43 protein-coding genes (1 of these 43 running past the window's edge) are annotated in these 57,671 nt (G+C 40.3%); 38 read left to right on the top strand and 5 right to left on the bottom strand.

Annotated elements, in window-relative coordinates:
• Window positions 1-145 precede the first annotated feature (145 nt).
• From KTR07_RS20690 to KTR07_RS20845, 32 genes are all read left to right on the top strand, one after another.
• Window positions 146-1,780 carry a sialidase family protein gene (locus KTR07_RS20690; RefSeq protein WP_016267813.1) on the top strand — a complete coding sequence of 545 codons (1,635 nt, stop codon included), beginning with the start codon at window positions 146-148 and terminating at the stop codon, window positions 1,778-1,780.
• Window positions 1,777-3,789: a family 20 glycosylhydrolase gene (locus tag KTR07_RS20695; RefSeq protein ID WP_008766030.1), complete on the top strand. Its 2,013-nt coding sequence runs from the start codon at window positions 1,777-1,779 to the stop codon at window positions 3,787-3,789. The genes KTR07_RS20690 and KTR07_RS20695 overlap by 4 nt, the downstream gene beginning before the upstream one ends.
• A gap of 14 nt (window positions 3,790-3,803) precedes the next feature.
• Entirely contained in the window at window positions 3,804-5,879 is a 2,076-nt protein-coding gene (locus tag KTR07_RS20700) for a GDSL-type esterase/lipase family protein (protein WP_032841011.1), read from the top strand.
• Window positions 5,880-5,956: 77 nt separating this feature from the next.
• Window positions 5,957-8,551, top strand: a complete 2,595-nt coding sequence (locus tag KTR07_RS20705; protein ID WP_113748548.1) for a glycoside hydrolase family 2 protein — start codon at window positions 5,957-5,959, stop codon at window positions 8,549-8,551.
• Window positions 8,552-8,589: 38 nt separating this feature from the next.
• A complete protein-coding gene (locus KTR07_RS20710; protein ID WP_008766027.1) occupies window positions 8,590-10,914 on the top strand; it encodes a glycoside hydrolase family 20 protein in 2,325 nt (774 codons plus the stop codon).
• Complete coding sequence (locus KTR07_RS20715) at window positions 10,914-12,989, top strand: family 20 glycosylhydrolase (RefSeq protein WP_008766026.1); 2,076 nt, start codon at window positions 10,914-10,916, stop codon at window positions 12,987-12,989. Before KTR07_RS20710 ends, KTR07_RS20715 begins: the two co-directional genes overlap by 1 nt.
• A gap of 15 nt (window positions 12,990-13,004) precedes the next feature.
• Window positions 13,005-15,524, top strand: a complete 2,520-nt coding sequence (galB, locus tag KTR07_RS20720) for a beta-galactosidase GalB (RefSeq protein WP_113748547.1) — start codon at window positions 13,005-13,007, stop codon at window positions 15,522-15,524.
• Between the two features lie 333 nt (window positions 15,525-15,857).
• The gene (locus KTR07_RS20725) at window positions 15,858-16,412 is read left to right on the top strand and encodes a UpxY family transcription antiterminator (protein ID WP_008766024.1); all 555 of its coding nucleotides are present in this window, start codon (window positions 15,858-15,860) and stop codon (window positions 16,410-16,412) included.
• A 174-nt stretch (window positions 16,413-16,586) separates the two neighbouring features.
• On the top strand, window positions 16,587-17,474 hold the full coding sequence (rfbA, locus tag KTR07_RS20730) for a glucose-1-phosphate thymidylyltransferase RfbA (RefSeq protein ID WP_113748546.1): 888 nt from the start codon (window positions 16,587-16,589) through the stop codon (window positions 17,472-17,474).
• Between the two features lie 30 nt (window positions 17,475-17,504).
• Window positions 17,505-18,074 (top strand): dTDP-4-dehydrorhamnose 3,5-epimerase, encoded by a 570-nt coding sequence (gene rfbC, locus KTR07_RS20735; RefSeq protein WP_016267809.1) that lies wholly within the window; start codon window positions 17,505-17,507, stop codon window positions 18,072-18,074.
• A gap of 3 nt (window positions 18,075-18,077) precedes the next feature.
• Complete coding sequence (rfbD, locus tag KTR07_RS20740) at window positions 18,078-18,938, top strand: dTDP-4-dehydrorhamnose reductase (RefSeq protein ID WP_008766021.1); 861 nt, start codon at window positions 18,078-18,080, stop codon at window positions 18,936-18,938.
• A 2-nt stretch (window positions 18,939-18,940) separates the two neighbouring features.
• Entirely contained in the window at window positions 18,941-20,053 is a 1,113-nt protein-coding gene (gene rfbB / locus KTR07_RS20745; RefSeq protein ID WP_008766020.1) for a dTDP-glucose 4,6-dehydratase, read from the top strand.
• A gap of 139 nt (window positions 20,054-20,192) precedes the next feature.
• Window positions 20,193-21,725, top strand: a complete 1,533-nt coding sequence (locus tag KTR07_RS20750; RefSeq protein ID WP_113748545.1) for an oligosaccharide flippase family protein — start codon at window positions 20,193-20,195, stop codon at window positions 21,723-21,725.
• Between the two features lie 26 nt (window positions 21,726-21,751).
• The gene (locus KTR07_RS20755; RefSeq protein WP_113748918.1) at window positions 21,752-22,918 is read left to right on the top strand and encodes a Coenzyme F420 hydrogenase/dehydrogenase, beta subunit C-terminal domain; all 1,167 of its coding nucleotides are present in this window, start codon (window positions 21,752-21,754) and stop codon (window positions 22,916-22,918) included.
• 38 nt (window positions 22,919-22,956) lie between these two features.
• On the top strand, window positions 22,957-24,219 hold the full coding sequence (locus tag KTR07_RS20760) for an O-antigen polymerase (protein WP_113748544.1): 1,263 nt from the start codon (window positions 22,957-22,959) through the stop codon (window positions 24,217-24,219).
• The gene (locus KTR07_RS20765) at window positions 24,219-25,448 is read left to right on the top strand and encodes a polysaccharide pyruvyl transferase family protein (RefSeq protein WP_113748543.1); all 1,230 of its coding nucleotides are present in this window, start codon (window positions 24,219-24,221) and stop codon (window positions 25,446-25,448) included. Before KTR07_RS20760 ends, KTR07_RS20765 begins: the two co-directional genes overlap by 1 nt.
• A gap of 6 nt (window positions 25,449-25,454) precedes the next feature.
• Window positions 25,455-26,669, top strand: a complete 1,215-nt coding sequence (locus KTR07_RS20770; RefSeq protein WP_008766015.1) for a glycosyltransferase family 4 protein — start codon at window positions 25,455-25,457, stop codon at window positions 26,667-26,669.
• Between the two features lie 7 nt (window positions 26,670-26,676).
• A complete protein-coding gene (locus tag KTR07_RS20775; RefSeq protein WP_008766014.1) occupies window positions 26,677-27,435 on the top strand; it encodes a DapH/DapD/GlmU-related protein in 759 nt (252 codons plus the stop codon).
• A 9-nt stretch (window positions 27,436-27,444) separates the two neighbouring features.
• Entirely contained in the window at window positions 27,445-28,386 is a 942-nt protein-coding gene (locus KTR07_RS20780; RefSeq protein WP_070750739.1) for a glycosyltransferase family 2 protein, read from the top strand.
• A 30-nt stretch (window positions 28,387-28,416) separates the two neighbouring features.
• A complete protein-coding gene (locus KTR07_RS20785) occupies window positions 28,417-29,463 on the top strand; it encodes a dehydrogenase (RefSeq protein WP_008766012.1) in 1,047 nt (348 codons plus the stop codon).
• Between the two features lie 13 nt (window positions 29,464-29,476).
• Window positions 29,477-30,070 (top strand): SIS domain-containing protein, encoded by a 594-nt coding sequence (locus KTR07_RS20790; RefSeq protein WP_011107285.1) that lies wholly within the window; start codon window positions 29,477-29,479, stop codon window positions 30,068-30,070.
• Between the two features lie 4 nt (window positions 30,071-30,074).
• Window positions 30,075-30,782 carry a nucleotidyltransferase family protein gene (locus KTR07_RS20795; RefSeq protein ID WP_011107286.1) on the top strand — a complete coding sequence of 236 codons (708 nt, stop codon included), beginning with the start codon at window positions 30,075-30,077 and terminating at the stop codon, window positions 30,780-30,782.
• A 15-nt stretch (window positions 30,783-30,797) separates the two neighbouring features.
• Window positions 30,798-31,268, top strand: coding sequence for a D-glycero-alpha-D-manno-heptose-1,7-bisphosphate 7-phosphatase (gene gmhB, locus KTR07_RS20800; RefSeq protein WP_011107287.1), 471 nt, complete (start codon window positions 30,798-30,800; stop codon window positions 31,266-31,268).
• Window positions 31,265-32,371 (top strand): glycosyltransferase, encoded by a 1,107-nt coding sequence (locus KTR07_RS20805; RefSeq protein WP_016267805.1) that lies wholly within the window; start codon window positions 31,265-31,267, stop codon window positions 32,369-32,371. Before gmhB ends, KTR07_RS20805 begins: the two co-directional genes overlap by 4 nt.
• Window positions 32,372-32,527: 156 nt before the next feature.
• Complete coding sequence (locus KTR07_RS20810) at window positions 32,528-33,352, top strand: glycosyltransferase family 2 protein (protein ID WP_011107289.1); 825 nt, start codon at window positions 32,528-32,530, stop codon at window positions 33,350-33,352.
• A 57-nt stretch (window positions 33,353-33,409) separates the two neighbouring features.
• On the top strand, window positions 33,410-34,816 hold the full coding sequence (locus KTR07_RS20815; RefSeq protein ID WP_008766006.1) for an undecaprenyl-phosphate glucose phosphotransferase: 1,407 nt from the start codon (window positions 33,410-33,412) through the stop codon (window positions 34,814-34,816).
• 53 nt (window positions 34,817-34,869) lie between these two features.
• Window positions 34,870-35,670: a polysaccharide biosynthesis/export family protein gene (locus tag KTR07_RS20820; protein ID WP_008766005.1), complete on the top strand. Its 801-nt coding sequence runs from the start codon at window positions 34,870-34,872 to the stop codon at window positions 35,668-35,670.
• A 12-nt stretch (window positions 35,671-35,682) separates the two neighbouring features.
• Window positions 35,683-38,121 (top strand): polysaccharide biosynthesis tyrosine autokinase, encoded by a 2,439-nt coding sequence (locus tag KTR07_RS20825; protein ID WP_118336982.1) that lies wholly within the window; start codon window positions 35,683-35,685, stop codon window positions 38,119-38,121.
• A gap of 250 nt (window positions 38,122-38,371) precedes the next feature.
• A complete protein-coding gene (locus KTR07_RS20830; protein ID WP_016267803.1) occupies window positions 38,372-41,116 on the top strand; it encodes a SusC/RagA family TonB-linked outer membrane protein in 2,745 nt (914 codons plus the stop codon).
• A gap of 18 nt (window positions 41,117-41,134) precedes the next feature.
• Window positions 41,135-42,868 (top strand): RagB/SusD family nutrient uptake outer membrane protein, encoded by a 1,734-nt coding sequence (locus KTR07_RS20835; protein ID WP_008766002.1) that lies wholly within the window; start codon window positions 41,135-41,137, stop codon window positions 42,866-42,868.
• A gap of 86 nt (window positions 42,869-42,954) precedes the next feature.
• Window positions 42,955-43,146: a type II toxin-antitoxin system HicA family toxin gene (locus KTR07_RS20840; RefSeq protein ID WP_008766001.1), complete on the top strand. Its 192-nt coding sequence runs from the start codon at window positions 42,955-42,957 to the stop codon at window positions 43,144-43,146.
• A gap of 35 nt (window positions 43,147-43,181) precedes the next feature.
• Window positions 43,182-43,574: an antitoxin HicB gene (locus tag KTR07_RS20845; RefSeq protein WP_008766000.1), complete on the top strand. Its 393-nt coding sequence runs from the start codon at window positions 43,182-43,184 to the stop codon at window positions 43,572-43,574.
• Between the two features lie 109 nt (window positions 43,575-43,683).
• Here KTR07_RS20845 and dnaJ read toward each other — a convergent pair whose 3' ends face one another.
• The gene (gene dnaJ, locus KTR07_RS20850; RefSeq protein ID WP_061473837.1) at window positions 43,684-44,874 is read right to left on the bottom strand and encodes a molecular chaperone DnaJ; all 1,191 of its coding nucleotides are present in this window, start codon (window positions 44,872-44,874) and stop codon (window positions 43,684-43,686) included.
• Window positions 44,875-44,901: 27 nt separating this feature from the next.
• Window positions 44,902-45,483 carry a nucleotide exchange factor GrpE gene (locus KTR07_RS20855; RefSeq protein ID WP_008763400.1) on the bottom strand — a complete coding sequence of 194 codons (582 nt, stop codon included), beginning with the start codon at window positions 45,481-45,483 and terminating at the stop codon, window positions 44,902-44,904.
• 203 nt (window positions 45,484-45,686) lie between these two features.
• On the opposite strand from KTR07_RS20855, the gene KTR07_RS20860 reads away from it, so the two are divergent.
• Window positions 45,687-47,306: an ABC-F family ATP-binding cassette domain-containing protein gene (locus KTR07_RS20860; RefSeq protein ID WP_008763401.1), complete on the top strand. Its 1,620-nt coding sequence runs from the start codon at window positions 45,687-45,689 to the stop codon at window positions 47,304-47,306.
• A gap of 192 nt (window positions 47,307-47,498) precedes the next feature.
• Here KTR07_RS20860 and KTR07_RS20865 read toward each other — a convergent pair whose 3' ends face one another.
• The 3 genes from KTR07_RS20865 to KTR07_RS20875 form a co-directional block, all read right to left on the bottom strand.
• Window positions 47,499-49,691 (bottom strand): VapE domain-containing protein, encoded by a 2,193-nt coding sequence (locus tag KTR07_RS20865; protein WP_055228922.1) that lies wholly within the window; start codon window positions 49,689-49,691, stop codon window positions 47,499-47,501.
• Between the two features lie 122 nt (window positions 49,692-49,813).
• Window positions 49,814-50,050, bottom strand: a complete 237-nt coding sequence (locus KTR07_RS20870; protein WP_055228921.1) for a hypothetical protein — start codon at window positions 50,048-50,050, stop codon at window positions 49,814-49,816.
• A gap of 379 nt (window positions 50,051-50,429) precedes the next feature.
• Window positions 50,430-50,663 (bottom strand): DUF4248 domain-containing protein, encoded by a 234-nt coding sequence (locus KTR07_RS20875; RefSeq protein WP_371737219.1) that lies wholly within the window; start codon window positions 50,661-50,663, stop codon window positions 50,430-50,432.
• A gap of 343 nt (window positions 50,664-51,006) precedes the next feature.
• On the opposite strand from KTR07_RS20875, the gene KTR07_RS20880 reads away from it, so the two are divergent.
• The 5 genes from KTR07_RS20880 to KTR07_RS20900 form a co-directional block, all read left to right on the top strand.
• Complete coding sequence (locus KTR07_RS20880) at window positions 51,007-51,528, top strand: HU family DNA-binding protein (RefSeq protein WP_016267799.1); 522 nt, start codon at window positions 51,007-51,009, stop codon at window positions 51,526-51,528.
• A 57-nt stretch (window positions 51,529-51,585) separates the two neighbouring features.
• Window positions 51,586-52,035, top strand: a complete 450-nt coding sequence (locus KTR07_RS20885; RefSeq protein WP_055228920.1) for an N-acetylmuramoyl-L-alanine amidase — start codon at window positions 51,586-51,588, stop codon at window positions 52,033-52,035.
• Window positions 52,036-52,104: 69 nt separating this feature from the next.
• Window positions 52,105-52,206, top strand: coding sequence for a smalltalk protein (locus KTR07_RS20890; RefSeq protein WP_010537749.1), 102 nt, complete (start codon window positions 52,105-52,107; stop codon window positions 52,204-52,206).
• 127 nt (window positions 52,207-52,333) lie between these two features.
• Entirely contained in the window at window positions 52,334-56,590 is a 4,257-nt protein-coding gene (locus tag KTR07_RS20895; RefSeq protein ID WP_217315496.1) for a DUF5977 domain-containing protein, read from the top strand.
• Between the two features lie 19 nt (window positions 56,591-56,609).
• Window positions 56,610-57,671, top strand: part of the annotated coding region (locus tag KTR07_RS20900; RefSeq protein WP_217315497.1) for a DUF6443 domain-containing protein (this coding region is incomplete at its 3' end). 1,405 nt of the annotated region lie beyond the right edge of the window; 1,062 of its 2,467 annotated nt are in view.

Here is a 57,671-nt window from a genome sequence, read left to right on the forward strand (position 1 = left end):
GATCACAAGAGCAAGAACGGTGGTCAGAGTGTTGACTAGTCCTACGAGAACTTGGTAAAAAACGCAAGTTTGTCGCTTTGACTGTTAAATATATGCAGAGAAAATCTTATCTTTGCCTTCGTTAAATTAACTAATACCCCCATTTATGAAAAGAAATCATTATTTATTTACCCTTATTCTCTTGTTAGGGTGCTCTATCTTTGTGAAAGCTTCAGACACCGTTTTTGTACATCAGACGCAAATTCCTATTTTAATTGAGCGGCAGGATAACGTATTGTTCTACTTTCGTTTAGATGCAAAAGAAAGCCGGATGATGGATGAGATCGTTTTGGATTTTGGAAAGAGTGTCAATCTGTCGGATGTACAGGCAGTCAAACTCTATTATGGCGGTACGGAAGCTTTACAAGATAAAGGAAAGAAGAGGTTTGCACCTGTTGACTATATATCCAGTCACCGTCCGGGGAATACATTGGCAGCAATACCGTCTTATTCGATAAAATGTGCGGAAGCCTTGCAGCCTTCTGCAAAAGTAGTTTTGAAGAGTCATTATAAGTTGTTCCCGGGGATTAATTTCTTTTGGATCAGCTTGCAGATGAAGCCGGAGACTTCTCTATTCACGAAAATAAGTTCTGAACTTCAATCAGTGAAGATCGATGGTAAAGAAGCCATTTGTGAAGAACGGTCGCCGAAAGACATCATTCATCGAATGGCAGTGGGCGTCCGCCATGCCGGTGATGACGGTTCGGCTTCTTTCCGTATTCCCGGATTGGTAACTTCAAATAAAGGAACGCTGCTTGGCGTATATGATGTCCGTTATAATAGCAGTGTCGATCTGCAGGAATATGTAGATGTCGGTTTGAGCCGGAGCACGGATGGTGGCAAAACATGGGAAAAGATGCGCCTTCCTCTTTCGTTCGGTGAATACGATGGTTTGCCTGCTGCACAGAATGGAGTAGGGGACCCTTCTATTTTGGTAGATACCCAAACGAATACAATTTGGGTTGTTGCCGCATGGACACACGGAATGGGTAATCAACGTGCCTGGTGGAGTTCTCATCCCGGAATGGATCTATATCAAACGGCACAACTGGTGATGGCAAAAAGTACGGATGACGGTAAAACCTGGTCGAAACCGATTAATATAACCGAACAAGTAAAAGACCCTTCCTGGTATTTCTTGCTTCAGGGACCGGGACGGGGAATAACAATGAGTGATGGAACTTTAGTATTCCCTACTCAGTTTATCGACTCTACCCGTGTACCTAATGCCGGTATCATGTATAGTAAAGACCGCGGAAAAACATGGAAGATGCACAACATGGCACGCACCAATACAACCGAAGCGCAAGTAGTAGAAATAGAGCCCGGAGTGCTGATGCTGAATATGCGGGATAACCGTGGAGGAAGCCGTGCTGTGGCAATTACAAAAGATCTGGGCAAGACATGGACAGAACATCCTTCCTCTCGGAAGGCCTTGCAGGAACCTGTATGTATGGCTAGTTTGATCCATGTGGAAGCTGAAGATAATGTACTTGATAAAGATATTCTTTTGTTCTCGAATCCGAATACGACCAGAGGACGCAATCATATAACTATTAAAGCTAGCCTGGACGATGGGCTGACCTGGCTTCCCGAACATCAGTTAATGCTGGATGAAGGAGAAGGCTGGGGATATAGCTGTCTGACAATGATTGATCGGGAAACGATTGGTATCTTGTATGAGAGTAGTGCAGCCCACATGACATTTCAAGCTGTAAAACTGAAAGATTTGATTCGATGAAAAGTCTTCGAATCTTTTTGGGGATTGCATTTTTATTCCATACCTTATATATATTGGGGGCAGATCATTTGCGTCTGCTTCCCCAACCTCAGCAATGTGTGCTTGCAAAAGGATATTTTATCGTGGGTAAAATGCAGCTTTCCACTCCTGTGCTTTCGCAGGAATGGAAACAGTTTGTGACGGAGATGGGAGGTACTCTGACTGATCAGTCGGCATCCTCTATCAATATAAAATTGGTTGACGCGATTGACAATGTATCTGTCAATAAGGAAGAGGCTTATCGTCTGACTATTACTCCAAAGGCAATTACTGTGGAGGCTGTAGCAGAGCGCGGAGTATATTGGGCGATGCAGACGCTATATCAACTAAAAGAAGAAAAGGGAAAGAAGATCCGCCTGCAATGTGCTACTATCACTGATTGGCCGGCTTTCCGGATTCGGGGTTTCATGCAGGATGTAGGGCGTAGCTACTTGTCTTTGGAAGAATTGAAACGTGAGATAGCCATATTATCCCGATTTAAAATCAATACCTTTCATTGGCACTTGACGGAAAATCAGGCATGGCGTCTGGAGAGTAAAATCTTTCCGATGCTGAATGACAGTACGAATATGACTCGTATGGCGGGTAAGTATTACACGTTGGAGGAAGCCAGAGAGTTGACCGAGTTCTGTAAAGCTCATCAGGTACTGTTGATTCCGGAGATTGATATGCCCGGGCATAGTGCGGCATTTATCCGTACTTTCCGTCATGATATGCAAAGTCCGGAAGGAATGAAAATCCTGAAACTCCTGCTGGATGAGATTTGTGAAACGTTTGATGTTCCATATCTCCATATTGGAACAGACGAAGTGCATTTTACTAATCCGCAGTTTGTGCCCGAAATGGTGGCTTATGTCCGTGACAAAGGGAAAAAAGTGATTTCCTGGAATCCCGGATGGAAGTATAAGGCGGGTGAGATCGACATGATGCAACTTTGGAGTTATCGTGGCAAAGCCCAACAGGGTATTCCCGCTATTGACTCCCGTTTCCATTATTTGAATCATTTTGATACGTTCGGCGATATAATTGCTCTATATAATAGTCGGATTTATAATGCAGATATGGGAAGTGATGATCTTGCCGGAGTCATTATGGGTATCTGGAACGATCGTTTAATCGACAAAGAGTGGAATATGGTTCTGGAAAATAACTTTTACCCGAATATGCTGGCTATCGCAGAGCGTTCATGGCGGGGAGGAGGAACTGAATATTTCGATAAGCAGGGAACAATTCTTCCTGTAGATGAAAACTCTGAGGTCTTTCGTAATTTTGAGGACTTCGAAAGTCGTATGTTATGGTATAAAGAGCATCTGTTTAAAGGGTATCCATTTGCCTATGTCAAACAGACTCATGTAAAATGGAACATTACAGATGCTTTTCCAAATGAGGGGGATCTGACTAAAGTTTTTCCACCGGAAGAAGAGCTGAAAGATTCATATACCTATGAAGGGAAGCAATATGGAGTGCGTCCTGCCATAGGAGCCGGTATCTATCTTCGGCACGTATGGGGTAAGATTGTGCCGGCTTTTTACAAAGATCCACAGGAGAATCATACTGCTTATGCTTACACGTATGTCTATTCTTCTAAAACACAGGAAGTAGGCTTATGGGCTGAATTTCAGAATTATGGACGTTCAGAGAATGACCTGCCGCCATTGCCGGGAAAGTGGGATTATAAAGAAAGCCGTATTTGGATTAATGATCAGGAAATACTGCCCCCGGTATGGTCTGCTACTCATCTCGTGAAAAGCTCGGAAACAGCCTTAGGTAATGAGAATTGTGTGGCACGTCCGCCACTACGGGTTCATTTGCATAAAGGCTGGAATAAGGTATTGCTGAAACTGCCTGTCGGCAAATTCTCAACGAATGAAGTACGATTGGTTAAATGGATGTTTACTGCAGTATTTGTGACTCCTGACGGCGATAAGGCCGTAGAAGGGCTGATCTATTCTCCGGAAAAGAAAATGTAATTGACTTTTATATGATGAAAAATGTATTATTGATTGTTGTTTCCATCTTGTTTATTACAGCAGCGAGTGCACAGGAAAATCGTATTAAAGTTGCCTGCATCGGGAATAGTATCACCTATGGTTATGGATTGCCCGACCGGACTACACAATCGTATCCGGTGCAATTACAGAAGATGTTGGGAGAGTCTTATCAAGTCGAAAACTTCGGCAAATCGGGTGCTACCTTGTTGAATAAAGGGCACCGGCCTTATATGCAGCAAGATGAGTATCGCAGAGCGATCGACTTTGGCGGAGATATTGTGGTTATTCATTTGGGCATCAATGATACAGATCCCCGTGATTGGTCCGATTATCGTGATTTCTTTGTGAAAGATTACATTGAATTGATCGATTCTTTTCGGGCGGCTAATTCTAAAGTCCGGATTATGATTGCCAGACTTACGCCTATTGCCGATCGGCATCCTCGTTTCCTGTCAGGGACACGTGACTGGCATGGAGAAATACAATTGGCTATTGAGAATGTGGCACGCTATACCGGAGTACAGTTGATCGACTTTCATGAGCCGTTGTATCCATACCCTTTCATATTGACGGACGCCGTACACCCTGATCCCGAAGGAGCGTTTATTATGGCTCAGACCGTATATTCCGCCATTACCGGAGATTATGGCGGACTGAAAATGTCGTTGCTTTATACAGACAATATGGTATTGCAACGGGATGTTCCGTTGACGGTTCAAGGAATTGCCAATGCCGGGGACCGGGTTACTGTAAGCATAGCCGACCGGCAAATGAAAACAAAAGCAGGTCTGAATGGAAAATGGTCGGTAACGCTGCCTCCTTTAAAGGCGGGTGGTCCTTATACCTTAAAGATCTCAACGGATGAGACGGGTTTTCAATATCAAAATGTGTTAGCGGGTGAAGTCTGGCTTTGTTCCGGTCAGTCAAATATGGAGTTTATGCTGAAACAGGCTTCGACTGCCCGAGCCGATATTCCACGTGCCGTAGATCAGCAACTTCGTTTGTATGATATGAAAGCACGTTGGCGCACAAATGCCGTCGAATGGGAGGCGAACGTACTTGATTCGTTGAATCATCTCCAATATTATAAGGATACGGAATGGAAAAATTGTACTCCGGCGACAGCTTCTGATTTCTCGGCAATTGCATACTATTTTGGTAAGATGCTAAGAGATAGTCTGAATGTTCCGGTTGGATTGATTTGCAATGCTGTTGGAGGATCACCTACAGAAGCCTGGGTAGATAGAGCTAGTTTGGAATATCAGTTTCCCGCCATTTTAAAAGACTGGACTAAAAATGATTTTATTCAGGAATGGGTGCGCGGACGGGCTGCTTTGAATATAAAAAAGTCAGCAAATAGCCAGCAGAGGCATCCATATGAGCCTTGTTATTTATATGAGTCGGGGATTCGGCCTTTGGAACAGTATCCGATACGAGGAGTAATCTGGTATCAGGGAGAATCGAATGCACATAATTGGGAAGCTCATGAAAAATTATTTAAACTGCTCGTGAATAGTTGGCGGAAGAATTGGAATGATGCCTGCCTGCCTTTTTATTATGTACAATTATCCAGTTTGAATCGCCCTTCCTGGCCTTGGTTCCGTGAGAGTCAGCGTAGAATGTTGAATGAAATTTCTCATATCGGAATGGCTGTATCCAGCGATCATGGTGATTCTCTGGATGTGCATCCTACCTGTAAGAAACCCGTGGGAGAGCGTTTGGCGCGATGGGCTTTGAATAAAACGTATCAGAAAAATGTCATTCCTTCCGGTCCTTTATTTCGTGGTGCAAACGTTCGCGGTGGGAAAGTCTTTTTATCTTTTGATTATGGAAAAGGGATGCGGAGTTCAGACGGAAAGCCTTTACAATGCTTTGAAGTAGCGGAATATGATGGTATCTATTATCCGGCAACGGCTGAGGTTGTAGGAGACCAGGTGAAGGTGTATAGTAAAGAAGTGCCAAATCCCCGCTATGTACGTTATGGCTGGCAACCTTTTACGCGGGCTAATCTGATCAATCGGGAAGGACTGCCTGCTTCGACATTTCGTGCCGAATTTTCGATGAAATGAGATATTTTGTAGCTTCAATAGGAAATATTTAACAAAAAAGCAATATCTTTACTCCGTTAATATCTAATGCCCCCACTATGATCTTAAATTTGACAGGAAAGATAGCGCCGATAGCATGTGGATTGCTATGTTGCTGTAGTATGGTTTATGCTCAAGGTAATGACACTTCGGAAGTCATGCTACTGGATACCGGTTGGGAATTTTCTCAATCAGGGACTGAAAAGTGGATGCCAGCCACGGTTCCTGGTACGGTTCATCAGGACCTGATCAGTCATGAATTACTGCCGAATCCTTTTTATGGGATGAATGAAAAGAAAATTCAATGGGTGGAGAATGAGGACTGGGAATATAGAACCTCCTTTATAGTCTCCGAAGAGCAATTGAATCGTGACGGAATCCAACTTATTTTTGAAGGTCTTGATACCTATGCAGACGTATATCTCAACGGCTCATTACTGCTGAAGGCTGATAATATGTTTGTGGGTTATACACTTCCTGTAAAATCTGTGTTGCGGAAGGGCGAGAATCACTTATATATTTATTTCCATTCACCTATTCGGCAAACGTTGCCACAATATGCTTCCAATGGCTTCAATTATCCGGCGGATAACGATCATCACGAGAAACATCTTAGTGTGTTCAGCCGTAAGGCTCCGTATAGTTACGGTTGGGACTGGGGCATCCGAATGGTGACAAGTGGTGTCTGGCGCCCGGTTACTCTTCGTTTTTACGACATAGCTACCATATCTGACTACCATGTCAGACAATTATTGCTGACAGATGAAAACGCTCGTCTGTCTAATGAACTGATTGTAAACCAGATCGTTCCTCAGAAAATTCCGGCTGAAGTAAGGGTCAATGTATCGTTGAATGGAACTACCGTTACAGAAGTAAAACAGCAGGTGACCCTGCAACCCGGGATAAATCATATCACTCTTCCTGCTGAAGTGACGAACCCTGTACGATGGATGCCAAATGGTTGGGGAACTCCGACTCTGTATGATTTCTCGGCTCAGATAGCTTGTGGAGATCGGATTGTTGCGGAACAATCTCATCGGATTGGTTTACGAACGATTCGTGTGGTAAATGAAAAAGATAAGGACGGAGAATCTTTTTATTTTGAAGTCAATGGCATACCGATGTTTGCCAAAGGAGCTAATTATATTCCTCAGGATGCACTGCTGCCTAATGTTACTACGGAACGCTATCAGACTTTGTTCCGTGACATGAAGGAGGCCAATATGAATATGGTTCGTATATGGGGCGGTGGGACATATGAGAATAATCTTTTCTATGACCTTGCCGATGAGAACGGGATACTTGTCTGGCAGGATTTTATGTTTGCGTGTACCCCTTATCCATCCGATCCTACTTTCTTGAAACGGGTAGAGGCGGAGGCTGTTTACAATATTCGCCGTCTTCGGAATCATGCCTCTTTGGCGATGTGGTGTGGCAATAATGAAATACTGGAAGCTCTGAAATATTGGGGCTTTGAGAAGAAGTTTACTCCGGAGGTTTATCAAGGATTAATGCATGGCTATGATAAACTGTTCCGTGAGCTGTTGCCTTCAATGGTTAAAGAATTTGATTCGGGTCGTTTTTATGTGCACAGTTCGCCTTATCTCGCTAACTGGGGGCGTCCGGAGTCATGGGGGACAGGAGACAGTCATAATTGGGGAGTCTGGTACGGAAAGAAGCCATTTGAGTCTTTAGATACCGATTTGCCGCGTTTTATGAGTGAATTTGGTTTCCAGTCATTTCCGGAAATGAAAACCATTGCTGCTTTTGCTGCTCCTGAAGATTATCAGATTGAGTCTGAAGTGATGAATGCGCATCAGAAGAGTAGTATTGGTAATTCGTTGATCCGTACTTATATGGAACGTGATTATATCATTCCCGAAAGTTTCGAGGATTTTGTGTATGTCGGATTAGTCTTGCAAGGACAGGGGATGCGGCATGGATTAGAAGCTCACAGACGCAATCGTCCTTATTGTATGGGGACATTGTATTGGCAGTTGAACGACAGTTGGCCGGTAGTATCCTGGTCAAGTATTGATTATTATGGTAATTGGAAGGCATTACATTATCAGGCAAAGCGTGCTTTTACACCGGTCTTGATCAATCCTATACAGCAGAATGACAGTTTGAGTGTTTATCTGATCTCAGACCGGCTTGATACAATGGAGCAAATGACATTGGAAATGAAAGTCGTGGATTTTGATGGAAAAACGCTGGGTAAGAAGATACAAGTACATTTGTTGGAAGTTCCGGCAAATACTTCAAAATGTGTTTATCGTGCAAAACTGGATGGCTGGCTGACTCCCGAAGACTGCCGACGTAGCTTCTTGAAATTGATACTCAAAGATAAATCGGGACATCAGGTGGCTGAGAGCGTCCATTTTTTCAGAAAGACGAAAGATTTGCAACTTCCTCCGACATCAGTATCCTATCAAATGAAGCAGACGGATGGTAAATGTGAATTGACTCTCTTTTCATCAATGTTGGCAAAAGATATTTTTATTGAGACTCCATTGCAAGGAGCCCGTTACAGTGACAACTTCTTTGATCTCTTACCCGGAGAACGTAAGAAAGTAATTATCACTTCTCCCCGGATAAAGAAGGGAGAAGAATTACCTGTCAATGTCAAGCATATTCGAGAAACCTATAAATAAAACTAATTTATTAACTACTAACACCTAATTTTTATTTTATGAAACAACTCCTAAAATTAACAGGATGTGTGGCACTGGCAGGACTGATGAGCTCTTGTGGCTCGGTACAAGAAGAAGCCAATTATCAGATTATCCCATTGCCACAAGAAATTGTAACATCGCAAGTAAACCCCTTTATTTTGAAAAGCGGTGTGAAAATCCTTTATCCGGAAGGAAATGAGAAGATGCAGCGTAATGCGCAATTTTTGGCTGATTATCTGAAGACTGCAACCGGAAAAGACTTTTCGATTGAAGCCGGAACTGAAGGTAAAAATGCTATAGTGCTGGCGTTAGGCTCAGAAGTAGAAAACCCTGAATCTTATCAGTTGAAAGTCACCGATCAAGGTGTCACGATAACTGCCCCTACAGAAGCCGGAGTTTTCTATGGTATTCAGACTTTGCGTAAATCATTGCCTATTGCTTTGGGTGCTGATGTAGCATTGCCTGCTGTTGAAATTAAGGATGCTCCTCGTTTCGGTTATCGTGGTGCACATTTCGATGTTAGTCGTCATTTCTTCACAATTGATGAAGTGAAGACTTATATTGATATGCTGGCTTTGCACAACATGAACCGTTTGCACTGGCATATCACTGACGATCAGGGATGGCGTCTGGAAATCAAGAAATATCCGAAGTTGACGGAAATAGGTTCTCAAAGATCGGGAACGGTCATCGGACGTAACTCCGGTGAATATGACAATACACCCTATGGTGGATTCTATACACAGGAACAGGCTAAGGAAATTGTAGATTATGCCGCAGAACGTTATATCACTGTTGTTCCTGAGATTGACCTTCCGGGACACATGCTGGCTGCCCTTGCCGCTTATCCGGAATTGGGTTGTACCGGTGGACCGTATGAAGTTTGGAGACAATGGGGAGTAGCTGATGATGTACTTTGTGCCGGCAACGATCAGGTTCTGAAATTCCTGGAAGATGTATATGGCGAATTGATTGAAATCTTCCCTTCAGAGTATATCCATGTAGGTGGTGACGAATGTCCGAAGGTAAGATGGGAGAAATGTCCGAAATGTCAGGCACGTATCAAAGCGTTGGGCTTGAAATCGGATAAGAATCATAGTAAGGAAGAACGTTTGCAGAGTTTCGTTATCAATCATATAGAGAAGTTCCTGAACGATCACGGACGTCAGATTATCGGTTGGGATGAGATTCTCGAAGGCGGACTTGCTCCTAATGCAACAGTTATGTCATGGCGTGGCGAAAGTGGAGGTATTGAAGCTGCCAAGCAGAAACATGATGTGATCATGACCCCGAACACTTATCTGTATTTTGATTATTATCAGGCTAAAGATACTGAGAATGAACCTTTCGGTATCGGAGGTTATTTGCCGATGGAAAGGGTGTACAGCTATGAGCCGATGCCGGCTTCCCTTACTCCGGAAGAACAGCAGTATATAAAAGGTGTACAGGCTAATCTCTGGACAGAATATATTGCTACTTTCTCTCATGCTCAATATATGGTCTTGCCTCGTTGGGCTGCTTTGTGTGAAGTCCAGTGGTCAACACCTGATAAGAAGAACTACGAAGATTTCTTGTCTCGTCTTCCACGACTGATTAAGTGGTATGATGCAGAAGGATATAATTATGCAAAGCACGTATTTGACGTAAAAGCAGAATTTACTCCGAATCCGGCTGATGGTACTTTAGACATTACACTTACTACAATTGACAATGCGCCAATCCACTACACGCTAGATGGTACAGAGCCGACTAGTACTTCTCCCGTTTATGATGGCGCTTTGAAGATTAAGGAAAATGCAGACTTCTCGGCTATAGCTATTCGCCCTACTGGAAATAGTCGTGTCGTTTCTGAGAAAATCGATTTCAGTAAATCAAGCATGAAGCCGATTGTTGCTAATCAGCCGGTGAATAAACAATATGAGTTCAAAGGTGTCTCTACGTTGGTAGATGGCTTGAAAGGAAATGGTAACTATAAAACCGGACGCTGGATTGCATTTAGAGGAAATGATATGGATGTGACTATTGATCTCAAACAACCAACAGAGATTTCAAGCGTTGCCATTTCTACTTGCGTAGAGAAGGGAGATTGGGTTTTTGATACAAGAGGACTCTCTGTAGAAGTTTCAGAAGACGGCACAAACTTCACGAAAGTGGCATCTGAAGCTTATCCTGCAATGAAGGAAACTGATAAAAATGGTGTTTATGACCATAAACTAACATTTACACCTGTAACTGCACAATATGTGAAAGTTATAGCTTCACCCGAGAAAAGTATTCCGGAATGGCATGGTGGTAAGAGTTATCCAGGCTTTTTATTTGTAGACGAAATCACAATTAATTAATGAATATAAGAAAGAGATACACTAAAGTTTGTCTTTTCTTATGGGTAATCGGGATGTGTCTTTGTGCACATCCCATTAATGCACAGTCCGTAATTCCTGTTCCCTTAAAGATGGAACAGGGTACGGGCTCTTTTTTACTCTCTGAAAAAACAAAGCTTTATACAAACTTACAAGGAGAAGAAGCTATTCTTCTGGGCGACTATCTGAAAACTGCATTACCTGTACAATTTAAGGAAGGGAAAAAGAAAGATAAACAGAATGTCTTGTCTTTATTGATAACAGAAAAGAATCCTCAGTTGGTGTCACCGGAAAGTTATATATTATCCGTTACTCCTGAACATATTCTGATTCAGGCTTCTTCCGGTGCTGGGTTGTTTTATGGAATTCAGACACTGTTGCAATTATCTCAGCCTTCGGGCACGGGTTATTCTATAGTTTCTGTTGAAGTACAGGATACCCCTCGTTTTGCTTATCGTGGGATGATGCTGGATGTCTCCCGCCACTTCTTCTCTAAAGAATTTGTGAAGAAACAGATAGACGCATTGGCATTTTATAAACTAAACCGTTTGCATTTGCATTTGACGGATGCGGCAGGATGGAGACTTGAAATAAAGAAATATCCTTTATTGACGGAATTTGCCGCCTGGCGTACTGATGCCAACTGGAAGAAGTGGTGGAATGGCGGACGGAAATATCTCCGTTTTGATGAGCCTGGTGCTTCCGGTGGTTATTATACTCAGGATGACATGAAGGAGATTATTGCATATGCGCAGCAGCATTATATCACAATCATTCCTGAAATCGAGATGCCTGCTCATTCAGAAGAAGTATTGGCTGCTTATCCGCAACTCTCCTGTTCGGGTGAACCTTATAAAAACGCAGATTTTTGTGTTGGAAATGAAGAAACATTCACTTTCTTAGAAAATGTGCTTACTGAAGTAATGGAGCTTTTTCCATCGGAATATATTCATGTAGGAGGCGATGAGGCTGGTAAGGCGGCTTGGAAGACTTGTCCGAAATGTCAGAAAAGGATGCAGGATGAACATCTTTCTAATGTAGACGAGCTACAAAGCTATCTGATTCATCGTATTGAACTGTTTCTGAATGCACATGGACGTAAGTTGCTGGGTTGGGATGAAATTCTTCAAGGTGGTCTGGCTCCTAATGCTACTGTAATGTCATGGCGTGGCGAAGAGGGAGGTATTGCTGCTGTCCGTTCCGGTCATCAGGCAATTATGACTCCCGGTCAATATTGTTATTTGGATAGTTATCAGGATGCTCCGTATTCTCAGCCGGAAGCCATCGGAGGATATTTGCCATTGGAGAAGGTTTATTCATATAATCCGGTTTCAGATTCTTTAACTGTAGAACAGGCAAAACTTGTTTATGGTGTGCAGGCAAATCTATGGGCAGAATATATCCCCACTCCGGAGCATATGGAATATATGATATATCCTCGTATCCTTGCTTTGGCAGAAGTGGCTTGGTCGGCTTCCGAACGTAAATCATGGACAGACTTTCATAATCGTGCATTGAAAGCAGTTGATGATTTGCAAGCGAAAGGATATCATACTTTTGATCTTAAAAATGAGATAGGAAGTCGTCCGGAGTCTTTGAAGCCGATAAGTCATTTGGCTGTGGGGAAAAAGGTGATTTATAATGCTCCGTATAGTCCTCACTATCCTGCGCAGGGAAATACAGCTCTTACTGATGGTATTCGTGGCGACTGGACTTATGGAGATGGATCCTGGCAAGGTTTTATCGATAAAAAGCGATTGGATGTTACCATTGATATGGGTACGGAAACTGCTGTCCATTCTGTCTCTGCTGATTTTATGCAAGTGGTAGGGGCAGAGGTCTTTTTGCCTGAATCTGTTACTATTTCCATTTCTGATGATGGAGCAAACTTCACAGAATTGAAACAATATACTTTTGAAGTAAATAGAAAAGAAGCTATTAAATTTATTAGTATTTCATGGGAAGGCAGTGCTGAAGGACGGTATATACGTTATCAGGCTCGTGCCGGAGAAGAGTTTGGCGGATGGATATTTACAGATGAAATAGTAGTGAAATAATCAGATGTATAATTTATGACTATAAATATTAGATACTTATTAGGAATAGCCCTCCTTTTTTCTTTCTCTGTGATCAGTGCACAAGTACGAACCTCGTATACTTTTGAGAAAGGGTGGAAGTTTACACGTGAAGATAATGCTGATTTTATTCAGCCTGACTATAATGATATCAAGTGGCAATCTGTGGTAGTACCCCATGACTGGGCTATTTATGGACCTTTTGGTATAGATAATGACAGGCAATTGACAGCCATTGCGCAAGACGGACAAAAAGAAGCGATGGAACATGCCGGACGTACAGGTGGTCTTCCTTTCGTCGGAGTGGGTTGGTATCGGCTGAATTTTGATGCTCCCTCTTTTGTCAAAGGGAAAAAGGCTACATTAATTTTTGACGGAGCTATGAGCCATGCTCGTGTGTATATTAACGGTCAGGAGGCTGGTTATTGGCCTTATGGATACAATACCTTTTATCTGGATGTAACTCCCTATCTGAAAGAGGGGACAAAGAATACTTTAGCTGTTCGTCTGGAGAATGAGACAGAATCTTCCCGTTGGTATCCGGGAGCCGGACTTTACAGAAATGTACATCTGGTAGTAACGGAAGATGCTCATATTCCGACATGGGGTACACAGTTAACTACTCCGGTAGTGAAGGATGATTATGCGAAAGTGAATATAAAAACGACTTTGGTCGTACCTTCCGGAAAACAGTTTGATGCATACCGTATAGTGACTGAACTTAAAGATAAGGATGGAAAAGTAATAACTACTGATGAAAAACAAGGTTCCCGTTTTGATGATAATATCTTCAGTCAGGAACTTGTTGTTAGTCGTCCGGCTTTATGGAGCCCGGAAACTCCTGTTCTTTATCAGGCTGTCTCTAAAGTCTATGAAGGCAATATACTGAAGGATGAATATACAACATCTTTCGGTATTCGTACTATTGAGGTCATTCCCAATAAGGGCTTTTTCTTAAATGGAAAGAGAACTTCATTCAAAGGCGTATGCAATCATCATGATCTCGGCCCCTTGGGAGGCGCTGTGAATGATGCTGCTATTCGTCGTCAGATTCGTATTTTGAAAGATATGGGTTGTAATGCGATTCGTACTTCTCATAATATGCCTGCTCCTGAGTTAATCAGAGCTTGTGATGAGATGGGAATGATGGTGATGGCGGAATCGTTTGATGAATGGAAGGCTATGAAGGTTAAGAACGGCTATCGTCATGTTTTTGACGAATGGGCAGTAAAGGATTTGACGAACTTGCTACGTCATTATCGTAATAATCCGAGTGTGGTGATGTGGTGCATCGGAAATGAGGTTCCCGAACAATGGGATGGAAATAAAGGACCTAAGATGTCTTATTTTCTACAGGAACTTTGTCATCGTGAAGATCCGACACGTCCTGTCACACAGGGGATGGATGCGCCGGATGCTGTAGTCAATAATAATATGGCGGCAGTAATGGATATTGCGGGATTTAATTATAGGCCACATAAATATCAGGAGAATTATAAAAAACTTCCTCAACAGATAGTCTTGGGTAGTGAGACTGCTTCTACGGTTAGTTCGCGTGGAGTATATAAATTCCCTGTTACCCGCCAATGGATGAAGAAATATGACGATCATCAGTCTTCCTCTTATGATGTGGAGTCTTGTTCATGGTCCAATCTGCCTGAGGATGATTTTATTCAGCATGAGGACTTACCTTATTGCATAGGAGAGTTTGTTTGGACAGGATTCGATTATCTGGGTGAACCGACTCCCTATTATACAGATTGGCCCAGTCATTCTTCACTATTTGGAATTATCGATTTAGCAGGGCTGCCCAAAGACCGTTATTATCTCTATCGTAGTCACTGGAATAAAGAACAGGAAACACTTCACATTCTTCCTCACTGGAATTGGGAAGGACGAGAGGGAGAGATAACTCCTGTCTTTGTATATACCAACTATCCTTCAGCCGAATTATTCATCAACGGAAAGAGCCAAGGGAAACGTACCAAAGACCTTTCCGTAACCATTGATAATAGTGCTGACTCTGTTTCCATCATGAACTTGAAACGTCAGAGCCGTTACCGCCTGATGTGGATGGATACAAAATATGAGCCAGGCACGGTGAAAGTCGTGGCTTATAATGCTGACGGGAAAGCTGTAGCTGAAAAAGAACTCCATACAGCCGGTAAACCGGATCATATTGAATTGGTAGCTGATCGTAATGTAATCAAGGCGGATGGAAAAGATCTATCTTTTGTGACAGTGCGAGTGGTAGATAGAGACGGTAATTTGTGTCCGGATGCCTCACATGAAATCAGTTTCAAAGTGAAGGGAGAGGGTAGTTACCGTGCAGGAGCTAATGGTAATGCAGCTTCCTTGGAATCTTTCCAGCGTCCGAAGATGAAAGTCTTCAGTGGTATGATGACTGCTATTGTATCTTCGACAGAGCAGCCAGGCAAAATAACCCTTGAAGCTACGGGTAAAGGCTTGAAAAAAGGAGTCTTAATCATTGAAAGCCGTCAGGAAGCTAAGAAGTAAGAAATATCGTTGTAATATGTGTAATTCCTCTAAGTGTTTCATTGCGATACACTTAGAGGAATTTTTGTTTAAGCAGGCAGGAGTTTAACATCTTTGCAGGCAAAATAAAAGCTGTAAAAGTATGTTCTTTTATTAAATTGTATTACTTTTGCATCGTTTTAGTACTGTATCCGTTTCTCTATGAACCTTGGTTCTTATATGGAGATAAGATAAAAAGGCTAAATCCTTAAGAGATGCGCTACTGCTTCATAAATGGATTTCATTTGTGAAAGTCAGGGCGCTTTTGTCTTTTAAGTAAGTGATGAAATAAAAAACAAGGGGTAATGGGTGATAATGAATGATTTGGACAAAGAACGACAAACAGAGGGAAGGAAGGCATGGTATGCTGTACAAACCTTCTATTGTAAAGAAGAACATTTGGGGAAATATTTGGAAAAAAAAGGGGTAAATTATTTTATTCCGATGCGATATATTGAGCATGAGACGCTTGATGGTAAAAAGCATCGGAAACTGACTCCAGCTGTACACAATCTGCTGTTTATCGAGAAAGAATTTACGGAAAAAGAACTATTAGAAAGGGTAAAAGATTGTACTATACCTTTTTTGCTTGTTCGTGACCGGAGTACACGGCGGTGTTATGAGATTCCAGACTGTGAGATGTTGGAATTCCGTGCCGTATGCGATCCTAATTATAAAGGAACTCTTTATGTCGATACAGTAACAGCAGAAGCCCGTCCCGGACAAGCAGTTCGGGTGATCCGTGGCCCGTTTGCCGGACTTGAAGGCAAACTCACGCAATACAAGAAGAGCTATTACGTAGTTGTTACGTTAGCTACTATCGGCGTCATGCTACATATTCCCAAGTGGTATTGCGAAAAAATCAACTAATCATAACATTACGATCATCTGCTCAACACCTTGTTGTCGGACACTTCATGTTTGACCTTTAGAACTGTTTTTTTAATCTCGGAAGGTAATCTATTTATTTAATAAAATATTCATTTTTTTGAGTGGAAGGATATATACCCTGCCACTCAAATCTTGAGTACTAATAACAAGTCAATGAAAGGAATTGTTTTAGCCGGTGGTTCAGGTACTCGTTTGTATCCGATCACAAAAGGAGTGAGCAAACAACTGCTCCCTATCTTTGATAAGCCAATGATTTATTATCCTATTTCGGTATTGATGTTGGCTGGTATACGTGAGATTCTGATAATTTCGACTCCTTATGATCTTCCGGGCTTTAAACGTCTTTTAGGAGATGGCTCAGATTATGGTGTACATTTTGAATATGCAGAGCAACCTTCTCCGGATGGATTAGCCCGAGCATTTATTATCGGAGAAGAATTTATCGGTAACGATTCCGTTTGTCTGGTACTAGGTGATAATATTTTCTATGGTCAGGGTTTCACCCATATGCTGAAAGAAGCTGTGCATACTGCAGAAGAAGAGAATAAAGCTACTGTTTTCGGATACTGGGTTGCCGATCCTGAACGTTATGGTGTTGCTGAATTTGATAAAATAGGGAATGTTCTGAGTATAGAAGAAAAACCTGTTCAGCCAAAATCTAATTATGCAGTAGTCGGTCTTTATTTCTATCCGAATAAAGTGGTGGAAGTAGCTAAAAATATCACGCCGTCATTGCGTGGTGAATTAGAGATTACGACAGTGAATCAGCAATTCCTGAATGATCAGGAACTTAAAGTGCAGCTGCTAGGTCGTGGATTCGCTTGGCTGGATACAGGAACTCATGATTCTTTATCCGAAGCCAGTACTTTTATTGAAGTTATTGAGAAACGTCAAGGGTTGAAGGTAGCATGCTTGGAAGGTATTGCCTTACGTCATGGATGGATTACTACTGATAAAATGCGCGAACTGGCCCAGCCTATGCTAAAGAATCAGTATGGACAATATTTGTTAAAGGTAATTGATGAGTTAACACAGAAATAAACTTAATATTTAATTTTCAAAATAATCACAGTGGAAGTTATTAAAACAGCTATAGAAGGTGTGTTCATTATTGAACCTCGTTTGTTTAAGGATGATCGTGGCTATTTCTTCGAATCTTTCTCGCAACGGGAATTTAATGAGAAAATTCGTAAAGTGAATTTTGTACAAGATAATGAGAGTAAGTCTGGTTATGGGGTGCTACGAGGTTTACATTTTCAGAAGCCTCCTTATGCACAAAGTAAATTAGTTCGTGTTATTAAAGGTGCTGTTTTGGATGTTGCGGTAGATATTCGCAAAGGCTCACCAACGTTTGGAAAGTATGTATCTGTAGAACTGACAGAAGATAATCATCGTCAATTTTTTATTCCTCGTGGTTTTGCTCATGGATTCAGTGTGCTGACGGATGAAGTTATTTTTCAATATAAATGTGATAATTTCTATGCTCCGCAAAGTGAAGGGGCTTTGGCATGGGATGATCCTGATTTGGGTATTGATTGGAGAGTTCCGGCAAATGAGATTGTTTTGTCTGAGAAGGATAATCATCATGAATTATTGAAAGATGCTTCTTGGTTGTTTAACTATAATGAAAGTCTATATTAAATAATGAATATTCTAGTAACTGGAGCTAATGGGCAGCTTGGTAATGAAATGCGATGCATAGCAGCTACAAGTTTGAATAATTATATATTTACTGATGTTGCAGAGTTGGATATTACAGATTTAGATGCTATTCGTAATATGATACATTTGGATAATATAAAGGTAATTGTTAACTGTGCTGCTTATACGAATGTAGATAAAGCAGAAGATGATTATGATATGGCAGACTTATTGAATAATAAAGCTGTAGAGAATTTGGCTATTGCTGCAAAAGAAGTTAATGCTACTTTAATTCATATTTCGACTGATTATGTATTTCAAGGTGATAAGAATATGCCATGTGGAGAAGACTGTGAAACTAATCCTTTAGGTATTTATGGTAAAACAAAAAGAGCAGGAGAACAAAGCATCCAACGTGTGGGCTGTAATTATTTGATTTTTCGTACAGCTTGGCTGTATTCTCAATTTGGTAAGAATTTTGTTAAGACTATGCGACAGTTAACCGCTGATAAAGATAAATTGAGAGTTGTTTTTGATCAGATTGGTACACCTACATATGCAAAAGATTTGGCTGATATTATTTATAGAGTGATTGAGGGGGATCAATATCACAAACAAGGTATCTATCATTTCAGTAATGAGGGTGTTTGTTCATGGTATGATTTTGCTAAAGAAATCTGTGAATTGAGTGGAAATAGTTGTGATATTCAACCTTGCCATAGTGATGAATTTCCTAGTAAAGTAAAACGTCCTCATTTCTCAGTATTAGATAAAACAAAATTGAAGCTGGCTTTTGGTGTAGAGATTCCTTATTGGAAAGATTCTCTTGTGAAATGTATTAATGAACTTAAAGAAAATAATTAATCATGAAATTCTCAAGAAATATAATGATCACTGGTGGTGCTGGTTTCATTGGTAGTCATGTTGTCCGTCTGTTTGTGAATAAATATCCCAGCTATCGTATTATCAATTTGGATAAATTGACTTATGCTGGAAACTTAGCTAATCTGAAAGATATTGAAGATAAGCCTAATTATGTTTTTGTAAAGGCTGATATCTGTGATTTTGAAAAAATGATAGAGTTGTTTAGTGAGTATAAGATAGATGGGGTTATTCACTTGGCAGCTGAAAGTCATGTAGATCGTAGTATTAATGATCCTTTTACTTTTGCTCGTACGAATGTAATGGGAACCCTTTCTCTGCTTCAAGCGGCTAAATTAACTTGGGAGTCTCTTTCTGAAGGTTATGAAGGCAAGCGTTTTTATCATATATCTACAGATGAAGTTTATGGTGCATTGGATTTAACGAATCCTAGTGGCAATAAGGACGGTAGGGGACCTTATGGTCATGATTTTTTTAAGGAAACCACGAGGTATAGTCCACACAGTCCGTATTCTGCTTCTAAAGCAAGTAGTGATCATTTTGTACGTGCTTTTCACGACACTTATAATATGCCTACAATTGTAACGAATTGTTCCAATAATTATGGCCCTTACCAATTTCCTGAAAAACTTATACCATTATTCATCAATAATATTCGCTGTCGTAAACCATTGCCCGTGTATGGCAAAGGAGAAAATGTTCGTGATTGGTTGTATGTAATCGACCATGTTCGGGGCATTGATCTTATTTTTCACAAAGGTAAAATAGCAGAGACATATAATATTGGTGGGTTCAATGAATGGAAGAATATAGATATTATTAAGGTTCTTATTAAAACTGTTGATAGGTTACTAGGTTATCCCGAAGGTTATTCCTTAGATTTAATTACATATGTTTCTGATCGAAAGGGGCACGATCTACGCTATGCAATTGACTCCGCTAAGCTGAAACAAGAGTTAGGCTGGGAGCCGAGTTTGCAGTTTGAAGAAGGTCTCGAAAGGACTGTGAGATGGTATTTAGATAATGAGGTATGGATGGACAATGTGACAAGTGGTGATTATCAGGAGTATTACGATTCCATATATAGGAATGAATGAATATTCTCTTTTATATAGAGCCTTTTTATTCACATAATAATTAAAGTACTAATATGAAAAATAGCTTTTGATGTTGTAAACATCTAAAGTTGGAGTTGGATACGAAGTTCCGGATATTTACTGAATAATTGTTTTATATTTGATAACTACTAATTACAATAATAAGCGAATAGCTAAGAATACTTTTCTTCTCTATTTCCGTATGTTATTTACCATGATGGTATCATTGTATACTAGCCGTGTGGTACTAGCTACGTTGAGGGTTGAAGATTTTGGTATTTATAATGTGGTAGGGGGAGTAGTAACTATGTTTGCTATTATATCTACCTCATTGTCTTCTGCCATTAGTCGCTTTATAACTATTGAGTTGGGCAAAGGTGATCTACGAAGACTGAAGACGGTATTTTCTACAGCAGTAGTTATACAGTTTTTAATGGCTTTAGTGGTCGTTATACTTGCTGAGCTTATAGGAGTGTGGTTTCTTAATAATAAAATGAATATACCCGAAGTTCGTATGAATGCGGCAAATTGGGTGCTTCAGTTCTCAATTTTTACCTTTGGAGTCAATTTGATTTGTATTCCCTTTAATGCTTTAATTATTGCACACGAACGAATGTCTGCATTTGCTTATGTTAGTATTCTGGAGGTGTCACTTAAACTCTTAATTGTTTATTTATTAGTATTAATGTCAGTAGATAAATTGATTGTTTATGGGGCTTTGTTGTTGGTGGTAGCAATTGTTATAACCTTTGCTTATTTTATATATTGTAGGCGACATTTTAAGGAATGTAAATGTTTTTGTCGAATCGATAGATTCCTATTGAAAAGAATGTTGAGCTTTTCGGGTTGGAATTTTATAGGGGCATCTTCAGCAATCCTTAGAGATCAAGGCGTAAATATTGCTATAAATCTTTTTTGTGGTCCAACTGTCAATGCTGCAAGAGGGATGGCTGTACAGGTTAATCATGCAATTAATAGTTTCGCTCAAAACTTTATGACAGCATTAAATCCACAGATAACAAAATCATTTGCTGTAGGTGATAGTAAATACATGTTTACTTTGATTTTTCAGGGGGCAAGATTATCTTTTTATATGTTACTATTTTTGTCATTACCAGTACTCATGAGTACAGAATATATATTATCAATATGGTTAAAAATTGTTCCTGATTATACAATCATATTTGTCCGTTTAGTCTTGATCTTTGCCATGTGTGAATCAATATCAAATCCTTTGATTACTGCGATGCTGGCAACAGGCAGTATTAGAAATTACCAAATAGTTGTAGGCGGTATGCAAATGATGAATTTTCCTATTTCATATATATTGTTAGAACGAGGTTATGCACCAGAAATTACTCTTTATGTGGCTATTGGTATATCATTATGTTGTTTGGCACTTCGTTTATTTATGCTTCGTAGTATGATACAATTGCCTGTTAAAAGCTATATGAAGAATGTTTTCTTTAATATATGTGCTGTGACGATATTTTCAGTTGCAATTCCCTATTTAATCTCATTACGATTACAATCATCATTTTATTCGTTCTTGATCTTATCTTTCTCATGTATCATATGCTCATTTATGGCTATCTTTTTTGTGGGTTGCAAAGCAAGTGAAAGAGTATTTGTCGTTGATCAAGTGCGTAAGCTTATAAAAAATAACTTGTAATCATATCAAATAAGCTGTTGAGGATCATGATAAAAATAAAAAAATCAGAGGATTGTTGTGGATGTTCTGCATGCTTGTCAATCTGCAATCATAATGCGATAGTTTTTAAGGAAGATGTGGAAGGTTTTAAATATCCTATGATTGAGGAAGGTAAATGCATCAATTGTGGACTTTGTGAGATGGCTTGTCCTATTCTTTATAGAAAGGTGAAGGATATAAGGCCAACTCCAAAAGCATATTTTGCAGCTCGCCATAAAAATATTGTAACGTTACGGAACAGTTCTAGTGGTGGTGCTTTTACAGCTATTGCAGGATCTGTAATAGAATTGGGAGGGGTTGTTTGTGGTGTAGAATATGATAACGATGGAGTAGTGAGACATAGCTTTTCGGAAACGATGGAAGGTATAAGGAGTTTTATGGGGTCAAAATATGTCCAGAGTGAAATTCAAGATGTTTACAATCAGATAAAGACTTATTTAAAAAGCGATCGCTGGGTTTTGTTTACAGGTTCTCCTTGTCAAGTAGAAGGGCTTAAGCTTTTTTTACGTAAACCATATGAGAATTTACTAACGGTTGATTTAGTTTGCCATGCTGTTCCTAGTCCACTTATATATAAGCAATATATAAATATGTGTTCGACGAAACTTGGCCAAAAGGTCATGTCTATCAACATGAGGTACAAACAAACTTATGGGTGGAGTCATCGCTTCTCTTATTGTTTTTATTTTGAAAACGGCCAGAAAGCTGTCGATCCTGTTTGGGTAGTTAATTGGGGAAAAATATTTTTTTCTCAAATGATAAATCGTCCTTCTTGTCACTCTTGTAAGTATTCTAACTTGGACCGTCCTGGAGATTTTACAATAGCTGATTTTTGGGACGACAAGAAGAATCGCCCGGATTTGTATTCATGTGAAGGTACTTCATTATTAATGGTGAATACTAATATGGGGTTAGACTTGATAAACAAACTTTACGATTCTATTGATTTGTGGAAGATAACGAAAGATGAAGCTATGCAGCCATGCTTAATTCGCCCTACATGTTCTAATCAAAGACGACAAGAGTTTTGGGAATTTTATCTTTTAAGAGGGTTTGATGCTGCATATAAGAAGTATTTTGGTGATAGCAAATATGTTATCACTAAAAAAATAGTGAAACAAATTATTAAAAGAGTATTAAGAAAACTCCAATAATAGCCAAGCTATTTATGGGTGAACAAAAAATCAAATAAATGTCAGAATTACAAATATTGATATTTAACGCTGCTGTCTTTTCTATATTAGCAGTTTACCACTATTGGAAAAATAGGAAGTTAAATATCGCTTTCTATATATTGGCATATTATTCGATTTGTGCATGGGGAGCATTACTGTATCATGAGCACGAGTTGTTTCATTATATGCGGGGGAGGGAGACGTATTCAATTATACCATTTTTATATCTTATACCTGTTATTCTTCTTTTTGCATATCCTATTATCAGATATGATAATACTAGAATCACTCGAATTGAAACGTTAAATTCTAACTTCTTCATAAATTTGGTTTGGATACTTCTTTTTATTCAGATAGTGTTATATATTATTTTATTTCCTTCATTTTTAAAAGCAATACTTTCTTCAAATATTGGTGATTATCGTAATGATACATATGATGAATCTGAGATTGTACAATTTCCAAATTATTTTTTTAACATATTATGTCGTCTATATATGGGCGCACGCAATGTTGTTATTTTGATTGCCGCTTACGGTTTACTTGTCATAAAAACACATAGAAAACTTCTTAAGATATTTCTCGTCACTTCTTTATGTTTTCCTGTATATATGTTTACAGCATATGCAAGTAGAGCCGTAATGATAATGACATTTTTCTTTTTAGTTTTTATTTTTGTGTTTCTATCTGTTTTTATGAATGTAGGATTGAAAAAAAAGATTGTATCTTATTTAATCTTAATCTTAGTTCCTATTTCTTCAGCCTTTATTCTTATATCCAACTCTCGTTTTGGTAATCTTGCCACTTATATGTTTTATCGGTATTTAGGAGAGTCTTTTAATAATTATAATACACATTTTTTCTATGAGTTAAAAGGTAATACATGGGGAGAGGCATATTTTGTTTTTTTTCGTAAGCTTATGGGAATTTCCTCAAATTTTAAAACAACACGTGAAAAATGGGAGTGGCTTGATAATATTACAGGTGTTGACACCCATGTATTCTATACATTTATAGGCGGTCTGAATATTGAGTTTGGTTTTGTTGGCACTATTGTTATTGGTTTGCTTTTATCGTTTTTTATGGTAAAGAAAATGCGACCTTACAATGTACTGACACTGCCTAAGTTCATAGCTTTGGGAATGTTAGCCTACACACTGATCAATGGTGTTTTTTTCTTTGTTCTTCAAGGGGATTGGGGGAATCTTGAAATTTTGTTTACTCTTTTTTTCTGCTTTTTATTTAGTAAGTATCGGACAAGAAAATATATTAATAAATAATGAAGATCGGAATTCTAACATTTGCTAATGTCCCTAATTTTGGGGCTAATTTACAAGCACTATCTACGATAAGCTATCTACAGAATCACGGATATAATCCTATTTTGATTAAGTGGGAGCCAGAAGATTTTGAAGCTCGTTTCACAAGTATTAAAACTCAGAAGCAACCACAAGAGCATTTTCATTTTGTAGAGAAATATTTTCCGCAGACCAAAATATGTCGTAATGATGATGATATTTGTCAAGTGATAAAGGATGAAAAAATAGAAGGTATAATTATTGGCAGTGATGCAGTTCTTCAGTGTTCGTCTTTTTGGGGTAGATTGGATTTTCCAACCAAAACAGTTGTACGTGTTAATAAAACTACATCTGAACGTGAGTATCCTAATGCTTTTTGGGGTACATTTTATGATAAACTTGGGTCTAAAATTCCAATGGTGATTATGTCTGCATCATCACAGAATGCGAAATATAGATTGATAGCGCGTTCGGTAAAGCATAAAATGAGTAATAATTTGTCTCACTTCGAATATATTTCGGTTCGAGATATATGGACTCGTGATATGATTACTTATATAACAAAAGGGGCAATAATACCAAATATAACTCCCGATCCAGTATTTGCCTTTAATTATAATTGTGCTAAATTCATTCCTTCAAAAGAAGATATTCTTTTAAAATATCATTTGCCTGAAAATTATGTTCTTGTAAGCATGAAATGTAGAATGCTTGATAATATGCTATGGATGGATAAATTAAAATCAGAAATGAAAAAGCTATATTTAGAATGTGTTGCTCTTCCTATGCCGACTGGTATTGAGTTTAAGCATAATTTTGATTTTTCTATTACTACTCCGCTACCTCCATTAGATTGGTATGCCTTGATAAAATATGCTAAAGGATATATTGGGGAAAATATGCATCCTATTGTTGTGGCTCTACATAATGCAGTACCATGTTTTTGTTTTGATACCTATGGTGTACTTAAATATGCACGTTGTGTATGTGTCGAAGAATCGAGTAAAATTTATGATATTATGTCACGTTTTTCTTTACTTGATAATCGTATCAATGCGTATTCTCGCTTTTGGAAATGTCCACCTGTTGATATTGTGATTAATCAAATATTATATTTTGATGTAATAGCATGTCAAAAAACAGCTTTGAATTATTATAATAACTATGAGCAAATGATGAGTTCTATTTTGGAAGTTTTTAAGTCTAAATAATGTTTTATGAAATATCTTATTACATTGCCATGGATGCCTTATCCTGCTACAGACGGAGGAAAGCAGGGGTCGTTTAATATGTTAATGGAGTTGCAGAATATGATAGATATAACTTTGATCTATCCTGTATTCTTTAAGAAACAAATGGCCTGTCAATATTTGTTGGAAAAACAATTACCAAAGGTTAAAGTTTACCCTTTTGAATATTATAAAAATAAAGATGGCATCAAGTCGCAATACTCATTATTTCGTCTGCACCGTATTATAACCCGGAAATTTTTGAAACAGCCATATTTGGCTACACCTATATATAAAGATGCTTATATTGATTTTGTAAATGAAATTATAAAAAAAGAGCGGATTGATATTGTTCAAAATGAATATTTTGAACAGCTATATATGGTTTATGCTATTCCTAATACTGTAAAGAAGGTGTTCATTCAACATGAAATTCAATACATTGCTAAGGAACGTCTGATTCAGCAGCGTGAATATCCTTCTAGCGTACGCTATTTAGCCACGATGCAACGGATACAGGAAATTAATGCGTTAAATGAATACGACCAAGTAATAACAATGACTGATATTGATAAGAATATCCTGATGTGTGATGGGGTAAGAGCACCTATTTCAGCTTCTCCTTCCTTTATTCCTTTACCTGATAATATAGCATATAAGGAATGTGAACGGAGTAGTATCTGTTTTATTGGTGGTTCTGGTCATAATCCAAACTTGAATGGAGTTACTTGGTTCTTAGATAATGTTTGGTCTTTGATACTCAAAGAAAATCCCAATTTTACTTTTAAAATTATAGGAAAATGGGATGAGAAAATTAAAACAGAATATCAGAAGAAGTATAGAAATTTGTTTTTTTGTGGCTTTGTAGATAACTTGGCTATGGTTATATCTGAATGTATTATGGTAATACCTATTTTAATAGGTAGCGGTATTCGTATGAAAATATTAGAATCGGTCAATTTCTATTCGCCTTTCGTTACTACCACAGTAGGTGTAGAAGGACTTGATTTTATAAATGGAAAAGAGTGTATCATAGCTGATGAGCCTCAAGCTTTTGCTACTGGTGTTTTAAAAATAGCAACAGATAAGGTTTTACAACATAATCTGACAAAAGCTGCTCATGAGAAACTAATGGAGATGTATTCACCGGAAGCTTCTGTACAGCGGCGCCTGAATATTTATAATGAAATGTTGAAACGATAATGAGATTATGAATTTATCGGTTGTTCTGTTTATACTAATAGTTGTATTTATTAAGTATTGGTTACTGCTATTTACTTCTCCTTTACTAATGGCTTATTGTTGGCTGCATCGTCGCAAAAACATGGCTAATCCTGAAGGTGAGGTGAGTGAAATTAGGGATTCTGGCATTACTTCTTCTTCTTGTTCTAAAAAATTGTTCAAACGAATAGATAAAAGAGGATTGATCAATATTGTGGATGGTTATTTTCGTTGGATGATCAAAATAATTTCGGATATTCCTTCACATCATATACGTGATTTCTTTTACAAGTATATTTTCTTGGTAAAAATGGAAAAGAATTCAGTATTATATTATGGAAGTGAAATTCGTGCACCATGGATGTTGATGATAGGAAAAGGTTCTGTCGTTGGAGATAATAGTATTCTGGATGCGAGGCGTGGAGGAATCTATATCGGTGAAAACGTTAATATTGCTTCTAATGTTTCTCTTTGGACAGGTGGTCATGATTATAATGATCCATACTTTCGATCTATGAAAACGAATCGTGGTCCTATTTATATAAAGAACCGTGTATGGATTGGCCCTAATGTAACAATTTTGCATAGTGTTACTATTGGGGAGGGAGCAGTGATAGCAGCTGGTGCCGTAGTTACTAAGGATATTCCGCCTTTTACTATATGTGGAGGAATACCAGCAAAAGTTTTGGCGCAACGTTCTATTGATTTGCGGTATACTTTGGGAGGGACATATCTTCATTTTCTATAAAGTTGATTAATGAAAAAATTAGCAATTGTAATACCTGCCTATAAGGTAGACTTCTTTGAGACTGTATTATTCTCTTTAGCGCAACAGACATGTAAAGATTTCACTGTTTATATTGGTGAGGATTGTAGTAGAGATGATTTTAAGAGTCTTATAGAACAATATTCGAAGCAATTGGATATTGTTTATAGAAGATTTGAAGTGAATTTTGGTGGGCATGATCTCGTTGCACAATGGAACCGTTGTATACAACTGACACAGAATGAGCCTTGGCTGTGGCTGTTTTCTGATGATGATATTATGGGGCCTCGTTGTGTAGAATGTTTTTTTAATACAATAGCAATAGATAATGGAGCTTTTGACATTTATCATTTTGATGTAAAGATTGTTGATTGTGAAAATCAGATAGTGAGAATTCCAACTGTTTATCCATCGGTGATAGATAGTGAGACTTTTTATCGTCGGAAAGCGTCGGCTCGGTTAGATAGTTTTGTAGTAGAGTATATTTTTCTAAGGGATATTTATAATTGTACAGGTGGTTTTCAGCACTTTGATTTAGCATGGGGAAGTGATATAGCTACATGGGTGAAAATAGGAGCTGATAAAGGTATTAAAACTATTTCTGGAGATTATGTATATTGGCGTAAGAGCAAAAAAAATATAACACCTAATATGGATAATAAAATGGTGCTCCGGAAGCTTACTGCTGATATTGAGTTTACTCATTGGATAAATGAGTTCTTTCATAAATCATCTGTCTACCGATTTACAAAGTATGCTTTTTTTCGTTTAGTGGTACATTATTCTCAAGCAATCTCAAAATCTCAAATACGCCTCTTATTAGATAAGGCGGTTGGAAAAAATATTATTTCCTTCAATGATGCATTTATCATTAATTGGACATATCGTTTCATTCAGCTAGCTAAAAGAGTAAAGGATGTTCTATATTTTTGACTATATGAATAATTTATATATTTCAATAAAATGATTGTAAGAAGTAAAGCGCCATTACGTCTGGGATTGGCTGGTGGTGGAAGTGATGTATCACCTTATAGTGATATTTATGGAGGGTTGATTCTCAATGCAACAATTAATTTATATGCTTATTGTACTATTGAAGAGACCAACAGCGGTAGGATTGAGATTAATGCTTATGATGCACAATGTTGCAAAAGTTACCTTTCTATGTCTCAATTAGAGATTGATGGAGAAGCAAGTCTCATAAAAGGTGTGTATAACCGTATTATTCGTGATTATAGGCTTGAGCCTAAGTCATTCAAAATAACAACTTATAATGATGCGCCTGCTGGATCAGGATTAGGAACATCCTCTACTATGGTTGTTTGTATATTAAAGGCTTTTATTGAGTGGTTGTCACTTCCTTTAGGAGATTACGAGACGTCGCGTCTAGCTTATGAAATTGAACGTAAGGATTTGGGATTGAGTGGTGGTAAGCAAGATCAATATGCAGCAGCTTTTGGGGGATTCAATTATATGGAATTCTTGCAAAATGATTTGGTGATTGTTAATCCGCTAAAAATGAAACGTTGGATTGTGGATGAATTAGAGTCAAGTATGGTTCTATATTTTACAGGTCGTTCTCGCTCTTCTGCTGCTATTATTAATGAGCAGAAGAAAAATACGAGCGAAGGTAATCAAACCGCTATAGAGGCGATGCATAAGATTAAACAGAGTGCTATTGATACTAAATTAGCCTTGTTGAAGGGGGATGTTGGGGAGTTTGCTCGTATTTTGGGTGAAGGATGGGAAAATAAGAAGAAGATGGCTGGCGCCATTACTAATCCGATGATTCAAGAAGCTTTTGATGTAGCCACTGGTGCCGGTGCTATGGCCGGTAAGGTTAGTGGAGCAGGTGGGGGAGGATTTATCATGTTTGTGGTTGAGCCGACACGTAAAGAAGAAGTGGTACGGGCTTTAAATAATTTGAATGGTTTTGTTATGCCATTTCAGTTTATTGATGACGGTGCACACGGATGGAAGATTTATTCAACAGATAAAGTTCAGAAATAGATATAGCATAAGTATGGAAAGTATTGATATTGTAAGAAAACAAGTAGCGGAGAGTGAGCGAGTGAAAGCGGAACTTTCTAAAAATGAAGAAGTGATAGCGGCTATTGCTAAAGCGGCTGACGTATGTACTGAGGCCTATCGTCGAGGAAATAAAACGATGTTTGCGGGTAATGGGGGGAGTGCAGCTGATGCTCAGCATTTAGTCGGCGAATTTGTGAGTAAGTTTTATTTTGATCGTCCGGGAATTCCTTCAATAGCTTTAACTACGGATACCAGTGTTATTACAGCTATTGGTAATGATTATGGATATGATAAAATATTTACACGCCAACTCCAGGCACAAGGTGTGGCAGGAGATGTTTTTATTGGTATTTCTACTTCAGGTAATTCGAAAAATATTGTAGATGCCTTGCCTATATGTAAAGAAAAGGGGATTACGACGATTGCTCTTACAGGTATGAAGTCTTGTAAAATGGATGATTTTGATATTGTCATTAAAGTTCCTAGTGCTGAAACCCCTCGTATACAGGAATGTCAAACATTGATAGGACATATTATTTGCTGTATTGTGGAAGAGAATATTTTCGGGGAAGAATATAATAAATAATTTTATGGAAGTTATCATATTAGCTGGTGGATTTGGGACTCGTTTGCGTAGTGTAGTAAATGAAGTACCCAAGTGTATGGCGCCAATAGCAAACAAACCTTTTTTGTGGTATTTACTGAAATATCTTACAAAATTTGATGTATCAAAAGTAATTCTATCTTTGGGTTATTTACGCGGTGTTATTATTGATTGGATTGATGAGTGTAAAGATGAGTTTCCTTTTGCTTTCGAATATGCCGTGGAGGACGAACCATTAGGGACAGGTGGAGGAATAAAACTAGCCTTAAAGAGAACTAGTAAACCTAATATTATTGTTTTGAATGGCGATACATTCTTTGATGTAAATTTGAATGAATTATATGAATGGCATTGTTTATATCCTTCATCAATCACACTGGCATTAAAGCCAATGGAAAACTTTGACCGTTACGGAAATGTACAGATATGTGAAGATACTAATCAGATTAGGAGATTTGATGAGAAAAAATATTGCGAGAAAGGCTTGATTAATGGTGGTATATATATTATCAATACATTAGAACCGATATTCGACAGACTACCGCAGAGATTTTCTTTTGAGACAGGAGTTCTTCAACCCCAATGTTTATTAGGAAAACTTTATGGTGTGGTGCAAAATGGATATTTTATTGATATTGGTATTCCCGAAGATTACGACAAGGCCAATGCGGAATTTTCAGATCTCCTTTTCTAAATAATTCTTTCTATAATGAGACTACAAGATATTGATGTAACTGGTTTTGAAACATTGTTGCTAGATCGTGATGGAGTGGTTAACAGACTTCGTCCAGATGACTATGTGAAAAAATGGGAAGAGTTTGAATTTCTTCCTGGAGTACTTGAAATTTTGAAAGCTTGGAATACCCATTTTAAATATATATTTATAGTGACTAATCAGCGTGGAGTAGGGAAGGAAATTATGAGTGAAGAGGATTTAAAACATATACATGAGCGAATGATTTCTGAAGTTAAGAACTATGGAGGGAGAATAGATAGAATTTATTATTGTACCGCTTTGACGGATTCTGATATTAACCGTAAACCGGGAATAGGTATGTTTCTTCAAATATTGAGAGATTATCCAGATATTGATAAAGCTAAGTGCCTTATGATAGGTGATAGTGATAGTGATATAAAATTTGCTAAGAATTGTGGTATTGTAGGAATTAAAGTTATATGAAAGAGAAAATTTTGTTTTTGACAGCATATGTTCCCAATAAGGCAGCAGCAGGTGAAAAAAACACTATGATAATGCTGAATGATTTAGCTTCATGTTATGATGTTGATTTGATTTATTTTAAATATGATTGGGAAAATGATTATGTGCCCGAAAGAGGAAATGTAAATACGAAACTAACAATTCGTAACTCGATAATGACTAAATTGAAAAATGTTTGCAACTTTCCTTTTGTTCATCCTACTTTTTCTATACGTTTTAATTGGCTGATACTTCGAAGAGTTAGGGATTTGCTTAAAATGAATCATTATAAAGTTGTGATTTTTAATCATAGTAATATGTTCTTGTATGGACGATATATTGATAAACGTATTCCTAAAATATTACTTTGCCATGATGTAATTGCACAACGTGTGCTTCGTTCTTCTTCATATTTAATGCAGAAGATATGTATTTTCTCGGAACGGATGTCCTTGAATCTGCCTAATGCTCATATTTTTTCTTTTTCACAAAAAGATTGTGACCTAATAAAACAGATTTATCATAAGGAAACTAATCTTTGTTTAGACTATATTGATGAACAAATTATTAATAAAAGTCCCGATAAAGTTGAGGATTATTTCACAATGTTTGGCGATTGGCGGCGTAAAGAAAATGCGGAAGGGGCTTTGTGGTTTATTAATACTGTAGGTCCATTATTGAGAAAAAAAGTACATATTAAAATCATAGGACGTGGATTTCCTAATAAAGATGTGAAAAATATAGTTCCGAATTTGAATTTAGATATTCTTGGCTTTGTAGATGATCCATATAAGATTTTATCTCAGAGTAAAGCTTTGATATCCCCATTGTTTACAGGGGCAGGTATTAAAGTCAAGGTTATAGAAGCTTTGGCATGTGGCATTCCTGTTATTGGAACTGATATTGCTTTTGAAGGTCTTCCTCCTTTATTTAATTCCTTTATGCTCATTGCTGAGACGCCAAAGGATTATATTAGATGTATGGAATGTCTCAATTTGAATATAGATGAAAGAATAAAAACGAAAGAAATGTTTATTAAGACATATCAATCGGATTCCATAACAAACTATATTAAAAGGATTTGAGTGATTTATTGTTGATATGTGTGAGTTTATTGTTTAGTCTTTACTGCCAGATTTAATATAACTACAATCATATAGTGAAAGTCTATATATTTAGTTTAATAGATATATTATTTGGAATTAATTTATTCAATTTTCCTTTGTTAATCCTCGATAAATATGATTGATATTTCTATTATTACGGTCGGTATGAACCATCTTTTATACCTTAAAGTATTATTACGTTCTTTATATAAAGAGAATATTCCTCAAGCAAGTATTGAAATGATTTATGTGGATAATTGTTCATCAGATGGTACTGTTGAATATATCCGACAAAATTATCCTCAAGTAAGGATCGTTGAGAATCAAAAACCTTTAGGATTTGGAGAAAATAATAATAAAGGAGTATTAGCCTCAATAGGGAAATATATTGCTATTATTAATCCGGATATTGTTTTGCATAAAGGGAGTTTAGACTTTCTATATGAATATGTTGAAAAGCATCCTATTATAGGCATTACTGTACCAAAACTATTGAATCCAGATGGGACAGTTCAATATTCTGTGAGAAGTTTTATTACATTAAAAGTTCTGTTCTCTCGATTTTTATCTAAAGGTAATGATCAAACAACCAGTAAGATAGTGAATAAGTATCTTTGTAAAAACATGGATACAACAAAGATACAACCTGTAGATTGGGCTATTGGCGCAGCATTATTTATGCGGAGAGATTTTTATGCTTTTTTAGGTGGGTTTGATCAGAATTATTTTTTATATATGGAAGATGAAGATATTTGTCTTCGATCTTGGAAATGTAATCGTCCTGTCATTTATTTTCCTGAATCTATAATGACTCATAACCATCTTCGTGGAAGTTCTAAAATCGGTCGAAAGGCGCTTCTTCATTTACAGAGTATGTTTGTTTTCTTTAAGAAACATGGATGTTCGATTGGAAGCTTTTGTTCTAAAATGCAAGCTTGCTCAAAACTAGAATATTATTAGAAGAATAAATGTGGTTTTATAGAAATAATATTAAAATCTATTATATAACATCGTTCTATGCAGGAGATCCAACGTTTTAATAAAGTTTTAAAATCTTGTGTCCTTTTTGGGGATATAATTTTGTTGAATTCATTGCTATGGGGATTTGAACTGGTTTTGGGCAGTCGCTTTTATTCTGGTAATTTAACTTCTCTTTATCAAGGGATGGTTCTGCTTAGTCTATGCTATCTGGTTTGCAATATTCAATCAGGGGTTATTTTGCATCATCCAGTTGTTCGTCCAGAACAGATTATGATTCGTGTACTTCGTAATATGGTTCCTTTTATTTTATTTTCCATTTGCTTTTTGTCTCTTTTCCATTTTGAATTTTTCCGCTCTCGGTTGTTCGGATTGTTTTATGTTGCTTTACTGATCATCTTGATTTGTTATCGTCTTGCTTTTCGTTATTTTTTGGAGCTTTATCGTGAAAAAGGAGGAAATGTTCGCATGGTTGTATTGGTGGGCAGTCACGAGAATATGCAGGAACTTTACCATTCAATGACAGATGATCCAACTTCAGGCTACCGTGTAATGGGATATTTTGAAGATTCCCCATCCGATTATTATCCGGAAGAAGTTGCATATTTGGGACAGCCGAAAGAGGCGATTGAGTATTTAGAAAGAAATTCAGGTAAAATTGCACAACTCTACTGTAGTCTTCCTTCTGTACGGAGTGCGGAGATTGTTCCGATCATTAATTATTGCGAGAACCACTTGGTGCGTTTTTTTAGTGTTCCCAATGTCCGTAACTATTTAAAGCGCAGGATGTATTTTGATTTATTAGGTAATGTACCAGTATTATCTATTCGTCGTGAACCATTGGAACTTCGTGAGAATCGTGTTTTAAAACGATTTTTTGATATAATATTTTCATTGATATTCTTGTGTACTATTTTCCCTTTTGTTTATATAATAATAGGGATTGCTATTAAAATCAGCTCGCCGGGGCCCATTTTTTTTAAACAGAAACGTAGTGGTGAAGACGGTCGTGAATTTTGGTGTTACAAATTTCGTTCTATGCGAGTAAATGCACAATGTGATGTTCTTCAAGCTACAGCAAATGATCCTCGTAAAACACGTATAGGTGAGTTTATTCGTAAAACGAGTATTGATGAATTGCCTCAGTTTATTAATGTATTGATGGGTGATATGTCTGTTGTTGGTCCTCGCCCCCATATGCTGAAACATACAGAGGAATATGCCCAAGTGATTAATAAATTTATGGTTCGTCATTTTGTGAAGCCTGGTATAACTGGTTGGGCGCAAGTAACAGGCTATCGTGGAGAGACTAAAGAACTTTGGCAAATGGAAGGACGGGTTAGTCGTGATATTTGGTATATTGAGCATTGGACGTTTATGCTTGATTTGTATATTATTTATAAAACAGTATATAATGCTATTCATGGAGAAAAAGAAGCGTATTAATTAGTAATAAAACAACAAAGTATAAAAGAATAGATATCTAATTCATCACAGTTATGAGAATATTGAATAAATTGATTTTTGTAGTGTTACTGCCTTTTCTGTTTACGGCCTGCCAGTCCTACAAGAAAGTACCTTATTTGCAGGATACAGAAGTAGTAAATCAAATAGAACAGAAAGAGAATTTGTATGATGCAAAGATCATGCCTAAAGATTTGTTGACTATCGTAGTTTCCTGTACTAGTCCGGAGTTGGCTGCACCATTTAATTTGACAGTTGCCAGTCCAACAAATTTGTCTGTTACTAATATTTTAGCTACTACACAACCTGTGTTACAAACTTACTTGGTAGATAATGAAGGAAAGATTTTTTTTCCTGTATTGGGAGAGTTAAAACTAGGTGGTTTGACAAAGAAACAGGCAGAACAAATGGTTGTAGAAAAGTTGAAACCCTATATGAAAGAAACGCCTATCGTTACAGTGCGTATGGTAAATTATAAAATCTCAGTGATAGGTGAAGTCACTCGTCCGGGTACTTTTACTATTTCTAATGAAAAAGTCAATTTATTGGAGGCGCTTGCTATGGCAGGGGATATGACGGTGTATGGCTTGCGGGATAATGTAAAACTGATTCGTGAAGATGCCACAGGTAAGCAAGAAATTATAACTCTTGATTTGAATAAATCAGAAACAATTCTTTCTCCATATTATTGGCTACAGCAAAATGATGTCGTTTATGTAACACCTAATAAGGCAAAAGCTCGTAACTCGGATATTGGGAATAGTACGAGTCTATGGTTCTCTGCTACATCTATCCTAGTTTCTCTTGCCAGCTTATTATTTAATATCTTAAAATAACGTTTTGAAAAAATGAAAGAAGAAATAGTAAACGAAAGACAGTGTGAAACTGAGGACGAGAAAATAGATATTCAACAATTACTTTTTAAATATATTATTCATTGGCCGTGGTTTGTCGGTGCCGTTTTAGTTTGTCTTATTGGAGCTTGGATATATTTGCGTATGGCCACTCCTGTTTATAATATATCGGCAACAGTTTTGATAAAGGATGACAAAAAAGGTGGCAATACAGGAAGTATGGTAGGACTGGAAGAATTAGGGTTAAGTGGCTTGATTAGTTCTTCTCAGAATATAGATAATGAACTTGAAGTTTTACGTTCAAAGACTTTAGTGAAAGAAGTAATCAATCTGTTAAACTTATATGTATCATATACAGATGAAGATGGATTTCCTTCAAAGAATATGTATAAAACTTCTCCTGTTTTAGTTAGTTTGACTCCGCAAGAAGCTGAGAAACTAACTGATCCTATGGTTGTTGAGATGGCGTTGTATGGAGAAGGTGGTTTGGAGGTAAATGTTACAGTTGGTGATAAAGAATACCAAAAGCATTTTGAGAAATTGCCAGCTGTATTCCCGATGGATGAGGGAACTTTAGCTTTTTTTCAATCGCCAGATTCCTTATCATTGAAGAAAGATACAATGGAAGCGTCTTCAAATATACGGCATATTACGGCTAAGATTAAATCACCTATGAAAGTAGCACGGGCGTATTGTGAAAATCTAAAAATTGAGCCTACTTCTAAAACGACTTCGGTAGCTGTGATTTCATTGAAGAACTCTAGTTTGCAACGTGGGCAAGATTTTATCAATCAATTATTAGAAATGTATAACCGTAATACGAATAATGATAAAAATGAGATTGCTCAAAAGACTGCTGAATTTATAGATGAACGTATCAATATTATTTCTAAGGAGCTTGGGAGTACAGAGGCAAATCTTGAGAATTTTAAACGTAATGCCGGTATTACCGACTTGACTAGTGAAGCGCAAATTGCCTTGACCGGTAACGCCGAATATGAAAAGAAGAGAGTAGAGAACCGGACACAAATCAGCCTTATTGAAGATTTGCGGAAATATATAAGAGGAAATGAATACGAAGTTCTTCCGGGTAATATAGGCTTGCAAGATCCAGGATTGGTTGCAACGATTGAACGATATAATGAAATGTTAGTTGAACGGAAGCGCTTATTACGTACTTCTACAGAAAATAATCCTACGATTATCAATCTGGATACAAGCATCCGTGCCATGAAGTCGAATGTGCAGGCGACCCTTGACGGATCATTGAAAGGTTTATTAATTACAAAAGCTGATCTTGAACGTGAAGCAAGCCGTTTTTCTCGTCGTATTAGTGATGCTCCAGGGCAGGAGCGGGAATATGTAAGTATTGCCCGTCAACAGGAAATCAAGGCCGGACTGTATTTGATGCTTTTACAAAAGCGTGAGGAGAACGCCATAGCATTGGCAGCTACTGCAAACAATGCAAAAATCATTGATGAAGCTATCGCTGATGATATCCCTGTTTCTCCTAAGCGTAGAATGATTTATCTGATCGCTTTAGTATTAGGCATTGGCATCCCCGTAGGCATCATCTACCTGATCGGCCTGACCAAGTTCAAACTCGAAGGTCGTGCAGATGTCGAGAAACTGACAACTATTCCTATCGTCGGTGATATCCCATTAACCGACGAGAAGAACGAAAAAGACGGTTCTATTGCCGTCTTTGAGAATCAGAACAACCTGATGAGCGAGACCTTCCGAAACATCCGTACCAACCTTCAGTTCATGCTTCAGAATGACAAGAAAGTGATTCTTGTGACTTCTACCGTCAGTGGAGAAGGAAAATCATTTATCTCCGCCAATTTAGCCATCAGTCTCTCTTTATTAGGAAAGAAAGTAGTAATCGTAGGGCTTGATATCCGCAAACCGGGATTGAATAAAGTCTTCCGTCTTTCGACGAAAGAGAAGGGGATTACCTTATACCTTGCAAACCCGGAAACAGATTTGATGAGTCTGGTACAACCTTCGGATATTAATCAGAATCTGTATATACTTCCCGGTGGAACGGTTCCTCCTAATCCGACCGAGCTGTTAGCGCGTGATGGTCTGGACAAGGCAATAGAGATATTGAAGAAGAGCTTTGACTATGTGATTCTGGATACCGCACCGGTAGGTATGGTTACCGATACCTTGTTGATCGGTCGTGTAGCGGACTTGTCCCTCTACGTATGCCGTGCCGACTATACTCATAAAGTAGAGTATACATTGATCAACGAACTTGCCGAAGAAAAGAAACTGCCTAACCTGTGTACTGTAATCAATGGCGTAGACCTGAAACGCAGGAAGTATGGCTACTACTACGGCTACGGTAAGTATGGCAAGTACTATGGATATGGCAAACGCTATGGCTACGGATACGGTTATGGACAGGAAAAAGGTGCTAAATCGTAATCCGGTTCTAAGAATAAACCTGAGAATAAACGATAGCCTGTTTCAGTCTGATTGACCACAGTATATCCCCCAAGATATAGTCAGTCAGATATAGCCGACCGCTTGATTTTCCCCAATCAAGCGGTTTGTTGTATTCATCTACGTTGACAATATAATTTTTATATCCCATATCAAAGAAAAGCGGGTATCCGGACAACCAGATGCCCGCTTTTTTTGTTATATTTGTATTATCCCTTAAAAAATGATAATTATGAAACAACACTACAGACTTACTATTTGGAGCCTTTTCTTTCTGATCACTTCCAGTGGAAGTGCCTTTGCCCAGAGAAAAACGATCACTCCGATAGACTCTCTGATAACGGTAGGATACGCCACCGGAAGTTTAAAAACCATATCCGGATCAGTGGAGAAAATCACGGAGACACAGATGAATAAAGACCAGATCACGAATCCGCTGGAAGCCATACGCGGACGAGTACCGGGTCTGACCATCCAGCGTGGGACAAACGGCCCCGCCGCCTTAGATGCAGTCCGCCTGCGAGGAACCACCTCATTGACCAGCGGAAACGACCCGCTGATTATCGTCGATGGAGTCTTCGGCGATTTGAGTATGCTTACCTCCATTTATCCTACAGACATAGAGAGCTTCACCATCCTGAAAGACGCTTCCGAAACGGCACAGTACGGATCACGAGGCGCCTCCGGTGTCATCGAAATCACCACCAAGAAGGGCATGAGCGGTAAAACGCAAGTGAGTTATAACGGCATCTTCGGTATATCCACCGTCTATAAGAATCTGAAAATGCTGTCAGCAGATGACTTCCGCCGGGTCGCATCTGAACGTGGCATCTCCATACTGGACAAAGGAAACAACACCGACTTCCAGAAAGAGATAGAACAGACAGGATTGCAACAGAACCACCACATCGCCTTTTATGGAGGCTCGAATGAATCCAGCTACCGTGTCTCCCTCGGTTTCATGGACCGTCAGGGAGTCATACTGAACGAAGACATGAAGAACTTCACCTCTAATATGAACATGACCCAAAGGATGTTCGACGGTTTTCTGAACTGCGAACTGGGCATGTTCGGTTCTATCCAGAAGAATCACAATCTGGTAGACCTTCAGAAAACCTTCTATTCTGCCGCCACTTTCAATCCCACATACCCCAATCACAAAGACCCCGATTCCGGTTCATGGGACGGAATCACTACCGCCAGTCAGATCACGAATCCGTTGGCATGGATGGAAGTACAGGATCATGACGCCACCTCGCATATCAGTACTCACGCTCGTCTGACTTTCAATCTGATGGACGAACTGAAACTGGTTCTCTTCGGTGCTTATACCTATAACATAGTCGAAAATTCCCAATACCTGCCCACCTCCGTCTGGGCGCACGGACAGGCATACAAAGGCACGAAAAAGATGGAATCCCTCCTGGGTAACATGATGCTGACCTACAAGAAAGGCTGGAAGAAGCATTACTTCGACGCGCTGGCACTGGCGGAACTCCAGAAGGAGACATACACCGGATTCTATACCACAGTCACCAACTTCAATACAGATAAATTCGGCTACCACAACCTGCAAGCCGGTGCTCTCCGTCCGTGGGAGGGAACCAACTCGTACTACGAGCAACCGCATCTGGCCTCCTTCATGGGACGCTTCAACTACACCTATGCCGACCGCTACAGTCTGACAATGACCGCCCGTACCGATGCCTCCTCCAAATTCGGAGCCAATCACAAATGGGGATTCTTTCCCTCCGTCTCCGCTGCATGGGTGATCAGTGAGGAAAAGTTCATGAAACGCCTCCCCGTGATTGATAATCTGAAGTTCCGTATAGGTTACGGTTTGGCTGGCAATCAGAGCGGTATCGACTCCTACACCACGCTGAGCCTTGTCAAACCGAACGGAGTGATTCCCGTAGGAAACTCGGCAGCCGTGTCATTGGGAGACTTGCGAAACACGAATCCCGACTTGAAATGGGAAGTGAAACATACCTTCAATACAGGTATTGACCTTGCCATGTTCGGCAACCGCCTGCTGCTCTCCGCCAATTATTACAACTCCAAAACGACGGATATGCTCTACCTCTACAACGTAAGCGTGCCGCCCTTTACCTACAACACCCTGCTGGCGAATATCGGCTCCATGCGCAACAGCGGTCTGGAGATAGCCATCGGCATCACCCCGTTGAAGACGCAGGACATGGAACTGAACATCAATGCCAACATCACCTTCCAGCAGAACAAGTTGCTTTCTCTGAGCGGTATGTACAATGGCGAACTGATTTCCGCCCCCGAATACAAGAGTCTTGCCAGCCTCGACGGAGCCGGCTTTCACGGAGGTTATAACCACATCGTTTACCAAGTAGTAGGCCAGCCGCTGGGTGTCTTCTACCTGCCACGTGCCAACGGACTCGTTTCCGATGGAAACGGCGGCTACACCTATGACATAGCCGATCTCAATGGCGGCGGCGTCAGCCTCGAAGATGGCGAAGACCGCTATGTAGCCGGGCAAGCCGTACCAAAAACGATTCTCGGATCGAACCTCAGTTTCCGCTACAAGCGTTTCGATATTTCAGTACAGATCAACGGCGCCTTCGGACACAAAATATACAACGGAACCTCCCTGACCTATATGAACATGAATATATTCCCCGACTACAATGTGATGCAGGAAGCTCCCGCACGCAATATCAAAGACCAGACCGCCACCGACTACTGGCTGGAAAACGGAGCGTATGTCAATTTCGACTACGTGACACTCGGCTGGAACGTACCGATAGAAAAGGTGCAGAAACTAAAGAAATATGTTCGCTCCCTGCGACTGGCATTTACAGTCAACAACCTTGCGACGATTTCCGGCTATTCAGGTCTTTCGCCCATGATCAACAGCTCGACGGTCAACTCCACTTTGGGGCTGGACGATAAACGCGGATATCCGTTAGCGCGGACTTACACGTTGGGATTGAGTATTAACTTTTAACGGAGGAGGAAAACGATAATGAAAAAGATAAAGCGATATTTGCAGCAGCAAGGATGGTATTTAGAGAGTAAATCTCTATATGATGGAAAAGCAACTCTGCTTGGGGGGAATCTGCTTGAGGGGAAAATGAACCTGAAAAAAACAGTTGTCTTTCTTATTGTGTGCATTACCTTCTTCTCGTGCGACAAGTTTCTGGAAGAGAGTCCCAGAGACAAACTGCCGGAAGATGAAGTCTACAACAATATCTCGGATGTATATCTGAATGCCGTAGCCTCACTTTACACCTACATCGGCGGTTATAGCGACAGTCAGGGATTGCAGGGGACGGGTAGGGGAGTCTATGACCTGAACACCTTCACCACCGACGAAGCCATTATCCCCACCCGTGGCGGCGATTGGTACGACGGCGGCTTTTGGCAAGGTCTGTTCCTGCACCAATGGGGAATAGAAAACGATGCCATCCAAGCCACTTGGGAATATCTTTATAAAGTGGTGATGCTGTCCAACAAATCCCTCGAACGAATAGACAAATTCAGTGCTACCCACGCAGACGCCGAACTTCCCGCCTATCGTGCCGAAGTACGCGCCATGCGGGCGATGTATTACTATTATCTGATGGATCTGTTCGGACGTGTCCCGCTTGTACTTACCTCATCCCCGTCGATGAAAGACGTAGTGCAGAGTGAACGGAAAACGATATTCGACTTTGTATTCAAAGAACTGCAAGAATCCGCCCCTTTGCTGGCCGAAGTCCACAGCAACCAGTCCGGTCCGTATTACGGGCGAATCACCCGTCCCGTAGTTGTTTTCCTCTTGGCAAAACTTGCCTTGAATGCCGAAGTCTATACCGATAACGACTGGACGGACGGCCAGCGTCCCGACGGAAAGAATCTCTTTTTCGAAGTAGACGGCAACCGCCTCAATGCCTGGCAGACGGTTATCGCTTACTGTGACCAACTGCAAGAAATGGGCTATCGTCTGGAACCGGACTACAAAACCAACTTTGCCGTATTCAATGAACCGTCTGTCGAGAACATCTTCACCATTCCGATGAACAAGACCTTGTACACCAACCAGATGCAATACCTTTTCCGTTCCCGCCATTACAATCACGCCAAAGCCTACGGACTGAGCGGTGAAAACGGACCGAGTGCCACTATCGAAGCTCTGGAAACCTTCGGCTATGAAACGGCGCAACAGGACCCGCGTTTCGACATCTGCTATTTTGCCGGAGTCGTGTATGATTTAAAAGGAAATATAGTCCGTCTGGACGATGGAACCGTTCTCGAATATTTGCCGTGGAAAGTCGAACTGGATATCTCGAACACTCCCTATGAGCAGACGGCAGGAGCACGCATGAAAAAGTACGAGGTAGACGAAACGGCTACCAAGGACGGTAAACTGATGGAGAACGACATTGTACTGTTCCGTTATGCAGATGTTCTGCTGATGAAGAGTGAAGCAAAGGTTCGTAATGGGGAAGACGGGTATGCCGAGCTGAACGAAGTACGCGGGCGTGTCAACGCTTCCTCCCGAACGGCTACATTAGAAAATATCCTTGCCGAACGACAGCTCGAACTGGCTTGGGAAGGTTGGCGACGGCAGGACCTGATTCGTTTCGGAGCGTTCACGAGAGCATACAGCAGTCGTCCGCAACTTCCTGCTGAGAATAATGGATATACTACTGTATTCCCGATTCCGGAAAAGATACGGGTGATGAATACAAAACTGGAGCAGAATCCGGGATATTAGCTCAATTCATAGTAAAATTATGAATAGTTTTATGTGTTGTATTCATATTATTACTATATTTGCATAGTAATTAAGTCCGAAGTGTTATGAGTTACAAATCAATTAAAGACGTTGTAACTATGTTGCAAGAAAACGGTTTTGTACTAAAGAGTCAGAAAGGTAGCCATATGAAGTTTGAGAAAGACGACAAAATAGTTATTGTACCGAATCATAACAGCAAAGGCGTTGAGAAAGGCACTTATTACAGCATTTTGAGACAAGCGGGGCTGAAGAAATAGCCCCCTTGTTCTCTTAATTAAATATAGGAGATAATATGAAAACAGTAGAAGTAATTGTGGAACACGCAGGGAAGAACTTGAGTGCTTATATCGAAGGTGCTCCGGTTATCACTGTTGGAAATGACATGAGAGAGATTGAGGAAAATATGAAGGAAGCGATTGAATTATATCTGGAAGATAATCCCAATCCTTGTGAATTATTGTCCGGAGAATTGGAGTTGAAGTTTAAGATTGATGCTGCTACCTTTATAAACTATTACAGCAATATCTTCACTAAAGCGGCCTTGAGCCGGATAACCGGAATTAATGAACGTCAGTTATGGCATTATGCTGCCGGCGTGCATAAACCGCGCAGGCAGCAACTGGAGAAAATTCAGAAGGGCATTCAGGCTTTGACGAAAGAACTGTCATCCATTCATTTGCTATAATATCCCAATACAAACTAAAAGGCTTCGGCATTCATAACGAACACCGAAGCCTTTATTATATCTCTGTGTGAGTGACTATGAATTTAAAAACAGACCCAGTCAAAGAAAGCTAGTCAAAGAAGCTCTTGAACTTCTTGAAGATCTTCTCCTTCACCGACGTACTCGGCTTGAAGTTGTCCGAAGCCTCCATCTTTTCCAGCGTACTCTTTTCCTCCTTGTTCAATGCTTCCGGCACATAAATGCTGATATTGACCAGCAAATCTCCCGTACCGTAACCATTGACATTCGGCAGACCTTTGCCGCGCAGACGCAGCACTTTACCCGGTTGAGTACCCGAGTCGATCTTCACTTTCACTTTTCCGTCGATTGTCGGAATCTCCACGGCACCGCCCAGTGCGGCAGTCGGGAAACTCAGCAGCAAGTTATAGATCAGATCATTCTCGTCGCGGATCAAGTCCGGATGCGGTTCTTCCTCTACGAGAATCAGCAAGTCGCCCGGCACACCATTATGCTTTCCGGCATTACCCTTGCCGCCCATCGAGAGCTGCATACCTTCTGCCACTCCGGCAGGAATCTTCACCGTCACTACCTCTTCGCCATATACGATACCGTCGCCGCCACACTCTTTACACTTGTTCTTGATGATTTTACCTTCACCGTTACAAGTAGGACAAGTGGCGCGGGTCTGCATCGTACCCAGAATCGTCTGCTGGTTACGGATCACCGAACCGCTACCTTTACAGGTCGGACAAATCTCCGAACCGCCGTCGCCTTCGGCACCCGTGCCATGACAGTGATTACACGGCACATATTTTTTCAGTTTGAATTTCTTTTCTACTCCTGTCGAGATTTCTTTCAAAGTCATCTTTACCTTGACACGTAGATCGCTGCCCCGATAGCGACGTTGCTGTGAACCACCGCCACCGCCACCGAAACCGCTGAACCCTCCGAAGCCGCCGCTGAAACCACCGCCGCGACCTCCGAAGATGTCACCGAACATGGAGAAGATATCATCCATAGACATTCCTTCGCCACCGAAACCACCGAACGGACCTCCGTTGCCCGCCGCACCGCTTACTCCCGCATGACCGAACTGGTCGTAACGCGAACGCTTGTCCGGATTGCTCAACACGTCATACGCTTCGGCAGCCTCCTTGAATTTCTCTTCCGCTTCCTTGTCACCTGGATTTTTGTCGGGGTGATATTGGATCGCTTTTTTGCGGTAGGCTTTTTTAATCTCTTCTACTGTGGCGGTTTTTGTCACCTCCAGCACTTCATAATAGTCTCTTTTTTCTGCCATGCTTCTTAACTAAACTAACTTTTGTATTTACTCCCCAACTACTACTTTCGCGTGACGAATCACCTTGTCATTCAGCGTATATCCCGTCTGTACGCAGTCCAGAATCTTACCTTTCTGCTCTTCCGACGGGGCAGGGATGACGGCAATGGCTTCGTGATAATCGGTATCCAGCGGCTGGTCTTTCGTTTCGATGACCTTCACACCATTCTGTGCCATGACAGCCATGAACTTATTATAAATCAATTCGACACCTTCCTTCACGGCTTTTACGTCTTTGGCAGTTTCCATCGTTTTGATGGCACGTTCAAAGTCGTCGATCACCGGCAGAATGCTGCTGATGCTCTTTTCGCCACCATTCAGAATCAGTTCCGCCTTCTCCTTCATGGTACGTTTGCGGTAATTGTCAAACTCGGCGGACAAGCGCAGATATTTGTCCTTTTGCTCCTCGATGACAGCCTGAGCATCTTCCAGCTCCTTTTCGAGCTGCTCCTCATGAGTCAGGGGAGCGGCCTCTTCTGCCTGATCGTTTTGCGGTTGTTCTTCCGCCGTATCCTTTGTTTCTTCCACATTCAGCTCTTCAGCCATCTTTTCTTTTTCTTTTGGATCCATATCTTATTTTTATTTTTTATTCATAATATCAATTTCCCAAGCAAAAACTTTGCCAATCTGACCGTTTTGCCAAAAAACGTGGCAAAGGTAATACATTTATGCCAGATTGACACATTCCGGATAGCTCATAATTCATTTTAAATGTCTACCTTTGCACGCTCAAATAATAATATAGTAACTGGTAAAATAGTAAATAATAGAAAATGATTACAGTTTCAAACGTTTCGGTGCAGTTTGGTAAAAGAGTCTTGTTTAATGACGTGAACCTGAAATTTACAAGTGGCAACTGCTATGGTATTATCGGCGCGAACGGTGCGGGAAAATCCACCTTCCTCCGTACAATCTACGGAGATCTGGACCCGACGACCGGTACGATTGCCCTGGGACCGGGCGAACGCCTGTCGGTGTTGAGCCAGGACCACTTTAAATGGGATGCTTATACGGTAATGGACACCGTAATGATGGGCCACACCGTGTTGTGGGACATTATGAAGCAGCGTGAAGTATTGTACGCCAAGGAAGACTTCACGGACGAAGACGGACTGAAAGTATCCGAACTGGAAGAGAAATTTGCCGAGCTGGACGGATGGAATGCGGAGAGTGACGCAGCCATGCTGTTGAGCGGTCTGGGCATCAAGGAAGATAAGCATTATACATTGATGGGCGAGCTGAGCGGTAAGGAAAAGGTGCGTGTGATGCTTGCGCAAGCATTGTACGGCAACCCCGACAACCTCCTTCTGGACGAGCCTACCAATGACCTCGATATGGAGACAGTGACCTGGCTGGAAGAATACCTTTCCAACTTCGAGCACACCGTGCTGGTGGTAAGCCACGACCGTCACTTCCTCGACTCCGTATGTACGCACACCGTAGACATCGACTACGGAAAGATCAATATGTTTGCCGGAAACTACAGTTTCTGGTACGAATCTAGTCAGCTGGCGCTCCGTCAGCAGCAGAACCAGAAGGCGAAGGCTGAGGAGAAGAAGAAAGAGCTGGAAGAATTTATCCGCCGTTTCAGTGCCAACGTAGCGAAGAGCAAGCAGACCACAAGCCGCAAGAAGATGCTGGAAAAACTGAACGTAGAAGAAATCAAACCTTCTTCACGCAAGTATCCGGGCATCATCTTCACTCCCGAACGCGAGCCGGGCAACCAGATCCTCGAAGTTTCCGGACTGAGCAAGAAGACGGAAGAAGGCGTAGTGCTGTTCAGCGACGTGAACTTCAACATCGAAAAAGGCGACAAAGTGGTATTCCTTTCACGCAACCCGCGTGCGATGACCGCTTTCTTCGAAATCATCAACGGAAACATGAAGCCGGATGCCGGACAGTTCAACTGGGGGGTAACCATCACAACGGCTTACCTGCCTCTGGACAATACGGACTTCTTCAACACTGACCTTAACCTGGTGGACTGGCTGAGCCAGTTCGGTGAAGGTAACGAAGTGTACATGAAGGGCTTCCTCGGACGTATGCTGTTCTCCGGCGAAGAGGTACTGAAGAAAGTCAGCGTACTTTCCGGAGGTGAAAAGATGCGTTGTATGATTGCACGTATGCAGCTCCGCAATGCGAACTGTCTGATTCTGGATACTCCGACCAATCACTTGGACCTGGAATCTATTCAGGCTTTCAACAACAACCTGAAGACGTACAAAGGAAATATCCTCTTCTCTTCGCATGACCACGAATTTATTCAGACGGTTGCCAACCGCATTATCGAACTGACTCCGAACGGTATCATCGACAAGATGATGGAATATGACGAATATATCACTTCGGACCATATCAAGGAGTTGAGGGCGAAGATGTACGGTGATAAATAGCGTGTTGTATCAGCCGGATACACTGACTTTTGCACCTTCTTACTGTCAAGGAAAGGGAAATGCTTGTTAACTGTCGTAACATTGCTTTTCCCTTTCCTTTTCATTGTTTGTTAGCTTCCGTAACATCCTATCCTACATTCACGGTCGAGTGTGCTTACTGTTTATTGTTTATCATCCCGAAGCTCCCCGTTTTTACAACTCAAACTTCCCCTGTTTCGGCAACTGCGGCAATGTCGAATTAGCCTTGCGCTCTTCCCGCGAATACTCTACTACCATATATTCCGTAACGCCGTCCGAGGTGACCCGTTTATGGAAATTATTCTTTTCGAGCACGGTGACCAATATCTTTTGTGCCTGTTGGTTGGACTGGGTGCGTCCGTTCACGCTCAGTATTGAAAGGATATAAGAAGCGGGATACCATTGCGCATTTATTTCTCCTCCTTTAGCCGCACGGAAATAGAAAAACAGATTTTCCTCCACCGGGTCCTTCAGGCGGTAATTCTCGTTGCGGTCGTTCAGGAAGGTGATCTGTTCTTTATCATACCAGTACTGAAATCCTTGTTGATAAAGCGCCAACGCTTGTGAGTATACTCCTTCGTAATTTATAGGGTTACGATAGTCGACTTTCAGGATAGTGTTGAAGAGAATACGTCTGTTTTCCTTGATATCCTGCAGGCAGTGCGGATTATTGGTGCTGGCTATAAACGAGGCACGACGGACGTAGTTGTATGTCTGTATGTCGTAAACTTTCCGCTCTGTCACCTCATCTTGTGTGATGAGTCTTTTCAGGTCCTGCATGTGCCAGGTTGAGATGCTGTCAAATTCATCCAAGTCGATGATGAGACAGGAAGAAAGCTGTAGCAGATGGTCTGTTTTGTCGGGTTTGATCATGCCGTGGCGGTAATACCCCTTTAGTTCCGGAGGCAGAAGACGCCGGATAAAGACGCTCTTACCTTTCCCTTGTTCGCCATAAAGTAACATCAGTTGGTGGTTTTGCGCGTCATCGTTGATGGCGCACGCCACCATGCCTACCAGCCAGTGGCGGAGACTGTCCTCAAAAAAGGACTGGTCTGCTGCTTTGACCGTTTTTGCCAGTTGGGTGATGTAATCGGTTTTCCCGTCCCACGACGGGAGAGAATAGAAATAGTGGGTGAAGGGGTTGAACGGTTTCGAGTAATCCGAATCGACCAATGCTTTGAGGAAATTTTGCGAACAGCCAACTTTCTTCATTTGTGCATTGATATAGAATGTGTTGATGTCTTTGGTGCGTAGGGTGATGAAGGCGGAGGGGGCGGGGTCGGCAGTCGACGCCGATCGGGGGCGGAACTCGATTTGTTCTTTCACTATGTTTCTGCGGAACTCGTAATATTGGTCCAAGAATCTGATGACTTTGAAGATTTTCGGCTCCTTAGAATCCTCTTCTGCCTGATCCGTCTTCGAGGTGTATTGGTAGGCATTGCGCAGAGGCGCTTCGAAGTCGAAGTCGGGAAGGTTGCCGAAATAGCTGCGTGTCAGGCTGACGGCTTCCGCTTCCATGATGTGGCGGCGGTAACACTGGTTGCCGAGGCAGTAGAAGAAGTTGTCGCGGTTGCCGGGTTCGAGGCGTTCTTTCCGTTTGGTGTATTCCACAGCTTTGCGGAAGTCGAGCTGCACTTGCAGGTCGATCGGGGTCGCGTTCTCTTGTGCGGGGAGGAGAGATGGGAGTGAAAGAGGTTTCTTGCGTTTCTTCTTTTTGCATTCTTCTTCGGTCGGCAATGTCAGGGTGATTGTGAGCGGTTTCACATTCTCCAGTCGTTCGAGGGAGAGAAAGGCGTCCGGATCGTGCGAGACGAAGACTCCGCGGCTCAGGTCGCTTCCGCTTGTATCGACTTTCGTGTTGAGCAGTTTCTGGTACTTGTCGGCTGCCAGGGCGAACATGCGGTGGTGATATCGCTCTAAGGTGGGAAGGTCGATGTTTCCCAGCGCGTTCAGTTCGGCGCGTAGAGCTTCCGGCTCTTCGCCGGTGAGGTAGACGAAGATTTTCAGTCCGTGCTCGCGGGGGCTGATGAAATTTCCCAGCGTGTCGGGGCAGTCGTTCGCCAACCGGCGGTATTCCGGGATCTTTTCTACCTCCATATCATCAAAGTCGAGAGTGATGATATCCTGATAAGTTTCGAGGCTGTAAGCGAGTCTTTCATTGCTGTAGGTGGCTGTGACGGTGCGGTAAGGCAGTTGCTTCTTCATCCGGTCTGCTTTCCCGGTGTCTCCCGACGTTAGTGCCTCCCGGATTCTCCGGACTCTGTCCCGATATATCTCTCCCCGCATATGTTCGAATAATTTGGGGAGGCTGATACTTCCTGACACCTGCGATAATCCCCTGTATGTGGTTACAGTAATCTTTTCCATTTTCTTTGATGATTTTTAATTGTTTTCGTTATTAATGTTTTGCAAAGGAATAGCTTTTGGTTGTAATAAAAAAACTGCTTTTAGGAGCCTAAAAACAGTTTTTTAACGTAATCTGCAAAATGTTAATCGTCGGACAGGAGCCTTTTCATCTTTTGTATCTCATAATCAATTTCTTCTATGCTTAAAGATTCATTAGACTGATCGTTCTTCCGGAAGTTTACTGTCAGAAACAGCAACTGCGCGAAGAATTTAGGCCCTTTAATGTTAAAAGGAGAGGAAGGGTCGTAGCAGAGGTGAACGATGGGGGCAAGAAACTTCTTTCTGTCAGATGGATTTACCTCTATCCTGTTGATGTACATGCTGTTGATATTGTCCAGCAGTTGAGTGATAAACGGGGAGATGGCGGGGAATTCTCCCTTTTCGAGCGTTATAGCCTGCTTGTTCTGGTAGACAAAGCCTTCGGAGAAAATGTCTTTTTACTCATGATTTTAATAATTAGAGTTGTTGTTAAAAAGTGTTATGTTTAAAAATGCCGCAAAGGTACAACTTATTTTTTGTGTCTGTTTAATCTCTATATTCTATTCTTTATATACAATATATTTAATATGAAAAAAGCGTGTAACTGAGGGTAAGGTCCTTACCCTCGGTTACACGCTTTTTTTAGTATTAAATAGAATGTTCTAACGCGCCTGCGTGTATATAATAATGTAGAAATCTCCGAAAGTGAAGCTTCAGTGCTTATGGAGCCTCCAGATACCTCACTATAATAGCCACTTGTCTTTTGCTGTATGCCTGTTCGTTCTTTCCTTCCGTGCCTGCATACAGTTCGCGGTAGAGGTCGGGGTTCCGGTGAATCCATTTTCGCATCTTTCTCAATGCGGCTTCGGGGTCTAAGTGGGGTGCGTACAGTTGTGCCAGTTCTGTCTTCAGGTATACCCGGATTTGAAATTCTTCTTGTGCAGTTTCCATCATTGGTATTCTTTATATCGGCTATCCGCCTGATTGATTATACGGTAAAGATATGTATTTATTCTGACAAATCAAAGCCGTTTGACAGAATAATGTTCCTTTGATGGAAAGATAATGATACGGGTATGGATAAGTAGGTAACAGTAGCATTCATTTCGTCAAACTACGTCTCAGTACTTACTTGTAGAGACCGGTATGTACATATACTTACCCTCGTGGATAGCCTGTTCACTACCTTTGTCGTGTTCCTGAGAGGAGAAGCCGGAAGACGTCACCGCAACCTTCATCCGGGGAACGAAGAGAAAATAACAAGAAATTCATTTATTAAAAAGAGAAGAAGAAAACAATGTCTGTAACATTTAAAAAGATTTTACGAAAGTCTCCATTTGACAAAGAGGGTACAGGCAAGTATTATCCGCAGCTGATCACCTGGGGAAAACCTGCCACACTGAATACCATTGCCAAGCAGATGAAGGAGAAGAGTTCGCTCACCCTGGGCGACATCAAGAGTGTACTGACCAACTTCGTGGAAGTGACACGAAGCGAGTTGTACAACGGCCATGCCGTGAATATTGAGAATTTCGGGGTATTCAGCCTGTCCGCTACCACAGTGGGTACTGATACGAAGAAGGCTTGTCTGCCGGAGAACATCCGCTGGGTTCGCATCAATTTCCGTGCATCCGCCAGTGTACGTCCCAATCTTGCCGCCACCCGTGCGGAAGACCGTCTGGATTTTGTAGACTTGGAACAGCAACTGAAGGCGCTGAACGGTGGTGAAGGCGGTTCCGGCGACGGTGGCGAAGTTCCTGATCCGAATCCGGGCGGTGGAGACGGAGGCGATGAGGAAGCTCCGGATCCGACAGTGTAAGAAGTGGAGAGTTGGTAATCAATGTACAAGGGTTTGATAGTTAGAATTAATGACTTTATGAGGAAGATTCATTTAATCGTGATTCATTGTTCCGCTACGCGGGCAGACAAGGAGTTGACGGCTTTTGATCTGGATACGATGCATCGCCGACGGGGTTTCCACGGGACAGGTTATCATTACTATATCCGCAAGGATGGAACAACGCTTATTACCCGTCCGGTGGAACGGATCGGGGCACATGCGAAAGGTTTTAATGCGGAGAGTATCGGAATTTGCTACGAAGGCGGTCTGGACTGCCGGGGACGCCCGGCGGACACACGGACACCGGAACAGCGGGCAGCGCTCCGGCTGCTGGTGCATCAGTTGCAAGAGAGATTTCCCGGTTGCCGGGTGTGCGGTCATCGCGACTTGTCGCCGGATCGCAATGGGAACGGTGAGATTGAGCCGGAGGAGTGGATCAAGGCGTGCCCGTGTTTTGAGGTAAAGGAGGAAAGTTTTCAGGAGTAATCAATCATGTAAAGATGATTCACTTAGTAATCAACCATTTTATGTGTCGGAAAGGAGGTGTGTAAAGTTATGGCAGTCAAGAGATCCCTTTGGGATACCATTTTGAAAGTAGTCATCGCGGTGGCTTCGGCAGTGCTGGGAGCGTTGGGCGGTAATGCGATGAATCTGTAAGTATTAATCACAGGTCATACAGTGAGATAATTTAGTGCTGTTTAGTAGCACGAAGTTATAGCGGTTTGTATCACCTGTGATTTCTTTTTAATTAATCTATTGAGTTTTATAAACTAAAGAACAGTATATGAAAAATATATTTATATTATCAGAACTAACCGACAGGAAGATGAGGTATTACTTCATGTTTCTTTTTACTTTTCTTCTCCAGCCTATATTTTCTCAGTCAATGCTAAAATATGATACTCCGGCTCCGGAAGTTGGCTCATTGCTACGGGTTCAGTCGTTACCTGTCGATTTATATTCGGGACGTGCGAATGTTTCTATTCCCTTGTATTCCATAGGACTTAAAAATTATTCGTATGACATACAGTTACTGTATAATTCGGAAGGCAACAAAGTCGATCTACCCGTTGGCAATGTGGGACTAGGATGGTCTGTTACTGGCGGGCAAATATACAGAGTCGCTAATGGTATGATTGATGAAGCCTATACGTTTAATGAATATATGGACAGGACTAGTAATACGAACTGGAATCAGGAGTATAATTTAAATAAATATTACAATCCTTTCATTTATAATGAAGATTATCTTCATGAGCCCGACTTGGATGAATTTGTAATAAGTATAGGGAAAATAAATGCTTCCTTTTATATGTATAAAGATAAGGAAGGAGAAATACAAACAAGAATCTCATCACAAAATAGTCAATGCTTTAAAGTGAAGGATGTAAAAATTGGCAAAATCCCTGATGTGTTACTTGCAGAAACGGAATGGACTAATATTCATCTAAACAAAACATATCATCCCAAGCTGTATATCGAGTCAAGACCTGTGTTGATTACGGAAATAACAATTGTTGATTCGGAAGGAGTCACCTATATCTTTGGTGGAGATATTAATTGTATTGATCTGTCTTGTACGTATTCTGAAGATCCTGATTATGATAGTCACTATAATGTATATGGTGATCAGATAGGGAGCCATAGCATGATTTGGGATAGTTTTCACTCCAGTTTACTAGGTACAGCATCCACTTGGCATATCAAGAAAATAATATTACCTAATCAGGAAAATATCATTTTTAATTATGATAAGGAGCATGTGAACATAGTAGAAAGATTGGATCATCATAATATTTCTACAATTAAATTTTCCGGTGAGAATCTTAAATCGAATACGATTCCCGCTTTTTATAATCTTCCTTCTACTGTTGATCCTCAGTTTTTGCTATTAGTAGATAAGAAATATGATATAGTTTATCCGTCTCTGTTGACAGGTATCAAGGCTAGTAATGGAGATGAACTGGAGTTTGTTTCCTCAAAAAGGAACGATTTGGTGACGGATGGTTTCTATGACCAGCAGAAATTATTTTTAAAAGACAACTATGGAGCTGTTATTGATAAAATAAAAGAGAAAGCCTATTCCTATAAGTTGGATGAAATTAAAGCGACAACAGGAAATATAAAGTTCTACTATACAAATCAACCTGGCGAACGGCTGAAACTTGACTCTTTATTGGTCAACAATACTGAGAAATATAAATTTCAATATAATGCGTTGAAATTACCGGCTTTTAATCAGATGTTAACCGACAATTGGGGATATTATAATGGTAAGAAGTATCTTTCTCTGATAAACTCGCAACGCTTTGATGCTCTTTATAATTACAGACAACCAGATCCGACTTATGTGAAAGCTGAAATTCTGGAAGGAATAATCTACCCTACAGGAGGGAAAGTAGGGCTGGAATATGAATTGCATAGTTATTCAAGAATATCTACACAATATCCATTCGGATTAAAGCAGGAAAATGGAACGGCAGGTGGAGTGCGGGTAAAAAGAATTACTTATTCGAATTATAAGGACTTATCCGAAAAGATAACGAAAGAATATTTATATCAAAATGAAGATAACTCTTCCAGTGGTATTCTGTCAGTTGTTCCCTGGTATGTCACAAGTGATACTGGTACTGTTGATTATGACTTCAAATATACACATTTAAAGGGACCGTATTCTTATAGTAATAAAGCTACCACTAATATAAACTGGTCAGACGGCTTTCATATGGGATATTCTAGGGTGGTAGAAAAACGATCTGATGGCTCAAAGACTATTTATTCTTTTACAAATTATGACCGGGTGCAAGACGAGCCTTCTACAGCTGCATTTACTTTAGGAATGAATAACGATATGTATAACAAATACACATCGAGAAAGCTTGATCGTGGTCTTTTGAGATCTGCAGACTATTATAATGCGTCACAGAAATTGATAAAGAAGGAAGCTTATACCTATCATTCGGATTTATCAGATTATCTTAAAACGATTGAGCGCTATGCACTTATGAATACTCTTCCTATACGAGTCAGTGCCAACAAGATATATACCTATTTCCCTTTCTTGCAAAAGAAAGAAACGATTCTCTATACCGATTATGGCAATATAAACGAGACGGAAGAATATGAATACAATAAATATCGCTTGCTGACGGCTACGAAAAAGTATACTAACAATCCGAATGATAACAGCATACTGGAAACAAGATCCAAATATCTTTCTGATTTGATGGAAGAGTATGATAGTAGCAATTCCGGTTTTATCTCCTCTGGTTCTCCATTAAAAATTTATGATACAATGAGAACGCAAGGATTGTTGTCTTATCCTGTAGAAACGGTTGTTAAGCGGAATGGGAAAGTCACTTCGGCAGAAGTGATGACATACAAACAGTCTGATAAGTTCGCTGTTCAGGATAAGCAGTATAAGTTGGAGAGCGATGTGCCGTTAAGTAATTACTCTTCCTTTAAACTGTTGAACTCAACTCAATATTCTATGGACAACCGATGTGCGCTTGAGATGGAATATCTTGATTATGACTCGTATGGTAATCCGACTAATGTAGTGGATAAGACTGGCATAAATACAGCCTATATCTGGGGATACAATGGACAATATCCAGTAGCTAAAGTTGTAAATGCCCGGAATACTTTCAAGTCTGTTCCTCAATACAGAGATGAGAGAACAACTAAGTATGTAAAGCTGAAATACAACTCATTGTCGTCTAATGTAGAATCATATAATTTTTATACATCAAAAGCAGGGGATGTTGAAATAGTCCTTTCCGGAGCATTGGGATTTAACTGGTATGTGTCAGGACATCTTGACAATAAGGCTTTCAATCTGGTCCAGGTGAGAAGCTCTGATCAGATGGGCAGGCCCTGGACTGACTATCAAAATGCCTATACGTACAGTGCTACATTTTATGTCTCGGCCGGTTATCATACATTTAGTATTCTCAGTACTGATGCGTGTAAAGAATCTTCGACAAGTGTATATGATGGGGATATTCATTTCTCCTATTGGACAAGAAAAAGTATTGCCCCCGAAACAAGTGGTGCAGATGATGTATTCTATGAAAACTTTGAAACCACTCATTTACGTCCTGCTTCTTTCGGATATCATAGTAGTAATAGTTGTATCGGTCCTTATACGGTTTCTTTAGCAACTAATCCGGAAAGGGAATATGTGATAGATTATCAGGTTTTTAAGAATGGAAAGTGGGAATATATGAAGCATGATTTTGTTAACGGCCGAGATTCAATAAATGAAGGAGTATATCCTATAGATGATGTCCGTGTATATCCTAAGGATGCTTCGATAACTACATATGGCTATTATCCCCTCATAGGATTAAGAAGCACGACTAATGAAAGGGGCGTAACGGAGGCTTATAGGTATGATGACTTTAGCAGGCTGGTATCTGTGATGGATAATGATATGAATGTCATTAAAAAATATGATTATTTTTATCAGAATCAATCCGTAGAACCTGAAGTGACTTATTATAATAAGGAAATCAGAGAAACTTTTACCCGGAATACTTGTGACGCATCTTTAGGAGAAAGAGGAGAATCTATTAATTATGTAGTGCCTGCAAAGAAATATAGCTCAACTTTATCACAGGAAGATGCCAATCAGAAAGCCTATATCGATATGCAAAATAATGGGCAACAATATGCTAACGAACATGCGGAATGTAATTCTAACATAATCATATCTGTTTATAATCCATTTGAAAAAGATTATTTCCTGACCTTTGATTGGGGAGTTCAAGGAAGTATTGTTACTGATTATTATGAAATACCACCCAGTCGCAAGATTGCGGATACAGGAGATGTCCTTAACGATTATGAACCGGCTAAAGTTTATATTCCTAGAAGATATTATCGAAACGCTCGTGTTGCACCTCAAGATAATCACTGGGCCAACGAAGTACCTTCTATAAAATCCACTCCTTATGCTTTTGATATAAATTATAACATGGGAGATTATATGGGTTATGAGGATACTTATGTTATAGGTGGATATCCGTTTACTTATTAATTTTAAAATGCAATTAGATATGAAGAAGATTTTATATTGTATGTTTATTGGCGCATTACTCTCCGGAGAAAGTAATGCCCAGACAAATAATTCATGGATGGAATTATTGTCTGCTGACAAGAACCATATAGCTACACGTACATACACTCAAGAGACGGGAGTTGCATGGCAGGATAAGATAGACTATTATGATGGTTTGGGACGTTTGGAGCAATCTGTCTTGAGATACTCTCATAATAATAATAATAACATGGTGATGTATCAGGAATATGATCCCCAAGGGCGTACCTCCAGAGAATGGTTGCCTGTTATATTCCCAAATAACGGAGGAAAGTTCATTCTTCCTGATGTGGTAAAAACTAAGGCGACAGCCACGTATGGTGATAATGCTCCTTACTCTCGTCCGGTATATGAAGCCTCTCCGCTGGATCGTATGCTGGAACAATACGGTCCCGGACAAGACTGGCAGGATAATCATCATAGTGTGAAAAGTGACTACCTGACCAATATAGCAGGTACGGATACATTAAACTGCATTCATTTCACTGCAACGAATGCAAGTGATACTGTTATGCAAATCAGTCGCATCGGTAATTATGCAACGGGACAACTTTATGTTACCCGTATGGCAGACGAAGATGGGAATCCGTCTTTCGAGTTCAAAGACAAACTGGGACAGGTTGTCTTGACTCGTCAGATCATGCAGACCGGAGGGAACAAGGAGCTGTATGATACTTATTATATATATGATGATTTTGGCAATCGGGTAGCGGTGCTTCCTCCGGCTGCTGCTTCCATACTCGGCAGCGGCAGCACTACAAGCTGGAAAAGTAATACGGATGCAACGCTTCTGCAATATGCCTTTTTGTACAAATATGATAGCCGTAAACTTCAGATAGCCAAGAAACTGCCGGGCTGCAGCTGGTCTTTTTATATCTATGACAAGGGAAGGCGGCTGATTTTTTCTCAGGACGGCAATCAGCATAGTCGTGGCGAATGGTCGTTCAGCATTCCGGATATGTTTGGACGTGAATGTTTTTCGGGCATTTGCAGGAATGTACTGGATCCTTTTTCCGATCCG

Origin of the sequence: Bacteroides sp. MSK.20.82, from assembly GCF_019052485.1 — a bacterium.
Lineage (GTDB): Bacteria > Bacteroidota > Bacteroidia > Bacteroidales > Bacteroidaceae > Bacteroides > Bacteroides thetaiotaomicron.

Bases quoted from the DNA above. Each gene is read 5' to 3' on its own strand.
- KTR07_RS20805 (WP_016267805.1), top strand. From the start codon at position 31,265: ATGAAAGAGAAAATTTTGTTTTTGACAGCATATGTTCCCAATAAGGCA.
- KTR07_RS20795 (WP_011107286.1), top strand. From the start codon at position 30,075: ATGGAAGTTATCATATTAGCTGGTGGATTTGGGACTCGTTTGCGTAGT.
- KTR07_RS20825 (WP_118336982.1), top strand. From the start codon at position 35,683: ATGAAAGAAGAAATAGTAAACGAAAGACAGTGTGAAACTGAGGACGAG.
- gmhB (WP_011107287.1), top strand. From the start codon at position 30,798: ATGAGACTACAAGATATTGATGTAACTGGTTTTGAAACATTGTTGCTA.
- KTR07_RS20715 (WP_008766026.1), top strand. From the start codon at position 10,914: ATGAATATAAGAAAGAGATACACTAAAGTTTGTCTTTTCTTATGGGTA.
- KTR07_RS20725 (WP_008766024.1), top strand. From the start codon at position 15,858: ATGAATGATTTGGACAAAGAACGACAAACAGAGGGAAGGAAGGCATGG.
- KTR07_RS20880 (WP_016267799.1), top strand. From the start codon at position 51,007: ATGTCTGTAACATTTAAAAAGATTTTACGAAAGTCTCCATTTGACAAA.
- KTR07_RS20820 (WP_008766005.1), top strand. From the start codon at position 34,870: ATGAGAATATTGAATAAATTGATTTTTGTAGTGTTACTGCCTTTTCTG.
- KTR07_RS20770 (WP_008766015.1), top strand. From the start codon at position 25,455: ATGAAATATCTTATTACATTGCCATGGATGCCTTATCCTGCTACAGAC.
- KTR07_RS20695 (WP_008766030.1), top strand. From the start codon at position 1,777: ATGAAAAGTCTTCGAATCTTTTTGGGGATTGCATTTTTATTCCATACC.
- KTR07_RS20765 (WP_113748543.1), top strand. From the start codon at position 24,219: ATGAAGATCGGAATTCTAACATTTGCTAATGTCCCTAATTTTGGGGCT.
- KTR07_RS20705 (WP_113748548.1), top strand. From the start codon at position 5,957: ATGATCTTAAATTTGACAGGAAAGATAGCGCCGATAGCATGTGGATTG.
- KTR07_RS20690 (WP_016267813.1), top strand. From the start codon at position 146: ATGAAAAGAAATCATTATTTATTTACCCTTATTCTCTTGTTAGGGTGC.
- KTR07_RS20780 (WP_070750739.1), top strand. From the start codon at position 27,445: ATGAAAAAATTAGCAATTGTAATACCTGCCTATAAGGTAGACTTCTTT.
- KTR07_RS20785 (WP_008766012.1), top strand. From the start codon at position 28,417: ATGATTGTAAGAAGTAAAGCGCCATTACGTCTGGGATTGGCTGGTGGT.
- KTR07_RS20840 (WP_008766001.1), top strand. From the start codon at position 42,955: ATGAGTTACAAATCAATTAAAGACGTTGTAACTATGTTGCAAGAAAAC.
- KTR07_RS20855 (WP_008763400.1), bottom strand. From the start codon at position 45,483: ATGGATCCAAAAGAAAAAGAAAAGATGGCTGAAGAGCTGAATGTGGAA.
- KTR07_RS20790 (WP_011107285.1), top strand. From the start codon at position 29,477: ATGGAAAGTATTGATATTGTAAGAAAACAAGTAGCGGAGAGTGAGCGA.
- KTR07_RS20755 (WP_113748918.1), top strand. From the start codon at position 21,752: ATGATAAAAATAAAAAAATCAGAGGATTGTTGTGGATGTTCTGCATGC.
- rfbD (WP_008766021.1), top strand. From the start codon at position 18,078: ATGAATATTCTAGTAACTGGAGCTAATGGGCAGCTTGGTAATGAAATG.
- KTR07_RS20870 (WP_055228921.1), bottom strand. From the start codon at position 50,050: ATGTACATCAACAGGATAGAGGTAAATCCATCTGACAGAAAGAAGTTT.
- KTR07_RS20835 (WP_008766002.1), top strand. From the start codon at position 41,135: ATGAAAAAGATAAAGCGATATTTGCAGCAGCAAGGATGGTATTTAGAG.
- KTR07_RS20895 (WP_217315496.1), top strand. From the start codon at position 52,334: ATGAAAAATATATTTATATTATCAGAACTAACCGACAGGAAGATGAGG.
- KTR07_RS20810 (WP_011107289.1), top strand. From the start codon at position 32,528: ATGATTGATATTTCTATTATTACGGTCGGTATGAACCATCTTTTATAC.
- dnaJ (WP_061473837.1), bottom strand. From the start codon at position 44,874: ATGGCAGAAAAAAGAGACTATTATGAAGTGCTGGAGGTGACAAAAACC.
- galB (WP_113748547.1), top strand. From the start codon at position 13,005: ATGACTATAAATATTAGATACTTATTAGGAATAGCCCTCCTTTTTTCT.
- KTR07_RS20775 (WP_008766014.1), top strand. From the start codon at position 26,677: ATGAATTTATCGGTTGTTCTGTTTATACTAATAGTTGTATTTATTAAG.
- KTR07_RS20865 (WP_055228922.1), bottom strand. From the start codon at position 49,691: ATGGAAAAGATTACTGTAACCACATACAGGGGATTATCGCAGGTGTCA.
- KTR07_RS20845 (WP_008766000.1), top strand. From the start codon at position 43,182: ATGAAAACAGTAGAAGTAATTGTGGAACACGCAGGGAAGAACTTGAGT.
- KTR07_RS20830 (WP_016267803.1), top strand. From the start codon at position 38,372: ATGAAACAACACTACAGACTTACTATTTGGAGCCTTTTCTTTCTGATC.
- KTR07_RS20890 (WP_010537749.1), top strand. From the start codon at position 52,105: ATGGCAGTCAAGAGATCCCTTTGGGATACCATTTTGAAAGTAGTCATC.
- KTR07_RS20815 (WP_008766006.1), top strand. From the start codon at position 33,410: ATGCAGGAGATCCAACGTTTTAATAAAGTTTTAAAATCTTGTGTCCTT.
- KTR07_RS20875 (WP_371737219.1), bottom strand. From the start codon at position 50,663: ATGATGGAAACTGCACAAGAAGAATTTCAAATCCGGGTATACCTGAAG.
- rfbB (WP_008766020.1), top strand. From the start codon at position 18,941: ATGAAATTCTCAAGAAATATAATGATCACTGGTGGTGCTGGTTTCATT.
- KTR07_RS20760 (WP_113748544.1), top strand. From the start codon at position 22,957: ATGTCAGAATTACAAATATTGATATTTAACGCTGCTGTCTTTTCTATA.
- KTR07_RS20860 (WP_008763401.1), top strand. From the start codon at position 45,687: ATGATTACAGTTTCAAACGTTTCGGTGCAGTTTGGTAAAAGAGTCTTG.
- KTR07_RS20700 (WP_032841011.1), top strand. From the start codon at position 3,804: ATGAAAAATGTATTATTGATTGTTGTTTCCATCTTGTTTATTACAGCA.
- KTR07_RS20885 (WP_055228920.1), top strand. From the start codon at position 51,586: ATGAGGAAGATTCATTTAATCGTGATTCATTGTTCCGCTACGCGGGCA.
- KTR07_RS20710 (WP_008766027.1), top strand. From the start codon at position 8,590: ATGAAACAACTCCTAAAATTAACAGGATGTGTGGCACTGGCAGGACTG.
- rfbA (WP_113748546.1), top strand. From the start codon at position 16,587: ATGAAAGGAATTGTTTTAGCCGGTGGTTCAGGTACTCGTTTGTATCCG.